Raw genomic sequence first — 57,671 nt, 5'->3', positions numbered from 1 at the left:
ACTACCTGAATTAGTAAATTGCTTAATTCAATTGTAAGTAGCTGCTCTTGTAACATTGTATTCTTTAACAAGGCAAGATACTGATTTGCCACTTTGATATAAAGCTACTATTTGTTTTTTAAATTCATCTGAATATGAGTTAATAGTGACCATAATTATAATTCCTTTCTTTTAACTAATTTGTTCACTTGTCTATGTAATTAGTGTCCAATAAAGTGTAACCCATCCAATGTATTTGAGTAACAAAAGTTTTTGCTTTAAGAATACTATCAACAACTGTAATTGGTTTATATTTAGGATTGCGATGATAAATAGTAATTGCACATTTATCTAATGACAAAGGTTGAATTTTACAACCCATAAATACTGGTGAATTTAATGGAATTAATTGTGCGTGTTTAATTGCTCTTTTTTCTGCACTAGTAAATAAATCAGTTGCTTTTTCTTTTAATTTCTGAATTTTTTCAAATACTTGTTTTTCTAACTTTTCAAATTTTTCTTGTAATTTATATATACTTTCTCGTATTTTTTCAAAATATGGTGTATCTTTTCAAAATTTATTTAAACCTTTTTTTAAATAAAATCTAATATCAAAATATTTAAAAGTTTGATTTGCTTTTAAAACAAGTTGATGAATAACATTATTTTTAAAATTAAATTTAATAGCATTAGCACGAATTTTTTGTAAATCTAAAATTAAAGTTTTTCCATATCTATTTTCTGTATGTATTGTATGAACTAAATTTAATCAATCATGTTGATTCATTTTTAATACTTCTTTTAAATCAGTATTAAATTTTTTTAAAAAGTTATTTGCTTTTTCAATATCTTTAATTTTAAATTTAGGAGTTAATTGTGGACTTAATTTTATTAATGTATTTTGTAATAATAAGTGTTCCATTAATTTTTCTGTTTCTAGTTTTTGAAAATTATTGGATGGGTTACACTTTATTGGACACTAATTACATAGACAAGTGAACAAATTAGTTAAAAGAAAGGAATTATAATTATGGTCACTATTAACTCATATTCAGATGAATTTAAAAAACAAATAGTAGCTTTATATCAAAGTGGCAAATCAGTATCTTGCCTTGTTAAAGAATACAATGTTACAAGAGCAGCTACTTACAATTGAATTAAGCAATTTACTAATTCAGGTAGTTTTAAAACTAAAGATAATCTTTCAGATTTAGAAAAACAATTAATTCAAGCAAATAAAGAATTAAAACAGTTACGAATGGAAATTGATATTTTAAAGCAAGCAGCACTAATAATAGGCAGAAAGTAGAGATTATTGCAAATAATAAATCTAAATATAAAATTCGCACAATGTGTCATTTTTTAAAACTCTCTAAATCAACATATTATTTTAATTTAAAGAAAAAAAATAAAATTCAAAATAATATTTATGAACAAGCTGTTATTAGTGCTTTTAAAGAAAATAAAGAAGTTTATGGTACTAGAAGATTAAAAGTCATACTAGCAAACCAAGAAATTTATTTATCACGCAGAAAAATTAAAGAAATTATGAATAAGCATAATTTAATATCAAAATACACTAAATTATCATTCAAAAATTATCATAATAAAGTCAATGATAGTCAAATAACCAATCTTGTTAATAGAAACTTTAATAATAGAATTAAAAATGAAGTTATTGTTAGTGATTTAACTTATGTTCAAGTTAATGGTAAATGAAACTATATTTGCCTATTAATCGACCTATTTAACCGCGAAATTATTGGACATAGTGTTGGAGTTAAAAAAGATGCATCATTAGTATATCAAGCATTTATGCAATCAAATCACTGTTTAAAAGATATTGAAATATTTCATACTGATCGCGGTAATGAATTCAATAATAAAACTATTGATAAACTTTTATTAGCTTTCAACATAACTCGATCTTTAAGCAAAAAAGGATGTCCTTATGACAATGCTGTTGCTGAAGCAACTTTTAAAACTTTCAAAATTGAATTTATTAATGATAAAAATTTTACATCATTAATCCAATTAAAATTAGAATTATTTGATTACATCAATTGATATAACAACATAAGAATTCACAGTACTCTAAACTACCTAACTCCAATTAGTTATCAAAAACAAATGTCTACCAAAAAATAGTCCTAAAAAGGGTTGCCATTCCATTATTCTTATATTGTCTTTCAGCAACATATCCTAAATCTCGTAATACTGTTTCACGATTAGGAGTAAAACTATACTTCATTAAATAACGTTTATTACCAATAATTTTATCTGTTAAAATTTCTTTTCCACTTACTTGACTAATAATTTCTTGTAAGTTTTTTGCTTCTTTAATACCAACTTGTTCTAATGTTTTAGTTTTTTGTGCTAACTTAATAAATTTAGTTGTACGATAACCACGACTAATTTTATTAAGTCCAGCAAATGCTGGTAATATATTAAAAAAAGTATTTAATGGTGTTACATTTCCTTTTAAATAATCATAAACTTGATTAATAGTAAAATCAGTTAAAAATTCTACACCAATAGCACTAATACTAGCAATTAAATCACTTGCACCTAATCCAAGTGCTAAATCTTCACTTAAACCACCAGTAAAAGGAGCAAGTGCTACTGCTATAACTTGTACACCAATCATTTCTAAAATTTCTCATCATAAACTTTTATGTTCTTGTTGTTGACTAATTCTAGTATGTTTGGGTTTATTTATTTTTAAGAGTGTGGCTGTATTTGCTGTACCAATAGGTATAATTAATGTCCTTATTATTTAAGAGTTATTTTTATAGGATTTGTTGAACCTTGATAATTTGCATCATTAATATCTGCAGTAATAATTACATATAAATCTCCTGCTTTTTGATTTTGATTACTTACATCAGTTTTGCCTTGTGCATCACTAAAATATTTAATATTTGCATGTACTAAATCTAATGCTGGATTCAAACCAGTAATTTCTCTTGCATTTTTTATTGCTGTATCTAGTAATTGATTTTTTCTATTCGTATTAGCAGTAATATCAGTTGTTAAAATTGTAAGTTTACTACTTAAATCTGTTTTAGTAATAATTCCACATAGCATTCAACGTGATGTTGTTTCTTTTTTTGACATATAAGGAATTAATTGACCTAGTACTTCACCACCAACTTTATATGCTCTACCAAGTTTGCCATCAGCAATTTCTTGAACATAAACAATTGTTTGTTGTAACATATATCTTTTCATTGCTCTTGATGTTGCTAAAATAAAAGGTATAATTTGTTTTTTATTTTCACTATCAGTAAATGTCATATAATCATCCATTACAATTTGACATAATACACCTTTTATATATAAATCATTACCATTTAATCTTAGTTGTTGAGCAATTTGGTTATCTGTAATTAAACCTTTATTATTAGCCAAATAAACAATAGTATCATAAAGATTATTTGTAATAAAGAAACGACAATTTGCACTATTTCTTAATTGAAATAAAGTATTTCAAGCAGATAACATTGCCTGTATATGCCCTGTTGGTGATGTGTCACTAATTATTACTTTAGTTCCGTTATCGCTAATTACTTGTATATCATCAGTTGCTAATTTATCTGCTAAATCATTAGCGACTTCATATTGCATACTTTCTAATAAATTTTGTCCATTTTCAGCATTTAAGTCAATTGCTGCAATAGTTTCACCAGCAACATATAATTTTTCAATTATTTTTGGAATAGTATCAGTTTGTGCATAAGTTACATCTATTCTTTGACTTTTATCATTTCATGCAATAACTTTAATTGATGGGTCTTTTGGAACTTTAATAATAAATTCTATTTTAGTAGAATTAACTATTTCAATAGGAAAAAAGTTTGCTCATGGACTATTTGATTGTTTGAAAAATTCAATAAATTCTGGTGCTTCAACTAGTTTTTCTGTATTATTTAAGTTTGTTTGAATATTAATTGCCATTTTTATTTTCCTTTCTGTTATAAATTATTTTTCTTTTTATAATCCAATAAACTACTTTTTATTGAATTCGATTGATTTGTTAATATTGTTTCTTGTTTACCACCTGTATTAATTGGTTCTTTAAATACTGGTTGTTCTTTAATCATTTTTTTAATAGTGTCTTCTACTTTTGAATTTTCTATATTACTTGTTTTAAATTTTAAAAAATCATAAAATTCTTTTTTAACTTGATATTTTTTAAATATATTAAGCATTTCTTTTTCTTTAATTTCTTCATTAAGTTTATTTAACTTATTTTCTAATTCAACAATCTTAGTTTCTTGTTCTTTTTGCAAATCATTATTTTCAGTTAAAGGTTCAGTTGTTTCTTGAACATTAGTTTCATTTTCTAACATTTACATTACACCTTTATTTATTTTCTTTATTAATTTTTTCATTTAATTTTGCTAATTTTTTTTGATGTTTTATTACTTTATTATTTGCTCGAACATGTTTTGGAGTTGTAATAAATCGTTTAAATCAAACAATTAATTCTCTGCAAATTAATGTTCCTACACTTGTTCCAATAATGATTAATTCATGCAATAATTCTTTCATTTCAATATTTTCCTTTCAATTATTTATTTTTTAATTATTCGTCAAATTGACCACCATTAATTCTTTCAACCATTGACTGATAATTACTTATAATAGTTACTAATAAAGAAATTTCTTTATTTAATTGTTCCATCCTTTCTTTATGTATTTTTATTTCGTGATTATAATATTCAATTAATTTTTCTTTATTCATAAATTACTCACCTCCTTTATAAACTGTCATAATATGTAGTTGGTCTATATACTGGTGATATTCTATCTACAACATCATTAATTAATCTTGCATTTTCACTAGTAAATGTTGTTTCTTGCATTTCTTCAACATGATTAGTTGTTTCCATTGGTAGTAAATTATGGATAATTTCAGATGCACCAGCAATAATAGTCGGAACTGCATAAGCATTCATAAAATCATTATTAATACCCATAGCAACACCACTACTAATCAAACAACCACCAGTTGCCATATTTGCTATTTTACGTATAGTTTCAAATTTACTTGGTATTAATTCTGTAATTCCAGCAACCAAATTTGCAATACCATATGAATTTAAAGATATATAAGTATCTCAATCCATTAAAGATTGGTCATTAACATTATTGTTAGTTACTGATAATGTTAATGCTGGTCATGGCGGAGTTTCTGTAGTGGTTGTAGTTGGGGTGATAGGATTTATTGTTTCAGTAAATTTACTATAATTTGCTAAACCAATTGTTCCTAATCCTAATGCTATTTTTTTACTTGAATTTAATAGTTTACTTTTTAAATTTGGCATTTGATTTAAATTTCATATATCAATTCCTAATTTTTTAGAAAATAATAAAGCATTTATACTACCTAATATTGGATTACCAATAAGTTGACCATAGTATGCAGAAGTTCCTATCATACCAAATAATGGACTTGCTCCAGTTCTTATTAATTTTAATAAAGTGTAATTACTTGATTGTACAGTTATGTCATTTGGCATTTTCTTCTACTCCTTCTACTTTCTGTTTAATAAAAACTTCTATTCAACCTTGATAATTAAAGTTATCTCCAACTAAAATTGCAGTATTAGCATGTGGTTGAGAAACAATTAAATATTTAGCAATGACATTGGGATATTTTCATAAAATCAATGCTTTTATATCATTACTATCTGTTAAATCTTTGGGATTTGGTGAAAATATTTCTATTTTATCTTCACCAAATAAATCTTTTAATTTAATCATTATCAAATTCTCCATTTTCAATTCTTTCTTTTAAAGAAAAGACATATTCTGTATAAGTTCTATGTGGATTTTTATCATTTATAATTTCATCGATATCTAAAATTAATTTTTCTTTATATTCATTAATATATTTTTGGACAATTTTTCTTCTTATATTTTCAACTTTTATCATATGTTTATCACAAAAATATCTTACTTGAACATTATCTTTATCTAATTTTGTTGGTAAATTATTACAATTTGTTATATGTTTACCAAGTTCATTAACTTCACTAAAACAACATGGTATATTTTCTTTATTGATTATCAATGTCTCCTAAATTTCTTCAACTTCTTCTATTTCATTTATTAACTGATTCTAATCAACAACTATTACAGGTATTGGATAAAAAGTTTTCTTTTACTTTATTGCACATAGAACATTTATCTTCATATTTCATATTATTTCTCCTTATTTTCAATTTGATTAGCAATTTCACTTAATATTTTTAATACTTTATATTCATTTTTTAATTCTTTACTAATAAATATTAAAAATATTATTAGTGTTATGCTTGTTATTAATATTGGTACTATTAATAAAATTTTTCATAATATCATTTTTTACTCTTTTCATTTTTTAAATCATTTAACATTTATTGAACAAAATGCACGATTTTTAGGAATATTTAAAGTGTTAAAAATTTGACCAGTTACAATAATTTCATCGTTTTTGTTTAATAAAATACAGCGTCTATAAAATTTTGGGTTGTTAAAAATTAAAGTAACATAGTTTAATCCATTTCATTGACCTCGAACACTATAATATAATTCTTTATTACCTTTTTCGTAATATTTTGTTTCAATAGTGTTACTCAGTTTTACTGTTAATTTGACATAATTGGCTTTCTCTTTCATTTTTATAATTCCTTAAATAATATTTAATATGCTTATATGCATCTTGTTCATGTTTTGTTAATTTTATATTTCCTTTATAATTTTCTATTTTGTTTTTATTTTTTGGTTCACTTTCTAAATAATCTCAATTCATAACATCTTCTGCTAATACTATTAAAGCACCAATAATTTTAGGAGTTGCTAATGGATTTGTTAATAATTGTTTTGAATTTAAAAAGAAATTTTCTACAATAACTAATATTTTTTTATTATCAAAATGTTTTTTAATTAATAAAAAGTATTCTTTAAATAGATTTTTGCTTTTTAAAACTGTTTTAGTTTTAAATGTTTCATTAAAAACAATATTATTAGTTTCATTTGAGTATATAATAATTCCATTACTACCAATACCAGCAGGGTCAATTCCAATAATTAAGTCATATTGCATTAATCAAATTAACCTCTAACAATTGTTTTAATAATTTCTAAATCACAATTACTTCAGCAATATTTACATTCTTCGATAAACTCTTTATGTCCACAAACTAAATTATTTTTTTGTAAACTATCAATTTGTTTGATTAATCCTACTTTATATTCAATAATCTTTTTTTCCATTATGTAAATCATCCCTTTTCAATTATTTTTGCTGTTTGTTTAAGGTATTTAGGTATTTTGTTATAACAACTGTCACATATTAAATAAGGTATTGGTCAATTTTTATATTTAATAGTTTTAGTAGAATTATTAATACATTCTTTTCAAACTTTATCCATACAAACTCTTAATTCACATTTTTTATTTTTATTATTCATAGTTTTTTTCTTTATAAATAAAATATCTTTTCATTATGAGTTGAAATATGTTTATAAGAAGTGACTATATAATTAATTGACAAATCATTATGGTTATATGGATTATTTAGTTTAAAACCTTTTCTGTTTTCTTCTCATGTAACATTATATTTAAAACAAGGATTAGTAATCTTTGTTTTACTATCAGTTATTTCACCAATAAATCAACTATTATGCTGTTCATAAAATGTTAATGGTTCAAGTTTTATATCATTAAGATAATATTCTTTGGGTGTTTCTGGTTTATTAACAGTTATTTTCTGTTCAGAAATATATGGTTCTAATAATTTTGTTAATTCATGACCATTTAATTCTCTTTTAATATTTTCAGAATTAAAAACCCAATATGTGTAATTATTATCAACAATAAAAGAATTATTTTTAATCATTCATTTTGGAAGTGATAATTTATATTCAACATAATCAATAAGAATAGATTGTGGTTTATCTTTAACAATTTGTTCTTTTTTAAATTCTATTTGCATAATAATCCTTTCCTAATATGTCCTGTTGCTTCTAGCATAAAGGACATATATTTTGATTTTTAAATTATTAATAATACTATTATTAGTTTTATTCATTCCAGAAATTCTGGGCTCAAAAATAAATTGTGAAATTTTAAAAAACATTGAGGCATTCGATTCAATATTTATTTAATTTATGTTTAATAAATTAATATTTTAATTGAACCGGCACCGCTCAATTTTTTTTACAAGTTTGAAATTTATTTTCTCGCCCAAAAAAATTTTTCAAAAAAAATAAAAAATAAAACCAACACTTGCTCACTGGGGAGTGGCAAGGTTGGTTAAATAAAGAATAGAATTAATACAATAGGTCCCTACAACAGGTCTATATATACTAGTTTCCAATTCGCTCCCACCCCAAGAATTACCATTAAATGGTTAGTATATTTTATTAGGTATCACTCCACTTTTTATTTATCCATGCAAGTCCACATGTTCTAGCTACTATTTTTAACAACTGTGTTGTAGTTCACTTTTTTAGTTCCCTAACACGTGTTGATAATAGCGTTAAAGAAGATTATTAATTATTAACTTTCTCCTACTTGGTCACTGCGTGTAGTAGATATTTAAAGGATGTTAATAATAAAAATTTTAAAATTTTACAATTACAAAAAAAAGACAAGAATTTTATTCTCGTCTTTTGTCATTTATTTTTAATTCAAGGGTTTAAAAAAGAAAGGAGCTATTTTTAAAACTTTTTAGTTATCGACATCTTCGACACGCTCCCAAATTTTTTAATAAAAAATACTAAATATGAATTAAGTAAAATGATATAATTTATATATAATTTACTTGTTAAATTATATAAGTTTGAGAGGTAAAAAAATGAATGGCAATAAAAATGAAATGAAAATAAAACTCAAAGAAATTTATTTATTAAAATATAAAACAAATCAAAGTGATGACATAAAATATAAAGCATTTGAAACATTAGAATTAGCAACACTATTTCATCTAAGTTTTAAAGAAATAGTAACAAAATTTGGATACCCTAATCGCGAAATTATTCACTATGAAATTATTGTAATACCATTTAATTTAGATGCAAGTAGAATATTGAATCAAATTAATAAATCAAAATAATATTAAGAAAATATTCAAATATTTTCTTAATATTATTCATTTATATAATTAATTAAAACTTTGCTTATACAATCAATAATTGTAAAAACAATATAAATTTGTTATCATTTTTACATAAAATAATATAGTTTTTAACTTATTATTTTTATTATCTAAAAATGTTTTTTTTATATTTAAAGAGGTATCAAAATGAAAAAAGTTAAAATATTACAGTTAACAACTATAATATTATTTGCAATCACGGTTTTAATTATAATTACTGGTCTATACTTAATTTGATTTAGTAACTTTTATTTTAAATTCAATAATAATGAACAATGCCATTCAAATTTTAAAGATGGATATACAATGTTAAAACATTTTGGTTTAAGTTATACTATTAGCACTTCAGCAAGTTCTTTCTGTAATTTAAGTCATTTTCCTGATAATTACTATCCTTGAATTCAATTACAAATTGGAGTTATTTTTTGTATAATTATCACTCCAATCTTACTATATATAGTATTTCTATTCATAGTAATTATTTTTGTTTTTAAAATAAGAGAAAAAAATAATAATTTTTGAGATGCAATCGAAAATTGTGAAATAATTAATAATTACTATGTTCATTAATTTTTATTAATATACTTTATCTTATTAATATTTTAAAAATGAAACTTAATTTTGCTAAGGTTTATTTTAACTAAATATTCTATAAACATTATAATATTTTTATTATAATGTTTTTTATTTTTTTAATAATTTTATTTTATTCTTTTAAAAAATAACTTCCCTTGATAATTTTGATTAGTTTTATCATTATAATTTTTGCTTCCAATATATAAATTATTATCTACAGGTAATAAACTCACTACAACACCATAATCTTTATTTCAACCAAATACTTCAGTAAAAGTAATACCACCATCAGATGACTTATATAATCCACCTTTAAAAAATTTATTATCAATAACTTGAACTCTACTTCCAACATATAAATCATTATTAACAACAGCTAAACTTCAAATCTCACCATAATTTTTATTATTTTTTCAACCAATAGTTTCTGTTATTTTTTCTCCTTTAAGAGAAAGTTTAAATAGTCTACTTTCATATAGTTGATTTCTACTTCCAATATATAAATTATTACCAAAAACTATTAAACTCCAAACTTCACCATTATTTTGATTTCATTTTTTTAACAATTCTAATATTCCATTAGGTTTAAATATTAATAAATTTCCAGTATATGTACCAGTTTTAGTACCAATATACAAATCATTATCAATAACCGCTAAACTTCTAACTTCACCATATGTTTCAATTCAATCCTTAATTTCTGATACTTTTCTATTAGATTCAATCATAAATAACTGGATGGGTTACACTTTATTGGACATAGTGTTGGAGTTAAAAAAGATGCATCATTAGTATATCAAGCATTTATGCAATCAAATCACTGTTTAAAAGATATTGAAATATTTCATACTGATCGCGGTAATGAATTCAATAATAAAACTATTGATAAACTTTTATTAGCTTTCAACATAACTCGATCTTTAAGCAAAAAAGGATGTCCTTATGACAATGCTGTTGCTGAAGCAACTTTTAAAACTTTCAAAATTGAATTTATTAATGATAAAAATTTTACATCATTAATCCAATTAAAATTAGAATTATTTGATTACATCAATTGATATAACAACATAAGAATTCACAGTACTCTAAACTACCTAACTCCAATTAGTTATCAAAAACAAATGTCTACCAAAAAATAGTCCTAAAAAGGGTTGCCATTCCAAACTTACCATAACAATCAGAAGTTCTTGTTCCAACATATACATTATTGCCCATAACTACTAAACTATAAACTTCTCCTATTATTTCTGATATTTGTGTCAAAATATTTTGTTTAGGAGAATATCTAAAAAGTCCATTAGCAAAAGTTGCTACATAAACAGTTCCATCATTAGTAACAACTAAACTAGAAATATAACCATTAATACCAGTAATTGGTGTTATTATTTTATCTTTTGTATTACTTGCATTATCTTTAATTTTATATACACCATTACTAGTTCCGACATATAAATCATTTTTTATATTTAATAAAGTTGATATTGCACCATAAGATTCAGGTCAATTAAAAATATTTAATTTTTCTTGATATACCCCCTCATTTTGAACTAATATTTCAGAAATTGCTATAATACCCCCGATTAATCCACCAGCCAAAACTGTCCCACCAACCATTCCTACAATAACTTTTCTTTTTCTTCTAATTTCTTTTGGCATAAATTAAAATCTCTCCTTAATTTTATTAAATTTTTGTAAATTAATTTTACATTATTCTTAAAACAAATTATTGATATGCTTATTTTACACATATATAGTGTTTATAATAAAAACACCTCCAATTTATCTAAAGAAATACAAATTAAAAAAAGAAAGTTATTTAAATAAAAAAATAAATTATAAGCAAAAATAATATATAAAATTCTAGTAATACTATAAAAATAATAAAAAAAGAGTCTCAGACTCTTTTTTTATTATATTAACGTTTTGAAAATTGTGGTGCTTTTCTGGCTGCTTTTAAACCATATTTTTTACGTTCTTTCTTACGTGCATCACGAGTTAATAATCCAAATTGTCTTAATAATGTTCGATAATCTTCTGACACCTTAACTAAAACATTAGATAAAGCTAAACGTGCTGCACCAGCTTGACCAGTTCTTCCGCCACCTTCAACTTTGATATTAATTTCAAAGTTTTCTAACGTATTAGTTACTTTTAAAGGTAATAACATATCTTGAACTAAGATTTCTTGTTCTAAATATTTTAAAGGCTCAAAACCATTAATTAATATTTTTGATTGACCAGTATTTTTTAAATGAACACGGGCAGTTGACGTTTTACGTCCGCCTGAACTTGAATAAGTTACGGGTTTATTAGATGTTGTCATAAAAGTCTACTCCTCTTGGCCTAATATTAAAACTTCGGGGTTTTGGGCTTGATGTTGATGTTGATCATGGTTATAAACATGAAGATGTGTAAATTGCTTACGACCTAAGGTAGTATTTGGTAGCATACCTTTAATCGCTATCTCTACTAATTCAGAAGCATCTTTAGCAATCATACTTTGTACATTACGTACACGTAATCCACCAGGATATTGTGAATGGTTATAATACTTCTTATCTTGTAATTTATTACCTGTTAATTTAATTTTGTTTGCATTAATAATAATGATATAATCTCCACAATCTAAATGTGGTGTAAATGAAGGTTTATTTTTACCACGCAATATCATTGCAACTTTAGTTGCAAAACGTCCTAAAATTAAACCACTGGCATCAATAACATATCACTTTTTTTCAATGTTACTGAAATTCATTGTTGTTTGACGCATTTTTTTCTCCTTACAGTGTAATTTTACCGGGACTACATTGCTTAAAGCATTAATAATTATATAGAAACTTATTTAAAAAAACAAGTATTATCAAAGATTTAATAATTATTTTTACACAAAATTATCGATTACAAAATAAATAATTAAAAGTTATAACTAACTCTTATAAAAATATTTATTTTTTAAAAATAATTACATTAAACATTTTTTTATTATATATTATTTTTTTCAATTATAAACTTAAATTAAAAAATATATACCAAAATATATCATTATTTAAACAATAAATTAAAAACTAAAAATAAATTAAAAGGAGAATAAATAACTATGAAAAATTTAATAAAACTAATGACAACATGTTCTTTATTAATGACAAACATAATCTCAACATTAAGTAATGCAAATCATAATACAAGTAATTTTCAAAATAATTTTTATACTTTAGGAGACAGTTTATCAGATGTAGGAGCATTGGTTGGTGCAGGAAGTCAATTTTTTCAAAATATTTCCCTCCCAGAGGAACTTATGAAATCTCATGATGTACAATTAAAACCTCCTTATTATCAAAATCGATCTTGATGTAATGGCCCTGTTGCAACCGAATTAATTAGTAAAAAATTAAAACAAAAAGTTACAACTGGATGAGACTTTATAGCATTAAATGGTCAACATTTTTCACAAATAGGTACTAACTACGCTGTTGGTGGAACATTTATAGAAAAAGTTTATGGTCTTGAAGGTTTATTTTTAAATAAATTTTCACTTGATGAGCAAATAAAATCATTAATAAAACAACATAGTGATTTTTATAATGATGATTTAGTTTTTATAAACATTGGAACTAATGATTTAATGTGAATAATTGATCATAACATTACTGATATTGATAATGCTATTAATAAAATTATTAATAAACTTGATGAAAATTTAACAGAATTAATTAATAAAAATATTAAAAAAATAGTTATAACAAATATTGCTGATATGGGATTAATTCCTAACTATAAAGAAACTATTAATCAACAACCAATGACAAATCTTGTAAATAAATTTAACTTAAAATTAACTGAAGAAATTAAAAAAGCAAATAAAAACTTTGAAAAAACAAATATTAAAGAGTATAATGTTTTTTCAAAATTTAATAAACTATTTGAACAATTCAAAAATAGAGGAAGTCAATACCAAGATTCAAATGCTACTAAAATTGATATAAATACTCTTAGAAAAAATGGAATATTACAACCTCAATATGTTTCTGGTGCAAACTCACAAAATATTGATAATTACTTTTTTTAGATCAATTTCATCCAACAAAATGAGTTCAAGAACAAATTGCTAATGATTTATACAAATTTTTATACAAATTTAATAATAAAAATCTATTTGAAGTAGATTATCGTCCTGCTGCACATGATTGAATAAAAGTAAAAATTAGTTATGATAACTTTTTACATATCCAAAATATCTATAATACTGAAAAACAAGAAAATTTTAAACAATTATTTTTTAAAATTATCAATAAATTTGCAAAAGAAGACGATACTGGATTGGCTGGTAGTATAAGTCAAGATGATATTTATACAACAATAAAAGTTATTATTGATCATTTTCAAGAAATAAATAATTTTTTTAAAAGACTACCAGAAGATCAAGGAATAAGGCTTGTTACAAATAGAATTGGTTCATGAGATAAAAATGATAGTATGGGTGTTTTTAGTCAATAAATAAAAAATGGTATTAAAAATAAATAATTAAAAAATTTTAATCAAGTTTACTCATAATAATTAACATTAAATATTTTTTATTGTATATTAATTTTTTCACATATAAACTTTAATTAAGATTTATCAAAACTATATTGCTTATCTTTAATATCATAATTATGAACTTAAATAAAAATATTATTATAAATTAAAAGTAAATATTTTTAAATAAATCTTAAGATAATAATAAAAAACTATATAAATTCATAAATATAAGTTTAAAATAATAAGTCTATCAATTATATTTATCTAAAAAATATTAAAAGTAATAAAAAGGGGGGTTTTATTAATGAGAACATTATTAAAAACATATAAAATACTACAAAATACAATTTACGTTGATAGTAATGGAGAAGAGCAAACAACTAGTAAAATAGACTTATCAGATATAAAAACTACTGAAATTGTTCAAATTGGATTTTATGAAAATAAAATTGGAGAAATTCAAGTTGTTAAAATGCCAAGATTAATTGAAAAAGTACCTGACAAACTACCATCAGAAATAACATCATTGCAAGAAATGTTTTCTGGTACCTCAAAATTCAACCAAGACATTTCAAACTGAGACACTTCAAAAGTGACAAATATGACATCAATGTTTTCTCTTACACAATCATTCAATCAAAATATTTCAAAATGAAATGTTTCAAATGTAACAACTATGCATAATATGTTTGGTGGTGCTTCAAAATTCAATCAAGATCTTTCAAACTGAAATACTTCTAATATAACAAATATTAGTTACATGTTTTACTATGCAAAATACTTTAATGGAAATATTTCAAAATGAAATACTTCTAAAGTAACAGATATGAGTTACATGTTTTGTAATGCTCTTGAATTTGATAAAGATTGGATGGGTTACACTTTATTGGACACTAATTACATAGACAAGTGAACAAATTAGTTAAAAGAAAGGAATTATAATTATGGTCACTATTAACTCATATTCAGATGAATTTAAAAAACAAATAGTAGCTTTATATCAAAGTGGCAAATCAGTATCTTGCCTTGTTAAAGAATACAATGTTACAAGAGCAGCTACTTACAATTGAATTAAGCAATTTACTAATTCAGGTAGTTTTAAAACTAAAGATAATCTTTCAGATTTAGAAAAACAATTAATTCAAGCAAATAAAGAATTAAAACAGTTACGAATGGAAATTGATATTTTAAAGCAAGCAGCACTAATAATAGGCAGAAAGTAGAGATTATTGCAAATAATAAATCTAAATATAAAATTCGCACAATGTGTCATTTTTTAAAACTCTCTAAATCAACATATTATTTTAATTTAAAGAAAAAAAATAAAATTCAAAATAATATTTATGAACAAGCTGTTATTAGTGCTTTTAAAGAAAATAAAGAAGTTTATGGTACTAGAAGATTAAAAGTCATACTAGCAAACCAAGAAATTTATTTATCACGCAGAAAAATTAAAGAAATTATGAATAAGCATAATTTAATATCAAAATACACTAAATTATCATTCAAAAATTATCATAATAAAGTCAATGATAGTCAAATAACCAATCTTGTTAATAGAAACTTTAATAATAGAATTAAAAATGAAGTTATTGTTAGTGATTTAACTTATGTTCAAGTTAATGGTAAATGAAACTATATTTGCCTATTAATCGACCTATTTAACCGCGAAATTATTGGACATAGTGTTGGAGTTAAAAAAGATGCATCATTAGTATATCAAGCATTTATGCAATCAAATCACTGTTTAAAAGATATTGAAATATTTCATACTGATCGCGGTAATGAATTCAATAATAAAACTATTGATAAACTTTTATTAGCTTTCAACATAACTCGATCTTTAAGCAAAAAAGGATGTCCTTATGACAATGCTGTTGCTGAAGCAACTTTTAAAACTTTCAAAATTGAATTTATTAATGATAAAAATTTTACATCATTAATCCAATTAAAATTAGAATTATTTGATTACATCAATTGATATAACAACATAAGAATTCACAGTACTCTAAACTACCTAACTCCAATTAGTTATCAAAAACAAATGTCTACCAAAAAATAGTCCTAAAAAGGGTTGCCATTCCAGATCTTTCAAAATGAAATGTAGAAAAAGTAATAGACATGCGTAGTATGTTTGCTGGTGCCGAAAAATTTAATCAAGATCTTTCAGATTGAGATACTTCTAATGTAAAAGATATGAATTTTATGTTCTATGATGCAAAAAAATTTAATCAAGATCTTTCGGTTTGAAAAGTAGAAAAAGTAATAGAATATATTGATTTTTTCTGGAATTCAGGAGTAACTGATATCAAAAAAATGCCAAAATTCAATAACTAACTTTTTAAGTTAAATCCTAAATTTTATTATATAAATTTAAATTATTTTTTAAAAAAAATAATAACTAAAATTTAATGATATTTAATTGTAAAAATAATATTTGACAAATAACATTACTTATCCTATAATTAACAAGCATTCACGAAAGCAGCAAATAAGTATTATTAAGTTGCAAATAGTTTACCCTCAAAGATTATTCTTTTTATTAGTAGAATTTTCTATTAATCTTAATAGTAACCAGTGCTGTTCTGGCGAATTGTAAACTATCTTAATGAGAACTTATTAAAGTCTCTTTGTGTTTGTATACATTCCAAGGAGGTTTTTATTATGTCAAGATATACTGGTCCAGTTTTTAGAAAATCAAGAAGATTAAACTTCTCAATTCTTGAATCTGGTAAAGAATTTGCAAAAGGAAAAAAGCGAACATTCGCTCCTGGACAACACGGTCAAAAAAGAATTAAACTTTCTAACTATGGATTACAATTACAAGAAAAACAAAAAATTCGTTTCACTTATGGTTTAAATGCTCGTCAAATGAAAAATTTATTTGATGAATCAAAAAAAACTCATGGTGTTACTGGTACTAACTTGTTGGTATTCTTAGAATCAAGATTAGATAATATTGTTTTTCGTTTAGGTTTATCTTTAACAAGAAAAGGTGCTCGTCAATTAGTAAATCATGGTCATGTTTTAGTTAATGGTAAAAAAGTTAATATTCCTTCATATCGTGTTAAAATAGGAGATAAAATTACTATTACTGAAAAAGCACAAAAAAATGCAAAAATTATTGAAGCATTAAGCGCTAATGCTTCAACATTACCATTTATTGAATTCAATAAAAAAACATTTATTGGTACATATGTACGTCATCCACTACGTGACGAACTAAATACTGATATTAATGAAGCATTAGTTGTTGAATCATATGGACGTGCTTAAAATTAATAATTAATTTAAAATCTGTTATCAATTGATAACAGATTTATTTTTTAGATGGTAAATGTCAATAAAAGCATTTATCATTTTTTTGTTTTTGAAAAAATAAAATATAAATTAATTATCTATCAATCAATTTCCTTAAACAAAACTAACAATTAATTTTTCTCCTACTACTATGTCAATTAAATTAAATGATATAATGTTAATTAGAGATGAGGAAAGGAAAAATAAAAATGATTAAAAATGAAATTTCTGAAAAAATAGTTAGTATTACTTTTGTAATAGCTGTTATGATAACAGCTATTGGTTGATTAGGAATTAATAAAAATAAAAAGAAATATTTAATTTTATGAATAGCTATAATTCCTTTAATTTTTAGTAGCGTATTTCCATTTTTTACGAGGCTTTTTAATAATCTGTGTATCTTTGTTTTACAAAGTTACTAATTTAGATTAATTCTGTCTTCAAATTTTATCATAAAATGAGCAATTGCTGTATTTCAATTTTGAATAGGCAATGTTCATTTTTTTGTTATATTTTCAATTGCCAAGTAAAATATTTTGAAAACTGCCATATCATTAGGAAAAACTTTTTTATTTCTGATGATTTTTCGTAATTGACTATTAACAGATTCAATAGCATTTGTAGTATAAATCACTCTTTTGATTTCTACTGGATAACTAATAAAAACCATTAAATTATCTCAATTTTTATATCAAGATTTAGTAATTTGAGTATATTGTTTATTTCATTTACTTTCAAACGATTCTAAAGCTTGCATTGCTTGTTCTTCACTACATGCACTATAAATTGGTTTTAAATCTGCAACTAGACCTTTTCGATGTTTGTATGAAACATATTTTAAACTATTTCTAATTTGATGAACAATGCATAATTGATGTTCTGTTTTAGGATAAACTGATTGTATTGCTTCTGACATGCCTGTTAAATTATCACTACAAGCAATAAGAATATCATTTAAGCCACGATTTTTCATTTCTGTGAAATTAGATAATCAAAACTTAGAACCTTCATTTTCACTAATTCATAATCCTAAAACATCTTTTTTGCCTTCTAAATCAACTCCTAATGCTATATAAACTGATTTGTTAATAATCCGTTTATCTTGTCGTACTTTAACTACTATACAATCAAAATAAACAATGGGATAAATACTTTCTAATGGTCGATTTTGTCATGCTTTAACATCATCAATAACATCATCAGTAATTTGACTAATAACACTTTCACTAATATCAGCACCATGATATAACTCTTGCAACTGCATTCTAATGTCAGATAATGTCATTCCTTTTGCATACAAGGAAAGAACTTGTTGATCAAAACCATCAAATCTTCTTTGCCTTTTAGGAACTATTACAGGAGTAAAATTACTATTGCGATCTCTTGGTACATCAATTTCAATTTTACCTTGTTGAGTTATTAATTTTTTTGAACTTGTACCATTACGAGCATTTTCAGTAGTACTATGTTGATTTTTTTCATATCCTAAATAATTTTGCATTTCAGAATTCAACATTTTTTCAACTAATCTTTTTGTTAATTCTTTATATAAACCGCCAGGTTTAAAAACTGTTGTTAAATCTTCAGTATTTTCTAGTAATAAATCTACTGCTTTTGATATTGGATCATTATTATTAAAGTTATCTTTTTTAGCCATCTGTAACTCACTCTTTCTAGTCATTTAATTATATTTACTAGAATTAATTAAACATAGTTATTTTTGTAAGTTACACAGATTACTAAACATTTCCAAAATTCTTATTAAAACACATTTAATAAATTTTATTTTATTTTGATTTTTTAAAAAAAAAATTCAATTTTAATCTATAATAATTGTATTTCTGTATTTATCTTATTACATTTAAAAATAACCATTTTAATATAAATTAAAATATTATATGTTCTATTACCAAGCATTTCTTTTAAAACATGTCAAATATTTGTTTCAGTATAACAACCAATATTTCACTTTGCACTTTGATTTTCAATACCTTGTTTATTATTTTTAAAATATTTTTTCTTTAATTTTTTATGATTATCTAATTCTTTATATAAATATTCAATTAATTTTTCATATTGACCATTATTAATTAAATTTTTGCAATAATTATATTCTTTTAAATATTTTGCTTTATTTCCAGCCATTATACCAAGATATAATGTTCTAATTAAATGGAATTTATCTAAAACAAACTGTGTACTTAAATAATCAGCAACTTCTTTAATTCATCCTGCACTATCACCACAAATAATAATTTTTGCTTGTTCAATGTTTTCGTAAAATTTTTGACAATGTTCTTTAACAAATTCAGCAGTTTTTTTAACTCCAATTTTTGTTTTTGTTGGTCTAATAATTGCTTTTACTCTTTTATTTTGTACTTTGTGATTAATATTATCTGTATATGTTAATATTAATCGCATAGAATGTTTTGTACCTTTACGTTTAAAATTTCAAAATTTTCGATGACCATCATCAATTGCTACAAAAATAGGTTGATTTTTTTCTAATTTTACTTTTACTGGATTTGCTTCAACTATTTCAAAATTTTTAAAAACTCTATGAACACTACTAACACTAATGCCTGCTTTTTTACAAATAACACAAATATCACGATATCTTTTTCCATCTGCAAAATTTTCAATAATAGTATCTTCAATATCTTCACCAATTCTTTTATATTTAGGTAATTGTAGTATTTCATCAACTAAACAAACACGAATTCATTCTTGTAATTCTTCATTAAAATATTCATAAATTCTTCTTTTATATGTTACCATTCCATATAATGTTTTTCTTGTTCGATATTGATAGTCAACAATTTTATATTTCTTTTTATCTCTTGTATTTTTTATTCTTCAATCTCATTTTTCTCATTTCTTTGTTATATGTTCTAAAATTAAATTATCAATTTTAGGATATTGTTCTTTATAAGTTCATTTATAATTAAAATCCATATTATTCTCCTAACTATTTTTTAAAAATCTAAATTTATTGTAAATATTTTAAAAATATTAATTTACTTGTTTATTATATACATATATAAGTGTAATTTTAAATAAAATAAAAAATATTTAAAAAACAACTTTCATATTTAAAATATAATAAACAATTTCAATATAATTAATAGTATAGGTATTACAAAATAAACGCCTTTAATTTAGGCGTTATTTTCTATTTAAAAGCATACTTGTAAAAATAATAAAAAATCAGTACAATTTAGAAGTAAAATTAAAGAAAAAGAGGAGTTTAATATCATGAATTCAAAAAAAATATTTCGAAAACAATCACTAATTCAATCAAAATTAAAAATATCTAAGAAACAACAAATTATTAAAAACAAAAAAGAAAAATTAGAAAAAATTATACTTAATATTAATAAAGTTAATTGAATGAAAGAACAAAATGAAATTTTCAAAAAATATTTTAATAATTTAAAAAATGATAATTGCTTAAAAACTTTTAATAATGAAAAAGCATTAGATATAAGTATCGATAATTTATTTATTAAATATGAATTAAGAAACTATTCTGAACTAGCAAATTTTGTTGCTGAACAACATGAATATCAAATTTCAAAAAAATTTCAAAAAGAAAGAGAAGAAAAAAAAGAAGAGTTTATTAAACTTATTAAAGTTGGTTTTATGTATGGTGTTGAAGAGCCTTGATGTAATAATCAAGGAGTTGCTATATTGCCTTATGTTATTAAAGAAAATAAATATTATTTTTTATTGGTTAAAGAATTAAATACATTATATAGTGAAGAGCCTACTTGGGCTACTATTACAGGTGGTTTAGAAAAATATGAACTTATCCAAACTGTTATTAATGAAATGTGAGAAGAAACTGGTATTGATATTATAGATAAAAAAGATAAAATTAATTATTGTAATACATATTATGGAAATAAATCAAGTACAAAAAAATGAAATATTTTTTATATAGATTTAACAGATATGAATTTAGATTTAAATATAACTTATAAAGGTAGTGGTGATGGTACAGAAATAGAAAAAAATACTTTTGCTAAATTTTTTAATTATGAGGAAATGGAATCTAAGTGTCGTGATTTATTTTGTTTAGCTATTTGTCAAAAAATATTTAAAAATGAAAATCAAAATAAACTATCAATTCAAGATAACATAGAACAAATTAATAATCAATGAATAAGTACAGACTTAAGAAATCAACCATCAATAAGTAAAGGAACATATCGTTTATAATTAAAATTTAATAAAATGATTATTTAAAAGGAGTAATTTAATATGAAAACATGAATAAAAACAAATTTTTATAAAATAACATCAATTTTAGCATTAGTTCTTGCTACAACTGGTTTAATAGTTGGTTCAATAGCACAAAATAAAACTAGTGGTTATCAATCATTTTTAGGACATGATTATACAGTTTACTGGGGGGGCTGGAACAACAATATGAGAAACCAAAAATTTATATGATGAAAACAAAATAGATTTATATTTTGATATTAAGCCAAAATTTAAAGAGGATATAAAATGAAATGGTCAATATCCTAATGGATATTTTGATAATTAAATTTCTAAGTTTATGTAAGAAATGTTTTCATTATATTTATCAAATAAGTTAATATTAGTTAGATTTATTTCTTGTTTATCAGTTATTAAAATTAAATCATAGTCACCAGCACCAAATATACCACTAATCTCAACCCGATTTAAATTAGTAATTGGGTTTTTAATTTGTAATTCAAATTCATTAATATTATCAATTTGTAAAATTTCTTCATAAAATTCCAATTTTGAAAATAATTGTGATTTATTTGAACCATATAAATTTAAAGCATTTTCAATTTTATTGTTACTAATAATTGTTCTTGTAAAATATTTTCCATATTCACCATTTGCTAATGTTCAATCAGCAGGAATTAATGAAGGTATATTATTACTTTCTAATTCATTTGTAATAGATAATCAGTTAAATTGATTATCATCTAGTTTGAATAATTGATTTTGACTAATATCATTATTTTTTAATTTAATATGATTTATATCTGTAAAATCAAAATATTGAGATTTTAATATAACTTTTACGTCTTTATATTTTCAAATATCTTTATCACTAGGTTTTATTGGACTTGATTTTAATTCAAAATAATAAGGTAATAGTATTTTATTATCATCATTTAATTCTTTATTTATTGATAAAGATGAATAAATATATTTTGATAACATAATAAATACTTGTTTAAATATTTTAACTTGTGATAAATTGATGTAATTTGGATAATCTAATTCTCACTGTCTAAATAAATTAGTAATAATTTCATCAGGTTTTTGTCCTGAAAATGTATCACGTAATATTGCCATTTTATTTGTTGGTTTACCTGTTTTTTCATCATATGTAGCACCTTCAAAGTTTCTATTATAGTTATATGGATGGGTTACACTTTATTGGACACTAATTACATAGACAAGTGAACAAATTAGTTAAAAGAAAGGAATTATAATTATGGTCACTATTAACTCATATTCAGATGAATTTAAAAAACAAATAGTAGCTTTATATCAAAGTGGCAAATCAGTATCTTGCCTTGCTAAAGAATACAATGTTACAAGAGCAGCTACTTACAATTGAATTAAGCAATTTACTAATTCAGGTAGTTTTAAAACTAAAGATAATCTTTCAGATTTAGAAAAACAATTAATTCAAGCAAATAAAGAATTAAAACAGTTACGAATGGAAATTGATATTTTAAAGCAAGCAGCACTAATAATAGGCAGAAAGTAGAGATTATTGCAAATAATAAATCTAAATATAAAATTCGCACAATGTGTCATTTTTTAAAACTCTCTAAATCAACATATTATTTTAATTTAAAGAAAAAAAATAAAATTCAAAATAATATTTATGAACAAGCTGTTATTAGTGCTTTTAAAGAAAATAAAGAAGTTTATGGTACTAGAAGATTAAAAGTCATACTAGCAAACCAAGAAATTTATTTATCACGCAGAAAAATTAAAGAAATTATGAATAAGCATAATTTAATATCAAAATACACTAAATTATCATTCAAAAATTATCATAATAAAGTCAATGATAGTCAAATAACCAATCTTGTTAATAGAAACTTTAATAATAGAATTAAAAATGAAGTTATTGTTAGTGATTTAACTTATGTTCAAGTTAATGGTAAATGAAACTATATTTGCCTATTAATCGACCTATTTAACCGCGAAATTATTGGACATAGTGTTGGAATTAAAAAAGATGCATCATTAGTATATCAAGCATTTATGCAATCAAATCACTGTTTAAAAGATATTGAAATATTTCATACTGATCGCGGTAATGAATTCAATAATAAAACTATTGATAAACTTTTATTAGCTTTCAACATAACTCGATCTTTAAGCAAAAAAGGATGTCCTTATGACAATGCTGTTGCTGAAGCAACTTTTAAAACTTTCAAAATTGAATTTATTAATGATAAAAATTTTACATCATTAATCCAATTAAAATTAGAATTATTTGATTACATCAATTGATATAACAACATAAGAATTCACAGTACTCTAAACTACCTAACTCCAATTAGTTATCAAAAACAAATGTCTACCAAAAAATAGTCCTAAAAAGGGTTGCCATTCCATCTTATTTAAAATTGAAACAAAATAATATTTTCAATAATTTTCATTATTAATAAAAATAGTATACGAGAATTTTAATAAAAAGGAGGATACTTAAAAATGATAAATGAAAAAAATAAGACAGTAGAAGAAGATAGTTGAGAAAGTGTTACTACTGTTAATGTTGATGATAGCGATTGTCAAGCAAAAATGGAAAAATTAAATAAAAAATTACAAGAAACAGCTAATGAATTAGAAGAAATAAGTAGTCTTTATGCAAAATCAGTAAAAGAATCATTAGATAAATCAAAAAAAATTAAAGAACTAGAAGATAAAATTGATGAATTAGAAGAACAATTAAAAGCATGTAGAGAAAAAAATAAAAAATTAGAAGGTCTTGAAGATAAAGTTAAAAAATTAGAAGAAGATTTAAAAGAATGTAAAGAAAAAAGAGAAGAACTAGAAGCACAGTTAAAAGAATGTAAAGCAAAAAGAGAAGAACTAGAAGAACAATTAAAAGATTGTCAAGAAAAAAATAAAAAATCAGATGAAAGTAAAGGACAATGAATTCCTGGTGAATATAAATGAATGCCTGTTGGATCAAAAATGCCAGAAGGTTGAGTAAAAGTAGATCTTGCTAAAGGTTTAACAATAGTTCAGAGTGATAAAGAAGGACAAACATCAGGAAGTGTTGGAAAGCATAATCATACATTTTTAAATAATGGTCAGGTATGAACCACTCCTGCTTCAGCAAAACTAGCTTTTATTAATGAAAGAACTTCAGGATCATTAGGTTCTAAATATGTACCATTCTTAGGTAGTTATAATGATCTTTTGCGAACTAAAACAACTGCTGATACTGGAAAAGGCATCTCTAATACCGAGAATAATTTAGCTGCTGGAATATTTGCTGAACTTTGACAATATCAAGGAGAAAATAGTAGTAGTTAAAGTTAATAAAAAAGAAAGAAAAAAATAATATAAATAAAGTTAATGGATAAATTTATATAATTTAAGTAAATAAAATTATTCCAATTATTTTTTATTAGAAAAAATATTGGAATATAACATTTTTTAGTAATAATTAATTCTAATTTTTAAATTTTATTATAAAATGAGCAATTGCTGTATTTCATTTTTGAATATATATTGTTCATTTTTTTGTAATTTAAGTTTTTATATATTTTCTTTTGCAATAAATAATTTTAAAATTTTAAATATTGATTTAGATAATATTTTAAACTAATTATAATTGATATTCTTTAATATTAATTAGCAATAATGCTATTAAAGTTAACTATATATAGTATATAATTAATTAGAAAGAGCATATAAGTGGAGGAATAAATGACAGATAATCAAAAATATATTACTGTTAAAGGTGCACGTGAACATAATTTAAAAAATGTTAATATTAAAATTCCAAAGTATAAGTTAGTAGTTATTACTGGTGTCTCAGGAAGTGGTAAATCATCATTAGCTTTTAATACAATTTATGCAGAAGGAAGACGAAGATATGTTGAATCACTTTCAGCCTATGCTCGTCAATTTTTAGGAAACAGCGAAAAACCTGATGTTGATGCTATTGATGGTTTAGCACCAGCAATTTCTATTGATCAAAAAACTACAAGTAATAATCCTCGCAGTACTGTTGGTACTGTTACTGAAATTTATGATTATTTGCGTTTACTTTATGCACGAATTGGAACTCCTTATTGTAATAAGGGTCATGGTCCAATTAGCACGCAAACTTTAAAAGAAATGGTTAATAAAATTAAAACGTTAGAAGATAATACTAATATTGAAATTTTAGCACCAGTTATTAATGCTAAAAAAGGTAGTCATCAAGATTTATTAGCAAAATTAAAACAAGAAAATTTTTTGCGAGTTAAAATTAATAATAAAATATATAGTTTAGATGAACCAATTGAATTGAATAAATCATTACGTCATGATATTGATATTGTTATTGATCGTATTAAATTTACCAATGATGATAATACTATTTCACGAATTCATGATGCTTTAGAAGTTGCTTTAAATCATAGTAATAGTTTAGCAAAGGTTATTTTATCGCAAACAAATGAAACGTGATTATTTTCTCAAAAATATGCTTGTAAAATTTGTGGATTTTCAATTCCCAGTTTAGAACCGCGTTTATTTTCTTTTAATGCACCAAGTGGAGCGTGTTTTGATTGTAAAGGCTTGGGAGTAAAATTAGAAGTTGACGAAGAATTATTAATGCCAGATTTAAAACTATCAATTAATGATGGTGGCATTGAGTATTATAAAAACTTAGTTGGTACTAGTAATTTAGAATGACAAAAATTAAAAGTTCTTTGTTATCATTATTTAATTGATTTGAATCAGCCATTAAAAAATTTAACAAAAACACAACTTAATTATATTATGCGTGGTAGTGATGAAGCCATTACTTTCAGTATTACTTCGGCAAATGGTCGTAAATATCCTAATCATGATTATATTGAAGGCATTGCCACTTTAATTGAAAGACGTTTTTTAGAAACAACTAGTGATTTTGCCCGTGATTATTATCGTAAATTTATGAGTGAACGCACTTGTTTAACTTGTCAAGGAACAAGATTAAATGAATTTGCATTGGCAGTTAAAATTAAAGATGAAAATAATAAAGAAATGAATATTAGTCATTATACTAATTTAGACATCGAAGAAAGTTTAACATTTATGTTAAATATTAAATTATTAGCTTATCAACAAGAAATTGCTAAATTAATATTAGTAGAAATCATTAATCGTTTAAGTTTTTTAACTAATGTTGGTTTAGGTTATTTAAACTTATCACGAATGGCACAAACTTTATCTGGTGGTGAATCACAACGAATTCGATTAGCAACTCAAATTGGTTCACAATTAACGGGAGTATTGTATGTTCTTGATGAACCTTCAATTGGTTTACATCAACGTGATAATGTTAAGTTAATTGAAACTTTAAAACAAATGCGAGATCTTGATAATACATTATTAGTAGTAGAACACGATGAAGATACAATGTGAGCAGCAGATTGATTAATTGATATTGGTCCAAAAGCCGGAATTTATGGTGGTGAAGTAATTGCTGAAGGTACACCACAGCAAGTTGCTAATAATCCTAATTCAATTACTGGAAAATATTTAAATGGTGAAAAATTTATTGCGTTACCTAAATCAAGAAGAAGTGGTAATGGTAAAGTTATTGAAATTCAAGAAGCACAAGCTAATAATTTACGTAAAATAAATGTTAAATTACCTTTAGGTAAATTTATTTGTGTTACTGGTGTTTCAGGAAGTGGTAAATCAACGCTTGTTAATGATATTTTATATACTAGTATTCAAAAGTATTTGGGTTTAAAGGGACAACGACCAGGAAAACATAAAGCAATAAAAGGGATTGAATTTATTGATAAAATTGTTGCTATTTCGCAAGAACCAATTGGCAGAACACCAAGGAGTAATCCGGCTACTTATACTTCAGTTTTTGATGATATTCGTGATTTATTTACACAAACACCAGAAGCAAAAATTAGAGGATATGCTAAAGGTAGATTTTCATTTAATGTACCAGGAGGAAGATGTGAACGTTGTTCTGGCGATGGTGTTATTAAAATTGCGATGCATTTTTTACCAGATGTTTATGTAACTTGCGAAATTTGTGAAGGAAAACGCTATAATAGTGAAACATTACAAGTTAAATATAAAGGTAAAAATATTTATGATGTACTAGAACTGCCTGTTGATTTAGCATTAACTTTTTTTGCTAATCATCCAAAAATCCATAAAAAATTAGCAATGATACAAGAAGTGGGATTAGGATACGTAAAATTAGGGCAACCTGCTACTGAATTATCTGGTGGTGAAGCACAAAGAGTGAAACTAGCTAAAGAATTACAAAAACGTGCTACTGGCAAAACTATGTATATTTTAGATGAACCAACTACTGGTTTACACGTTGATGATATTAAAAGGTTAATTGAAGTTTTAAATAAAATCGTTAATCATGGTGATACTGTTGTTGTAATTGAACATAACTTAGAAGTTATTAAAGTTGCTGATTACATTATTGATCTAGGACCTGAGGGTGGTAAATTTGGTGGTGAAATCATTGCTACAGGAACACCAGAACAAGTAATAACAAATCCTAAGTCTTATACTGGACAATATTTAAAAGCAGTTATTAATCGCGATTTGAATAGAAAATAATTAAAATATTTTCTGTAGTATTCTTGAATTTTAACAAAAGAAGTGGAAAAATAAAATGTTTTTAGAAGTAGTACCAAATTTAAAAGAAATACTTATAAATTCAACTATACAAAATGTTAAAAGTAATATAATAAAGTTAAAAGAAGTTTTTAGTACTTCTTCTAATATACAATACTTAGAATATTGATTTATTTTTTTTGAAAAAGATTTTTTTTAAAAAAATTTAAAAATAATGGAAAAACAGTATCAATGAATGCAAAAATTTTTAGTGAAAGTAAAAGACGAAGTAATTAATGATGAAAGAAAAGAACTTGAATTTCTTTCTTTTAAGTTTGAAAAAGAAAATTTTTTCCCATGAGATAAAGAACTAGAGTTTGAATTACTTGAATTTACTTTAATATGAGAGGAACAAAAACAGAAGGAAAAGGATAAACTCATTGATAAAATTACAGCATTAAAAATAGAATTAAATTGTAAATTAAGTAGTAAAAAATGAGAATTGAAAGAGAAATTATATAAAATTAATAATCAACAAGAAATTATTTTAAATTTTCATAATAATAGTCTTAAAAAATTAGAAGTTTTTCAAAAACAAAAAACAAGTAAGATTTTTAAATTTAAAAGTAAATTAGTTAAGTTTTTAACTTTTGGTTATTATAATTTTGAAATAAGATTAGTTAATAGAATAGAATGTGAAAAAGTTGTTTTAAATAATCAAAAAGAGCAACTTTATAAAATTGGAGAAAATATATCCATTTATATGATAAAATCTTACTTATATATAGACATGAAAGGATTTGTCACTTTGGAAAAAAGAGTATATTTTTTAAAGTTTAATAAAAAAATTCTTAAAATGGATTTAATAAGTTTTGGAACTGGTTTAATAGGTATTTTTTTGGGAATTCTAAGTATTTTAGCATTACAACCTTTTTGAGATAATGATAAAGCATCACTTTGAATAACTGTTGTTACAATTTTTTTTGATATTACTAGTTTTACTTTAGCTTTTCTAACTTTTTTCTTAATGTTCCGTTTAATTAGATTAAAGAAAACTTTGATAAAACAAAATATGAAATTATATCGAAAAGATCAATTTAGTATTTCGCTTGATTTTATTAGTTTTTGTTTAGGTATTATTGGAACAAGTTGCGAAATTATTAGTGTTATTGTGCTTTTACCTCAATTTAATGATAATAAAGTTTTTTCATATCAAATTACTATTGTTGCTGTTGTTTTAAATATTATTAGTTGTATTACTTGTTTAATGGCAACATTAATTACTATTAATATTATTAAAGATTATAAACAAAGAGGAAATTCTATTATTTAAATATAATAATTTCCACTTTTAGCATAATTATTTTTTGTACTATGACAAGCTAAATCAATTATGTTAAGATATTTTCAGTTTAAGTTTATGTTAGAAGGAGAAGTTATGAATAATAAAGAAAAAATTAAAGGTAACTTTTATGTTCTGGGAGATAGTTTATCAGACACAGGAGCATTAGTAAGTGGTTTTACAGCTCTTTTTAAGCATTTAAAAATACCTAAAATAGTTAAAATGTTACCACCATTTTATAAAAATTCTTTTTCTAATGGTCCTGTGGCAGCACAAATTATTGCCGATTATTTGCATATAAATTTAACTTCTGCTTGAAGATTTGACCTTTTTTTATTTGCTGATGAGCAAATTGGTAATAATTATGCAGTTAGTGGAGCTTTAGCTAGTAGAAAAAAAGAATTAACAGTAGAAAGTTTTGTTATTAATCATTTTGATATTACTCATCAAGTAGATGCTTTAATTAGTCAGCATCATATTAATAGTAATGATATAATTTTAGTAGAGTTTGGTGGTAATGATATTTTATATGCTTTTAAACAATCGTTATTAAAGGACCAAGAAGAAATTATTAATAAAGCAGTTGAGTTAATAAAAAATGCTTTAACTAAATTGATAAATAAAGGTGCTCAACATATTTTATTATGTAATGTTCCTAATATGAGTATTATCCCTTTATTTAAAAATAAAGAAAAAGATAAGGAACGTATTTTAAATTTAACTACTAATTTTAATAAAATGTTAGATGGTGTTATTGAAGAATTAAATAAAAATAAAAAAAATATTATTAAATATGATATGTTTGCAGCAATAACAAACGCTATTAATAAGTTTAAAAACTTGAATATTAATAACAATATTATTGATGCAGCAGTTACTACTGATTTTAGTGAGATAATTAATAATGGTATTATTGTTCCTCATTTCAATAAAGGTGTTAATGAAGAAAATATTAATAATTATTTCTTTTTTGATAGCATTCATCCTAATAAATGAGCACATAATATTATCGCTCAAGAATTAATTAAATTAATAAATAATAATAAGAATTAATTAGAAATATTTATTTATAAGAGTTATAATTTTATTATAAAGGAAAAAATAAATATGAAAAAAGAATGAGTTAAATTAATTAAAGTAGACTTTATGCATGGTGTTGAAGAACCTTGATGTAATAACAAAGGTGTTGCAATATTACCATTTATAATTAAAGATGATGGTAGTCGTTATTTTATGCAAACATGTGAGAGTAATCCTTTATTTAATAAAAATAAGTTGGGTAAATATAGTTCAATTACTAGTGGAGTGGAAAATAATAATCCTTTGGAAACAGTTTATAATGAAATGTGAGAAGAAACTGGTATTTTTTTAACAAAAGATACACCTATTTACTTTTTAGGTACTCATTATGCTTCAAAAATAAGCACTAAAGTATGATATTATTATGCAATTGATTTAACTGCACTTAATTTGGATATTAATGATAAATATTATGGTGTTGGCGATGGAACAATAGGAGAAAATAGTTTATATAGTAAATTTATTCCTGAAACAGAATTACGGTTTTCAAACGATTCTTTTTCTCTGACAATTTATGGTAAGTTATTCAATTCTATAAGTCACAATTGTTTTAAAAACATTAATTTTAAAACATTATTATTAAACAATTATTGCGATTCAAAAGCAGAAATATTTAATTCTGAAATTAATAATAATTTGAAGAGAAATATTTTTATTTCGGGTATAGCTAATAAATATGAAGAATTTGGTACTATAAAGAAAAGCAAAAAATTTGTATTTGATTTATCAAATTTTTTATGTAAAGAAAATAAGAAAATAATAAATGCATTTGGAATCGGCGTTGGTGATGAAATAGTAAGTGGTGCTGTTAAGTATGCTAAAGAAAATAGTATTGTTTTGGATAAAATTCTTGATGTATGACCATTTCCTCAACAATTTAAAAAAAGTTGACCAGAATATCGTAATCAGTTAATAGATAAAGCAGACATTGTACTATTTATTTTTGGTAATAAAATGGATGAAAATAATAATATTGTTTTATCAAAAGGTGTATTAAATGAATTTGAAATTGCTAGAAATAAAAATAAAATAATAATTCCTATAGCTTCAACTGGTTATGCTGCTAAAGAAATATTTATAAAAATAGAAAATGATATAGAAAATTTTAAATATTTAAAAGATTATTTACATGTTCTTAAGAATGAAAAAAATGCTGCAAAGATAGTTAAAACTATTATTCAAATTTTAGATAATATTAACTAGTAATATTTATTTATATTTTATTTCTTGGTGGTAATTGTGGAGGCGTGCCACTTCCATTTGGACTTAGTTGTCCTAAATAATTAATAAAATGATAATCTCATTTTTCAGAAACTAAATCACCAGTATTTTTTCATTCTTATTTTTATCAATAGTTTCATAAATATGATTTAAATTTTGATTGATAGATGATGAGATAATATTTTTTAATACTAATTGAAAAGGAATATAGTTGCTATTCATAAAAAGTTAACACTAATTTCTAATATTTTAATTTTTAACAATTTTTAAAGAATTATATCATAATAATTTTTATTTGATAATGAAATGTTTAGTAATTTTTTATTATATTATTCAATAGTTTTTTTAATGTTTTTAGAAACTTATGTATATTTTTGTTAATAATAAACTTTCTGTTGATATATTATATATAATTATATTATGTTTAAAATTAATCAAAAATTTTAATTATAAAAGGCAGGAAATTAAGTATGGAAAACCTTAGTGTTGGCGAAATAGTAACAAAATTTAATTTAACAATTTTATATATTAATCCCAAAATTCCAATTGAAAAAAGAATTATTACTAATATTGGTACTAATCGTGGTGGTTTAGAGTTAACAGGATTTAAAACTAAACAAATCTCACGTAGTCGTCGTATAATTTTATTAAGCAGTAAAGAAAGCGAATATATTTCCTCTTTACCAAAAACAGAATTTAAGAACCATTTTAGTAATATTTTAGAAGATCATATTCCTGCTATTTTTGTAACACCTAATTTTAAATTTAAAAAAGAATTATGTGACTGTGCTAAATCAATTAATTCAACAGTTCCAATTATTGAAGTATTATTTTTTACTTCTGAATTTGCAGCAACAGTTTCTACGTATATTGTTGAACGTTTATCTGAATCTAAACGTTTACATGGTACTTTAGTAAATATTTTTGGTTATGGTGTCCTAATTACAGGTGAAAGTGGTATTGGTAAATCAGAAACAACATTAGATTTATTACGTAATGGGCACTTATTTGTTGGTGATGATAGTATTGATATTTTAAAAGTCAATAATAAAATTGTAGGAAAAGTTAATCCGATTATTAAAAATTTAATTGAAATTAGAGGAATAGGTATCCTAGATATTACCAAAATGTATGGATATCATGTTATAATGCATGAGAGTCAAGTAAATTTAATTATTAATTTAATTAGAATTGAAAATGATGGTTGAACTAAAGTTGATCGACTTGGTGATCATAATAACTTTGATGTTTTTTTTGAAATTAAAGTGCCTAAAATAATTATTCCTGTTAGTCCAGGAAGAAATTTAGCTGATTTAATTGAAGCAGCAGTTATTAGTTTAAAATTAAAAGATGAAGGTCAAGACGCTACTGCTAGTTTTCAAAAACAAATAATTAGAAATTTAACAAAAAAGAAATAATTTAATAATTAAATTATCAAAAAGGAAAAAAATATGATTAATGATGATGGATACAATAGTTTAATTACCGATATTCCGGGAACGGGAATTCATATTTATTCGGTATTAATGGCAGTAGGGTTTTTAACTGCTGTCATTGCTTCATGAATAAAATTATATCGTCGTAATATTCCAACTAAAACTTTAGAATGAGGAACATTAGTTATTGCATTAGCAGGATTAATAGGAGCAAGAGCATGATATGTTCTTAATAATACTAGCACAATTGAAAATGCACTTGATGTAGTTGCCGTTTGAAGAGGTGGTATGGCAATTGAAGGAGGCGTTACAGTTGGAATGATAGTAGGATTCTTTATTTTTTATCGTACTTCAAAGCAGTTACAAATTTCAATGTGAGTTTTTATTGATTGTATTGTTCCAAATATTTTATTAGGTCAAGCAATTGGTAGATGAGGTAATTTTTTTAATCAAGAATTACTAGGAACTGATGTTGGTCATCCTTTCAGTTGATTACCAACATGAATAAATAATCATTTACATTATGGTTTTAATAGTGATAAACCAGATCCTGTTGCTGTTTATCGTCAACCTTTATTTTTATATGAGTCATTATCTTCATTATTTGGTTGATTCTTTTTAACGTTTTTTGTACCAAAAACAGGACAAATATTTAGTAAAAAACCATGAAAATTAGATTCTTCGCAATTTATTTCGCCTTTAAAGACTAATCCAATTGTTGTAAAAGATTTTTTAAAACCTTGAACAGTTATTAAAAAAATTCATGGATATCGTAAATTTAAATATGAAAGTTGAAAACAAGCATATTTTGATTTTACACCCAATAAGAATAGTGTTAAAAGTGTTGAAAAAATACCTTGAAAAGATGTTAAAAAACATTCAAAAGTTAAATCAAAGATAAAAAAATGATATTTAAAGATTAAATATAATATGCAACCACATTCTAAATCTTTAAATACTATGTATAATCCTAATAATTATCGAGTAACATATGCAGGAGTATCAGGTAGTTTATACTTTGTCTTTTATGGTATTATTAGAATGATTTTAGAACCACTTCGTGATAATAGAGACATTATGAAAATAGCCAATGTTTCAACTTCAATGATAGTTTCTGGAATGTGAATTATTTTAGGTGTTATTTTAGTAATATTTGCACAAATTATTGCACCATCAAGATTTCGTAAAGGAGAATGATTATATGAAAAATCATACTAATAAAGAAAATAAATATGATTATGATTTAGTAGTTATTGGTGGTGGTCCAGCAGGAATGACAGCTGCTATTTATGCACAAAGAGCAAATCTTAAAACTGTGATTATTGAAAAATATATTGTTGGTGGAAAAATGATTAAAACTTCTGAAATTGAAAATTATCCAGGTTATGATTATATTTTAGGGCCTGAATTATCAGAAAAAATGCAAAAGCAAGTTGAGAAACTACAAGTTGAATTTGTTACTGATGAAGTTATTAAAATTACAGATAGTGAAAATCATAAAATTAAAACAGTCCTTTTAAGTAGTGGTGATGTTCTTATTGCTAAAGGAGTAATTATAGCTACTGGTTCATTAGAACGTAAAATTGGTGTTCCTGGTGAAGAGGAATATGCTAATCGTGGTGTTTCTTATTGTGCTGTTTGTGATGGTGCTTTATTTAAGAATAAAATTATTAGTGTAGTTGGCGGTGGTTATGCTGCTTGTGAAGAATCTTTATATTTAACAAGATTTACTAATAAAGTTAATCTTATTCATCGTCGTGATCAATTTCGTGCTGATGATAAAACCGTTAATAAAGTTAAAAATAATGAAAATATTAATTTAATAACTGATCATGTTGTATTAAAAGTATTAGGTACTGAGGATAAGAAAAAAGTAGGTAAATTAGAAATTCAAAATATTAAGACTAAGGAAATTAGTGAAATTACTACTGATGCCTTATTTCCTTATATTGGTTCTGATCCTGTTACAAAATTTGTTAAAGATTTAGATATTTGCGATAGCAATGGTTATATTATAGTTAATGATAAGTGTCAAACTAAAATCCCGGGATTATATGCAGCTGGTGATGTAATTGCTAAAAATTTAAGACAAATAGTAACTGCTGTTAACGATGGAGCGATTGCAGCACAATATTTAATAAATTTTATTGATAATTTTAATGAATAAAGTGTACAATTGAGGTGATAGTAATGATATCATTTACAACAAGTGTAAAAGATGAAATCTGTCAAAAAAGTTTTAAAAATTGTTGTCAGAAATCTTTGCTATCAGCATATTCGCTTATTAATGGTAAGATTACAAATTCAGATAAAATAAATAATGAGATTATTATTCATAGTTTTCATAACAAAACCACTAGGTTAATATATAAATTTTTAAAAAATCAATATAAAGACGTAAAATTGATAGTTATGGTGGATGTTTTAAATAAATTTGAGCGTCCAAAGGTGTATAATATTCGTATTAATAATAAAATTGATTTTATTATTAATGATTTAATGCTTCAAGATAAATATCTTTTTATTGAGAAAGAAGCTATGCACCAGCATATAATAAAAGAGCATTGTATAAGAGCGTATATCGCAGGAATCTTCCTTGTAGTTGGCAGTATCAATTCTCCTTCAACACCTAACTACCATTTGGAATTACAATTTCATAATGATATGTTGGCTAAAAAAATTAAAAATATTTTATTACAAACTTTTAAATTAAACTTTAAAACAATAAAACGTCGTAATAAAACGGTGCTTTATCTAAAAAAATCTAATGTAATTTCTGACTTTTTAAAAATAATTGATTGTCCACAAGCAGTTTTCGCTTTTGAAGATAAACGCATTTCACGAGAATTATTTAATAATATTAATCGTTTTAATAATATTGATATTTCTAATCAACAAAAAATTTTAAATGCTGGAGACCAGCAAGTTATAATGATTTCTGTTTTAAAAGATAAAAAACTTTTCAAAGCGTTGTCATTAAAAGCTCAAATTATTTCAAATTTAAGATTAAAAAATCCTGAAGCATCACTTTCAGAATTGGGTGAACTTTACTATCAAGAAACTGGTTTTGTCATTACTAAGTCTGGGGTTAATCATTTAATTCGCGAAATTAAGAAAAAGTATCAAGAAACATTGTAAGTTAATAATAAAAGTATAAGAGGAGGCCATACAATGAAAAAGAAAGAAATTTTAAGCAAAGGTCGTCAAGATTTATTGAATGCTTTTGGAAAACGAATGAAAACTTTACGTAATCAAAAAGGTAGAAAATTTTCACAAGAGAAACTTGGAGAAGCAAGCGGCCTACATCGTAATTATATTTCTGATGCTGAAAGAGGAACAAGAAACGTATCTTTAGTTGCAATCTTAAAAATAATTAATGGGTTGGATTCATCTATTAGTGAGTTTTTTGCTGTAGGGTTTGATAATATTGATACTTCAAATTTATATGACACATTTAGTGTTGAATAAAATCAATTTAATACACTTTTAGTAGTACTTTATAAACAAGTACTACTTTTTTATTATTTTATTTTTTATTAAAAATAAATTTGAGAAAAGTTATTAGTACTTTTTATAAAATTAATTGATATTCACTAGTAATTATTTTATCTTAATGAAGATTATGAAATTTATTCACCTTATATTAGGAATAATTAATCATTAAAATGTTATAATTTAATTATTGATTATCATTAAGGAGTTATTATGACAATAGAAAATACAGAAGTTGAAATTGAAAATGTTACTACTAATGTTGATAACGCTAAAAAAGAACCTTATCAATTAAGTAGTATTATTTCACCTATATTTGGTCTTAATCATCAAAAAATAACTACGATTCCAATTAATATTAAAAAATCCGATAGCAGTTCTAGCACTATTGAGCAATATGTTGATAAAAAAACTAAAGAAAATATTTTTCGTGAAAAAGAAGTAGCGTATAATAATTCTAGTAATCTTGATAATACTAGAATTGCACAAATTAAAAAAAATAGAGAACAACAACAAATATATGATAGTTTACCATCGCGCTATCTAGAATTTCGCGATAAAATATTTAAAGAAACTACATCTATTAATTACAATAATGCAAGTAATAATAACGATACAGTTATTACAACTATTGATTTGTTAGTTGATGATATTTTAGATGAAAATAAATAGGAGATGCTATGAATAATATAATAAAATCCAATATTATTGACGAATTAAAATGACGTAATATCTTAAAAGATATTAGTAGCATAGATAAAGTAATTAATGCAGGAAAATTAGGAAAAGGAATATATTGTGGTTTTGATCCAAGTAATGATTCATTACATTTAGGTAATTTACTACAAATTATTTTATTGCATCGTTTTGCTATATTTGGTTTTCAACCAATTGCTGTTATTGGTGGTACAACGGCAATGATCGGTGATCCAAGTGGTAAAAATAAAGAACGTAATTTATTAGATGAAAATGTGTTACAAACTAATGTTAGAAAAATAAAAGAGCAGTTAGTGACATTATTAAGTTATGAAAATATTGATAATTTAACATCATTAGAATTAATTAAAACATGTAATTTATTAAATGATAAAGAATATGAAACATTAGAAATGATTATTAAAAGTATTAATCCAAATAATCAATATCAACAGACTTTAAGTAGTATTTTAAAAACATTGCCCTTACCTTGAGAAGAATTAGGATTATCAGCATCATTATTAAAAACTTTATATGAAATTTGTAATTTTGATCAAAAGTGAGTTACTATGAAAAGTGATTTAAATAATCTTTCTTTTAAACAATTGTTAAATTATTGTGATAGTTATGTAGAAACTTGAATTACATTTTTAAAATTACCATTGGGAACATTAAACAATAAAATTAAGCCAATTAAAATTATTAATAATCAAACATGATTAGGTCCACTAACAATTACAACTTTTTTGCGTGATATTGGTAAGCATTTTAATGTTAATCAAATGTTAGGCAAAGAAATGATTGCTAATCGTTTAAATTCTGGAATTTCTTATACTGAATTTTCTTATATGGTATTACAAGCGTATGATTTTTATCATTTATATGAAAAAGAGCAATGTTATATTCAATCTGGTGGTAGTGATCAATGAGGAAATATTACTGCCGGTTTAGATTTAATTAGAAAACAAAAAGGTGATGAACATCATGCTGCTGTTATTACTATTAATTTATTAACTAAATCTAATGGTGAAAAATTTGGTAAAAGCGAAAAAGGTGCTATATTTTTAAATAGTGAAAAAACTTCACCTTATGAGTTATATCAATTTTTATTTAATCAAGAAGATAAAGATTTGCCTACTTTTTTTAATTCTTTAACTTTATTTAGTGAAGAACAAATAGCAAAAATTTTAGTAATTCATAATAGTGATGTTAAGCAACATTATGGACAAAAGATTTTAGCAGCTTTATTAACAGTATTTATTCATAAATTAAATGGATATTTTAGTGCTATTAATATTACTAATGCTTTTTTCCACGATCGGATTCATCAAATGAAATCATCTGAGATTTTACAGGTTTTAAAAGATGTACCACATTTTAATCTTAATCATAATGAACAAATAATTGATTTTTTAGTTAATAATCAAATTTGTAATTCAAAAAGAATAGCAAGAGAACTAATTATGCAAGGTTCAATTGTTGTTAATGGTGAAAGAATTACCAATATAAATTTTCTTATTAGTAAAAAAAACGCAATTAATAATCAAGTAACAGTTATAAAAAAAGGTAAGCGTCATTATTTTATAGTTGTTCATAAATAAGGAAGGGTATTTAAATATGATATTTATTAATGTTTCTCCATTATTATGGGATATTATTATTTTTGCTATTATTATTTTTGGTATTGTTACTGGTTTTTTTATTGGGGGAAGAGCATTAATATTTATTAGTGCTGGTAATTTACTTAGTATTGGTTTAATGTTGGCATTTAAACCAATGTTAATAAATTCTTTTAAAAATATGGTATCACCATGGTTTAGTGACCTTAGTGGTAGTTTTGCTTCATTTAAGAATTTATTAACTGATAATATTGGATTTTTGATATATGCTATTGTTTGAATTATTGGCATTAATATTTTATTTTGAATAATCTATATTATTTTATATTTTGTACTTTTTAATAAAAATAAAATTGAACACAAAGCAATAAATGCTACAGCTGGAATTTTAATTAATTTTATTAGAATGAGTATTTTAGGTAGTATCGTAATTATTATGATGGGTACTAGTGTTTTCGGTAATAAATCATTAAGTTATGGTGTTATTAAAAATGAAATACCGACAACTTCTGTTACTCATAAAATATTTACTAGTATTGATAATAATCTTCCTTTTTTAAATGTTAATGTAGCAGACATTAACAATGTTATTGATTTATATCAAAATAGTGAAACGTTAAAACAAAGTATAAATGAATTAAAAAATAATACAACTTATGAGGAATGTTACAGTACTGTTGAAAAGTTAAAAATGATAGGTATATTAAGAGTAGATGAAACTGATAAAATTGCTAATGCTCTAAAAGAGATGGAATCAACAGGTGATATCATTGCTAATAAAAAAATAATTATAGATCTCTTGCAACAACATGGAGTTGATAATTTTTTAGATGTTAATTATATGGTATCAGTTTTTAATGCTTATGCTAATATACTTAATTTATATTCGGAAGTAGTACAAATATTCGATGATAATTTAAAAGATATGCCAATAATAGATACTACACTTCCACAAAATATGGGTCGTTATAATTTTTTAAAGCCTAAAATTTCTGCTTTTACTAATTCAATTAAAGATGTAATAGTGAGAGAACATATTATTCAAAATTTAAAAAATATTTATAATCCGTTTTAAAAAAAATAAAAAAATATTTTTTTCTATTTCAATATTTTTATAAAAAAATAGTTGAGGCATTTAATTTTATTTATAACTGGAGTAGTATTTTTTCTTTATGTTTTAAAAAAAATATGATATTATTACTTAGTAATTTAATAAATGTTCTTTCCTAATATAGATATTTTCTATATTAGGATTTTTATTAAGTTAATTTTAATAAGCAAAGGAAGATAAAGAATATGTTAGATGATTTATTAAGAAAAACATTAGAAAACACACCTAAAGAATATAAGAAAAATATGATTGATAATTTCAGAATAAATATAGGTAGATTAATTAATAATATTAATGACTATATAGAAGTTGAAGAGAAAATTTATAATGCAGAAAGTAAAGCAGGATATTCTGTTTCCTATACTCCTTTTTATATGTCACTTCAACATCGAATTAATATCCAACTATTAAAAGAAAAAGAAATAGTAAATGCTCTTAATAATGTTGATGAATTAGAAAAGTTTAAAAAATTAGAAGAAATATATAAAGAATTAGTTACTAGAAAAGAAGAAATTGAAGCACCAAATTCAAGATGAAAAAACGCTAATAAATATAAAGAACCTAATAATCCTGACTTGCAAACAAGAATTAATCAAATTTTAGAAAATGGTCCAAATGCAAAAGAAGAAAGTATCAACGAAAATATTAATATTATCATTAATTATTTAAAAGTTGAGGAGAAAATTTATAATGCAGAAAAAAATGCAGGTTATATTATTGCTGGTACTCCTTTTTATATGTCGACTTATAGTGATATTACTAAGCTAATTTCTGCAGCATCAACGGCTATTAAAGATGAAGATGAAAGTAGAAAAATTATGAAATTAAGAAATATAGAGAAAAGTATATTAGAAATAAGAAATAGAATTGAAGAAAATAATTCTGGCATTTGAAAACGGGAAATGTTTAGTAATCTGTGTAACTTACAAAAATAACTATGTTTAATTAATTCTAGTAAATATAATTAAATGACTAGAAAGAGTGAGTTACAGATGGCTAAAAAAGATAACTTTAATAATAATGATCCAATATCAAAAGCAGTAGATTTATTACTAGAAAATACTGAAGATTTAACAACAGTTTTTAAACCTGGCGGTTTATATAAAGAATTAACAAAAAGATTAGTTGAAAAAATGTTGAATTCTGAAATACAAAATTATTTAGGATATGAAAAAAATCAACATAGTACTACTGAAAATGCTCGTAATGGTACAAGTTCAAAAAAATTAATAACTCAACAAGGTAAAATTGAAATTGATGTACCAAGAGATCGCAATAGTAATTTTATTCCTGTAATAGTTCCTAAAAGGCAAAGAAGATTTGATGGTTTTGATCAACAAGTTCTTTCCTTGTATGCAAAAGGAATGACATTATCTGACATTAGAATGCAGTTGCAAGAGTTATATCATGGTGCTGATATTAGTGAAAGTGTTATTAGTCAAATTACTGATGATGTTATTGATGATGTTAAAGCATGACAAAATCGACCATTAGAAAGTATTTATCCTATTGTTTATTTTGATTGTATAGTAGTTAAAGTACGACAAGATAAACGGATTATTAACAAATCAGTTTATATAGCATTAGGAGTTGATTTAGAAGGCAAAAAAGATGTTTTAGGATTATGAATTAGTGAAAATGAAGGTTCTAAGTTTTGATTATCTAATTTCACAGAAATGAAAAATCGTGGCTTAAATGATATTCTTATTGCTTGTAGTGATAATTTAACAGGCATGTCAGAAGCAATACAATCAGTTTATCCTAAAACAGAACATCAATTATGCATTGTTCATCAAATTAGAAATAGTTTAAAATATGTTTCATACAAACATCGAAAAGGTCTAGTTGCAGATTTAAAACCAATTTATAGTGCATGTAGTGAAGAACAAGCAATGCAAGCTTTAGAATCGTTTGAAAGTAAATGAAATAAACAATATCCTCAAATTACTAAATCTTGATATAAAAATTGAGATAATTTAATGGTTTTTATTAGTTATCCAGTAGAAATCAAAAGAGTGATTTATACTACAAATGCTATTGAATCTGTTAATAGTCAATTACGAAAAATCATCAGAAATAAAAAAGTTTTTCCTAATGATATGGCAGTTTTCAAAATATTTTACTTGGCAATTGAAAATATAACAAAAAAATGAACATTGCCTATTCAAAATTGAAATACAGCAATTGCTCATTTTATGATAAAATTTGAAGACAGAATTAATCTAAATTAGTAACTTTGTAAAACAAAGATACACAGATTATTAAAAAGCCTCAGAATTTTTGTTGTGTATAAATATTAAATTTATTTTTTAATTTTTTAGTAATTTTTAAAAATAAGTATTTTAGTTGCATTTAAGTTAAAAAAATTATATTATTTAATACAATTTCATAAAAATCCAAATTATTTCTTGTCTGAAATATAATAAGACTATATGAATTAATTTATATCATTTTTATCAATATTAGTATTAGTTCATGTATTATAATAAATTTCAATTAAATTATTATTATTATCAAAAATATAATTAATTGAATTATTTTTATCTGTTATTTTTATTGGAAGATTATATATGAAATTATAAATATTATTATTACTACTAATTAAATTAATAATTTTATTAGTTAAATCTTTATTAAAACTATCTTTGATACTTGTTTGACTCATAAAGTATGTTCCTAATTTGTCAGCTATTGTTTCATCAATTTGATTATTTTTTGTTGCTTTAGCAATATAGTATAGTCCTAATGTTTCATTTAAACTATCATTATATTCTACTTTATTACCACCAGTTTGATTAGAAATACTAATATGATTAGGTAAACTACCTAATTGCACATATTGTCAATCGTTATTATCACCATCAAAATAAGTTTTATTATATTCACTTTTACTATATTCATTATCTGTATTTTTAATAGTAGTTATTTTTTTATGACTATTCATTTCTTGTTTCGTATTTTCAATATTTAATTTTTGATCACTAGGAATAGTAACATCAGGATTATAAACTAAATTACTTGTATTATCGACTAAAAATACATCTCTTGCATTAGCAAAAGTATAATCTTTTAATGCAGATGTATCATAACTATAAAATTTATGATCGGTTGTTGATTGATTAGTTATTATGTCATTATCATTTAAGTAACCATATTTATTATTGAATAGTGAAGTTGTATTATTTACATTGTTTTTTAATGAGTTATTAATATGATTAATATTGTTATTTCCTGTTAAAACTAAGATTGTTAAACTGCTTAAAGCTATTAAAAATTGTTTCATGGATATCACCTATTTATATAAAATGAATACTATTAGTAGTATTATAGTATAATAATAGCACTTATTAATATAAAACAAAATTAAATAAATATTAAGAAATAAAGATGATTTTTATCTTATAATTTTTTAAAATGACATCCATTTGGATGTCATTTTAAAATTATTATTTATTTACTATCATTTAATCTTACTATATTTATTGTAAAAAGTATTAAACACTACCAATAAAAAGGCAAAACTTCTCAAATTAAGTAGTTTTGTAATATTTAAAATTTACATTTGTGCTGATTTACTACTAGAACTTTGATTTTCATTTGTTGTTGATTGATTTATTTTTGCTTTATTTTTTTCAAGGTCAAGAGCATTAGCAACTTTTTCTCGTCTTTCCTTTTCGTTTTTTTCTCCTCACACTTTATTTGTTTCTTTTGCTTCTTTGTTGTACTTATCTTTATCAGCTTGACTTCATTCGTTACATGATCTTCACATATTTATAATCTCCTTTATTTGTTCTTGAATATTTTTTATCATAAAAATATTCAATAAAAGTATATATTTTTAAAATAAAAATATTATTAAAAATTTATTACTTAATTAAATTTATATTATTAAAAATCGTTAGTTCACTAATTGATTATGTTAATAAAGGTTTTACTTTATTTCAATTATGATTTGTATTGATTGAAGATTGTTGCATTTGGTAATTTATTGAAATTTTAGTAGATGAATCAAAACTTTTAATACTTTGATTTTCAGAAATGTTATTTGAGTTTTGATTTAATATTTCATTATTTATTAAATCATTTGCTTTTTTATTTTTTCTATTATTTAATTCTTGTTTGAATAATTCATATTGTATTTCTAATCTAGTTTCTAATTTATCACTTTTTAATTTTTTATTTATTGTTTCATATTCTTTTTTATTTTTTTCTTTTTCTTGTTCATTTTCATATATTTGGTTAGAAAATCATGATTCATTTTTTTTGTTCAATTTGAAAGCATTCATGAAAAAGGCTTAAATATCAATCCAAAAATACGATTTATAATTGGTATTTCCGAAACAATCGTAGAAATTAATTTGAAGAAAAGTCATGCAGATCTTGATATTAAAGATGGTTTTATTTTTACATTTTTTTGATTGTTTAGAAAATCTTTAATTGATATAAATTGACAATTAGTATTATTATTTATTGATGAAATGTTCTCAATTATTACTGTATCTTTTTTATATTTATTAATATTTTCATAGTTTTTTATTTGATTAATAACTTGTATATCACCATTTGTAAGTTGTTGGAAATGCATTATTTTTTCAGTAATAGAATTATCAATATGTTGAAGAGTTGTTATAAAATAAATTTTATTATTGATTGGTAAAATTTCTTCATGGATGTTTTTTATTTTTTTTAAGTCTTTATTTTTAATATTTTCAATATCTTTTTCGATTTTTAAAATTTGTTTATCAAAATTTATTTTTTTTCTTGAAGATGCAGTTTTATTTATTTTATCATTTAATTTTTCAATTTCTTTTTCTTTTTTCTTGATTTTATTTAAATTATTTATTCTATTTTTTTCAATTTCTTTTTCTTTTTTATTAATTTTATTAATAGTTTTATTAATTTCTATATTTTTATTTTCAATATCTTTATTTAATCCGACTGTCTCAGAAACGGGCAATCCTTGGCTTAATCACATTGATGGTAATTGGTGTTCTAATTGTTTTTCTTTTTTGTATATTTCTTCTTCTAATTGAATTTTTTCTTCTTCTCAAATACTTTGTCTTCTAATTTGTTCTCTTGTAATATTTTTATTTTCTTTTAGACTATTATTTTTTAGTTTTTCATTTTCTTCAATTAGTTTTCTTTTTTTTAAAATTTCTTTTTTTATATTTTCTTGTTGTTGTTCAAGTTCTTGTTTTTCTTTTTTTTGATCTTGAAGCTGATTTTTTCAAAATAAAATATCTTTATATTCATCTAAAATTGTTACAGCATTATATTTAAAATTGTCGAAGTTAATATTGTTTTCTTTTTCTTGTTTTAATGACTCGATTTTACTTTTAATTTTTTCTAATTCTTTTTTTATTTCTTCAATTAATAAAATATCATTTTGTGTTTGTGATATTTCTTCTGTATTTGAAATTGAAGTTGATGCTGGTGATACATAATTTTTGAATTTTGTTCATACTGTTCATATATCATTATTTGTTTCTTGTATATTTTCACTATCTGTTGAAATAATAGAAACTGTCTCTGAATTTTCTATATGACTTTTTGATGGGTTATCATTAATTATTACATCTGTTAATTGATTATTAGTATCATTTTTTTACTGAATTTAAATGTTAAGCCACCATGTCTTTCTTTTTTTCTTCCTTTTTTATTTTTAAATGTAGAATTTGATTGGTTTAAAATATCTTTAATGTCTTGCTGTGCTGTTATTTTTTGAAATATTTCTGATTTATTTTTGTCTGCCATTTTAATGCCTCCTTTTAACAAAAAATCCAATTACTTTTATAGGAAAGTAATTGGTTAAAATTTATATATACTATATAACGGTTGTATATTATCAAATTTTATGTATTTTACAATTAATTAAGTTTTTATTAAAAATAAATTTAAAGTATGTAAAATTTATATAAATAAGTTAAAGTTAATAGTAAATGATTTATTTTTTTGTTTTTTAAAATCATTGAAAAATTAGAGTTTCTAATGAATGATCTAGCAAAAGATATAAATAAGAACGTAAATGGGACTAAAAATAAAATTAAAATTCCTCATCATTACATTTTAAAAATAACAAAAGAAAATAACTTTGAAAATAATAACAAACCAAATATTACTATTAATAAAATTAATTGTCATAAATCCTTTTTATTTATATTCTTTATTATTTTTTTAATAAACTGTTTAATTAATTTGCAATAAATTGATTGTTTGATATTAAACTAAGATTTCTTGTATAATTATAAATAAGTATTATTAGTAGGTGGTTTTTATGTTTCGACGTTTTCTATTATTCACTATAATTTTGCCAACAATAACTACTATTAGTAGTAGTATTTATGCTTGTACTTGAAATTTACAACCAACAGTTTTATTAATAACAAGTTATCAACAAGCACAAAATCAAAACATTTATGACCGACTTGTTTATCAAAAGTTACAAACTTTTTATGGTAAAGATCATGTAGTAACATTGTTTAGTTCTCAAGATGATAATTATTATGCATTAATGTTGAGAAACTTTTTATCTACATATAATATCAAAAAAGTTTATATTTTAAATCCTAGTTTTCAAAAGAATATTCCACATCATAGTGAAACTAGTAGTTATTCTACTAAAAACTTAATTAGAGTATTACAACAATTTCAGAATGTTAAATTTTATTTTTTTAATAATATTATTGCTGATACGGTTAAAGTTACTAATAATATTTATGATATTAGATATAATATTGATAACGTAACTAGTAGCCATTTAAATTATGGCAGTAAAATTGCTGAACATTTTGTTGAAAATGTTCAGGATGGAATAATAAATAAAAAATATAACTTTGATGTTGATGACAACGGTAAATTGATAGTTAGAATTGGTATTATTAATAATATTGGCATTGATTATGATCAAACTATTTTGAATCAATTTGCTGAGATAATTAATGGTATTGATAATCCAAAAATTACATATAAAATTATTTATGCTAATCCTCATGATAGTTTTGTAACAAGTAATATTTATAGTGCTGATAGTGTTGCCGGTGTTGGTCAGATTGCCCAATCATTATATGAGACACATGGTGTTAATTTTATTATTAATACTAATTATTGATATAACAGTATTATTGCTTATACTGCTAGGTTAATATCTTCACGTCCAACCTATAGTAAAACTATTAGTTTTGTTGGATCGAATATTATTAATAATAATGACTATGTTTATGATAATATTAATTATTTAGCTTTTGGTTTTATGCCTGATTTGGAAATTATTGATGAAACATTTAAAGAAGAGATTAATCCTAATTTTAAAATTATACCTAGTGCTTCAGAAAGTAAAATCCAAACTTATGGTGTTAATAACATTGATTTTATTAATCAGTATGGAGATATATAATTATGGAAAAAACAATATTGAAGTTACAAAAAATTAGTAAATATTATGATACTCGTGTTATATTTGAAAATGTTAATTTAGAAATAACACAAGAAATTCATGCCATTGTTGGTAATAATAGCGTTGGTAAATCAACATTAATTAGAATGCTTGCTGGTTTTGAACAACCTTCTAAAGGAAAAATTGTTATTAATAGTTTAAGAAAAGGATGTTATTTTCCTCGTGATCCTAGTGAAATGCTTTATTTTAGAATGGCTTATGCTGGTCAAGATGATTTTTTCTTAGACAATCTTACTGTTAAACAAAATATTATACTTGGTAATGAACCAACTATTGCTAAAATTTTTCCTAATTGAAAAAAAGCTGAATTTAAAATTAATAATTTAATGGAAAAATATAAAATTAAGCTTAATTTAAATAAGAGAGTATCAACACTTGCGATTGAAGAATTAAAAAAATTATCTTTACTTCGTGCTTTATTCAAAGAACCTAAAATATTGTTGTTAGATGAACCAACTGTTGGTTTATCTGATAGTCAAAAAGTAGAGTTTTGAATGATTTTTAAAACATTTCGTAATGAAGAAATAACGGTCCTTTTCACAACTAGAGATGAAGAATTTGCTAAAATGGTTGCTAACCGAGTATCTTGAATTGAAAACTTAAATATTGGTAAAACAAAAGTAATGAAATTAGAAGAAAATACTAAATTGTTTACAACTAATTATTGAGGTAAGATTTTTAATTATAAAAAACCAAAATCGATAAATTCAGTACCAATGCTTTATATTGATAATCTTTCTTTGAATAAACCCAATATTTCAAATTTTCATAAAATTGAATTTGCAATTCGCCCTGGTGAAATATATGGTATTTATGATTATGAAAACCTTTATAGCGAGGTTTTACTTGAAAGTATAGTACGTATGATTAAAACGCAAACAGGACGCATTTTTTTTCAAGAACAAGAAGTAACTTATTTTAAACCGCAAGAAATTAGTAATTTAGGAATTGATTGAATATCTGGACATTATAGTAATACTGCTATAATTCCTGATGCCACTTTATTTGAAAATTTTACCTTTTGAAATTATAATAAAGAAAAATATGTAACTAAATCCGGAGTTGTCAAAACAGCCGTTGTTAATAAAAAGGTACGAGAAATTATTAAAAAATATCAAATATTTAACGATAATAATATTTTTATTAAAATTAATAAATTATCAAAAGGAGAAATGCAGAAATTTGTATTAGCAAGAAGTATTGAAGAGCAACCACAATTATTAATTTTATCTAATCCATTTTCTGATTTAGATGAAAATTCTTCGTTATTAATTATTAAAAAGATAATAGAGTTACGCGAAAGTGGTTCAAGTATTTTAATTATTGATACTGATCCGTACTTATTACAATTATTGTGTCAACGAGTAGCAGTTATTTATCACAAACAATTTGTTTGTAAATTGGAAAATAAAAATGTTAAAGTTGAAATAATGAACAATCCAGCACTATGGAATGATTATCCTATTACAAATGAAATAATTGTTAAAACTGATAAAATGTATCAATTGCCACAAACAAAGTGAAGTTTGAAAAAGAAAAAAATAATTAGAACAATTAATTATTTGAAAAGACCATTTGTCAAAATTACTAGTTGAATTAATAAAAAAATGGAAAATATTAGGTCAAGGTTGGGTTAAAAGATGTTGGAAAATATTAAAAAATGAAATTTTTGATTAGTGGGTGCATTATTATTACTAATAACTCTATTTTTTGTTAGTTTATTAATGTTATGTTTACAAGTTAATCCATTATCATTTTGGAAAACTATTTTTATTAATCCTTTAACTAATTTAGTAAGTTTTAGTAATTTAATTGAAACATATAGTGTATTAATATTAACAGGATTAGCAGTAGCTATTACTTTTAAGTATCGTATTTATAACTTTGGAGTTAGTGGTCAAATGTTATTTAGTGCTATGATAACATATGTATTGGCAGTAGCTATTTATAAAAGTGGTGGTTATAGTCAATGAATTACTCCTTTTCTTTTATTAATTGCAGTTTTAATTGGTGCTTTAGCTGGTTTAATTATTGCAATTTTAAAAACTTATTTTAAAATTCATGAAATTATTAGCACTATTTTATTTAATTTTATTGCTTGAGAAGGATATAAAGGTTTAATAGCCAGTAATGTTTATCATAACTTAAAAATTCCAACACAAATTACTAATCTTAGATTTTCATTAATTAGTGGACCTTTTAGCATTAGTAATTTATTTTCTGCTGGTATTATTATTGCTATTATTGTCTTATTAATCGCAATTATTATTTTTAATAATCGCACTCTTGGTTTTAAATTAAATGCAATTGCTAAAAACCCCGTTGCTGCAAAATATGCCAGATTAAATCCCCAATATCAGGGTTTAATAATTTTACCAATTTCAGGAGCGATAGCAGGAATTGCTGGTTATCTTTATTTTTTAGGAGTTAATAATAATTTACCTTCGCTTTCTGCTCCAATTCAAGAAGGATTTTATGGGGTAGTAGTAGCTGCTTTAGCGGGATATACGCCAGGAGTTATTTTATTTTCATCATTTTTTATGAGTTTATTTATTAGTCCTATTGAAAATAATGCTTTTATGTATTTGAAAAATCCAGAAATTGCAATAATAGTATTATCAATAACCATTTACATTATTGGTATTTATCCTTTTATTTGGCATTACTTAACTCATTCTATTGCTATTAAAGAATATTTAATAAGACTAAAAAAGAAGTTAATATGAAAAAAAGAATTAATTAAGGATGAACAACAAAATGTTAAAATTGTTAATGTTGAATCAAAATCTTCAAAAATTTTTAAAAAAAATAAAATATTTAAAAGGAAAAGGAGAAAAAAATAATTATGTTACTCTCATTTTCAACAATTTTAGTTAATACATTATTATTTGCTTGTCCATTATTGTTGTTATGTACAGGTGGAATTTTAAATACTAGAGCAGGAATTGTTAATTTTGGTTTTGATGGTATTATGTGTACTGGTGCTACCACATATTGTATAATTGTTTCACAATTAAAAAATAATTTGGGTGGTGGAGTTGCAATTTTGGCATTTTTTATCACTATTATCATTGGAATTGTATTTGGCTTAATTCATAGTTTAGCAACCTTATTGTTTAGAACTAATCAATTTTTAGTATCAATGGTTATTAATTACTTTGGTTATGGATTAGCAGTAATTTTACCATTAACATTTACTGGAGAAATAAATTATTCATTAGCAAGTATTTATATTTATCAATTTTCTTGAATTGCAATTTTGGTAACCTTTTTAGCAATTTATATTTTTGCAGCTATTTTATTTTTGACTAAGCTTGGATTATACATTAGAGGAATTGGTGAGAATCCAACCGCAGTAGCTTTAAATTATATTCATGTTCGTCGTTCTCGATTTTATATTTCGCTATTTTCTAGTTCTTTAGCTTGTTTTTCAGGTGCTTTATTTGTTTATGTACTTCCAAGTACTTTTATTTATAGTAATAATTTTGCTGGTATTGGTTTTTTGGCAATTGCTTTATGAATGATGGCACACAGTAGATTTTTTTTAACTTCTATTATTTGTTTTATTTTTTCTTTTTTATATCAGTATATAAATGCTTCACAAACATTTATAGTTATTAGTAATAATATTCCAAGTTGATTATGGGGTATGTTTCCATATTTAATAGCATTAGTATCATTAATGATTTTTCGTCCTAATACAGAATTGGTAAAAAGTTGAGCGCAACCTTATGTTAAAGCAGGTAGAAAATGACAATAAAATTATATGCTAGCAATATTTTAAAACCTTTATCAAGTTTAATAAATATAATGTTTTAAATGTTTTTTAATAAATTAAGTTTTTATTTTTATTGTGTATAATAAATTTATTAAACAATGAAAAAAGGGGAAATTTAAATTATGGTAAAAAACTTAAATGACAGTTTTGAGAAATTGGCTGAACAGAACAATGAGAGTTTAGAAAAAAATATTAAAAAAATAAAAACATTTAAAAATAATGAGAAGAAAATAATTAATAAAATTTCTAATATTAACTATCAAAAAATTAATGATGATGAAGAAATAAGTTTTAAATCTAAAAAAATAAGTGTATAGTAATGTAAATTAGATTAAAACATTTATTTTTTAAGAAAATATTTTTTATAATTTGTATAATAATTTTTAAAAAAGAAAGATTGTTAAATACTAGTATTTATTAATAAATTGATTAGTTGTTATATTAAGAGAGGCTTTTTAATAATCTGTGTATTTTTGTTTTACAAAGTTACTAATTTAGATTAATTCTGTCTTCAAATTTTATCATAAAATGAGCAATTGCTGTATTTCAATTTTGAATAGGCAATGTTCATTTTTTTGTTATATTTTCAATTGCCAAGTAAAATATTTTGAAAACTGCCATATCATTAGGAAAAACTTTTTTATTTCTGATGATTTTTCGTAATTGACTATTAACAGATTCAATAGCATTTGTAGTATAAATCACTCTTTTGATTTCTACTGGATAACTAATAAAAACCATTAAATTATCTCAATTTTTATATCAAGATTTAGTAATTTGAGGATATTGTTTATTTCATTTACTTTCAAACGATTCTAAAGCTTGCATTGCTTGTTCTTCACTACATGCACTATAAATTGGTTTTAAATCTGCAACTAGACCTTTTCGATGTTTGTATGAAACATATTTTAAACTATTTCTAATTTGATGAACAATGCATAATTGATGTTCTGTTTTAGGATAAACTGATTGTATTGCTTCTGACATGCCTGTTAAATTATCACTACAAGCAATAAGAATATCATTTAAGCCACGATTTTTCATTTCTGTGAAATTAGATAATCAAAACTTAGAACCTTCATTTTCACTAATTCATAATCCTAAAACATCTTTTTTGCCTTCTAAATCAACTCCTAATGCTATATAAACTGATTTGTTAATAATCCGTTTATCTTGTCGTACTTTAACTACTATACAATCAAAATAAACAATAGGATAAATACTTTCTAATGGTCGATTTTGTCATGCTTTAACATCATCAATAACATCATCAGTAATTTGACTAATAACACTTTCACTAATATCAGCACCATGATATAACTCTTGCAACTGCATTCTAATGTCAGATAATGTCATTCCTTTTGCATACAAGGAAAGAACTTGTTGATCAAAACCATCAAATCTTCTTTGCCTTTTAGGAACTATTACAGGAGTAAAATTACTATTGCGATCTCTTGGTACATCAATTTCAATTTTACCTTGTTGAGTTATTAATTTTTTTGAACTTGTACCATTACGAGCATTTTCAGTAGTACTATGTTGATTTTTTTCATATCCTAAATAATTTTGCATTTCAGAATTCAACATTTTTTCAACTAATCTTTTTGTTAATTCTTTATATAAACCGCCAGGTTTAAAAACTGTTGTTAAATCTTCAGTATTTTCTAGTAATAAATCTACTGCTTTTGATATTGGATCATTATTATTAAAGTTATCTTTTTTAGCCATCTGTACTCACTCTTTCTAGTCATTTAATTATATTTACTAGAATTAATTAAACATAGTTATTTTTGTAAGTTACACAGATTACTAAACATTTCTTATTAAGATCTTGGTTTTCATATTTTGTTATTTCTTCATGCAAAGATTTTGATCATTTAATGTGTGAATTTAATGGTTTTACATTTTCTAATAATATAGATTCTTTATATTCTTGATTTGTACTGCTAATACTTTCTTTTTTTCTGCTTCTTGTTGGTAAATTTTTTTTGTTAAATCTTTTTTAGATTTGCTTTTTTGTTCTTGATTTTGGTATTTATTAATTAATAATTTTAATATTTTTCTTTTTTCTAGACTTAATGCTCCCATTTTTCTTGGACTTAATGCGGGTATTTGTTCTTTTGTGAGTGCTTCTATTTGTTGATTTGTAAGTCAACTAATTTGTTCTCTTGTCAATGCTTCTATTTGTTCTGCTGTTAGTAATGGTATTTGTTGGGGTGTTAAAGCTGTTATTTGTTCGATTGTGAGTGCTTGTATTTGCTCTATTGTAAGAGCATATATTTTTTTTGAAATAATTAGTGCTGAGATTTGTTTTGTTGTGAAATATGGTATTTGTTCTATTCTGAATGCGGGTATTTGTTCTTTTGTAAAGGATTGAATTTGATTTTCTGTAAATACTTGAATTTGCTTTTCGGTAAATGCTTGGATTTGTTCAATTATGAATCATTGTATTTGCTTTGAAATTAATTCATTTATGTATTTAATTGGAAATTCTTGTATTTGCTCTGGTGCAAATGATTGTATTTGTTTTTCTGTAAATACTCTATTTTGTTTTGGTGTTAGTGCTTGTATTTGCTCTATTGTAAATCAACTAATTTGTAAAATAGTCAATGAGGGTATTTGCTTTGGTGTTAGTGCTTGTATTTGCTCTATTGTAAATATTTGTATTTGTTCTTTGGTAAAATCTGGTATTTGTTCATAATCAATTCATTTTATTTGTTTTGGTGTTAGTGCTTGTATTTGTGAAACTTTGAATTTTTTAGTTCATTGTGAGGTAAACATTTTAACTTTATTGTAGTTAAGTGAACTTATTTGTTTAGTTGTCAATGCTTGTACTTGTGAGATTTTTAAATAATAAATTTGTGAATTTGTAAATCATTGAATTTGTTTAGTTGTGAATGCTTGTATTTGTCTTGATGTTAAGATAATAGTTTGCGAAGTTTTAAAATATGCTATTTGATTTTCGGTAAATGCTTGGATTTGTGAAACTGTAAATGCGGGTATTTGTTTTTCTGTTAGTGCTTTTATTTGTTTTTGGATGGGTTACACTTTTATAATTTGTTTAATAATTCTTATTATATGTGTTAATTATATTTGAGTTTAAAGAAAATAAAACGAAAATGATATTTTAAGCATTTTAAATTATTTAATTAATAATTAATTAAAAATAACATTAAATTTTGAAGGATAGTAGTTATGTGATAAAATTTCAACCATATACTAAAAAAACATTATAATTAAATATAAAATTATAATTAAATTATATTTAATTATTTAAAGCATTATATTTATAGTCTACTTTAAATAAAGTATTTTATTAAAAGATTGATTTAGGAGTAAGCAATGAATAAAGATTGAACTATAGGTTTAACTAATTTAACTTTAACACCAATAATGGAACAACAATTAAGTCGGTATTATAAAATTTTAATTGCTGAAAATAAAAAATATAACTTAACAACAATTATTGAAGAAGTAGAAGTTTATTATAAACATTTCTATGATGCTCTTTTAATTAGTAATAACATCACTTTGGATGATCAAAATATTTGTGATGTTGGTAGTGGTGCTGGTATACCAGGAATAATTTTAAAAATTTGTTTTCCCAAATTACAATTAACCATTATTGAATCAAATACAAAGAAATGTCAATTTCTAAAAACAGTAATTACTGAATTAAACTTAGAAAACGTTTATATAATTAATCAAAGAGCAGAAACATTTGCTCATCAATATCGTGAAACATTTGATATTGTAATAGCAAGAGCATTAGCACCGCTAAATATTTTAAGTGAATTATGTTTAGGATTAGTAAAAGTTGAAGGATTATTTATTGCCTATAAGGGTCTTAAAGTTGAAGAAGAACTTGCGTTGGCACAAAATAGTATTAACACAATGGGTGCAAAGTTAATTAATCAATTTACTGTTCAATTACCAAACAACTATGGTCAAAGAACAATCCTTCATTTTCAAAAATATAAATTATGTGCTTTAAAATATCCAAGACCTTATCAACAAATTAAAAGTAAACCTTTGTAAATAATATTAATTAAAATTAGTGTTAAACTTAATTAGTAGGATAAAATATTAGTCTATTAATTTAGAAAGGTAATTATTATGGGCAAAATTATTGCAATTGCTAATCAAAAAGGTGGAGTTGGAAAAACAACTACTGCTACTAATCTTGCTGCAGGTTTAGGTATAAAAAATAAAAAAGTGTTACTTATTGATTTGGATCCACAAGGTAGTGCTACTATTTCAATGGGTTTTGCTGCTGATAAAGTTGAACAAGATATATATGATGTTTTAGTACATGATGTTCCATTGGAAAAAGTCATTAAAACTGAAGTTTGTCAAGGAGTAGATTTATTACCATCGACCATTTCTTTGGCGGGAGCCGAAATATTTTTATTAGAGCAATCTCGTAATAAAAGAAATATTTTATTAGAAAAATTAGAACCCGTAAAGGAAGTATATGATTTTATTATTATTGACTGTCCGCCTAGTTTAGGATTAGTTAATCGTAATGCTTTAGCTTCAGCTAATTCAGTTATTATTCCGTTACAAGCTGAGTTTTATGCATTAGGTGGTTTGGTACAATTATTATCTACTATTCGTTTAGTACAACAATTATTTAATCCCAATTTAGAAATTGAAGGCATTTTATTAACTATGGTTAATATTAGAACAACTTCTTCTGTTGAAGTTATCAAAGAAATTCAAAAAAATTTTAGAGAAAAAGTTTATAAAAATTATATTCCAAGAAATGTAACCCTAAGTGAAGCACCAAGTCATGGTAAAAATATTTTTAGTTATCGGCCACGTTGCAGTGGTGCTATTGCTTATCAAAGTTTAGTGAACGAGGTGTTAAATAATGTCTAATGATAAAAAAAATCGTATTTCTGCTAAAGGTTTAGCATCAATTTTTGGTGAAGGTTTAAATGATTTGATAACTAACATTGAAAGTTCACCAGAAATTGCTAAAACTTTTTCACAAACTATTTCTCTTGCTAAAATTATTCCTAATCCATATCAACCACGTGTAGTATTTAATGAACAAGAAATTAAAGAACTAAGTGATTCAATTAAAATTCATGGTTTAATTCAACCAATTATTGTTAAAAAAACGATAACAGATGGTGTTTTTCAATTAGTTGCTGGTGAACGTAGAACTAAAGCTGCAAAATTAGCAGGTTTAACAGAGATCTCTGCAGTAACTATTGAAGTAACAGATCAACAATTAATGGAATTTGCTTTGATTGAAAATATTCAACGTGTTGATTTGAATGCTTTTGAAGAAGCACAGGCATATCAAACTTTAATTAGTAAAATGAAATGAACTCAAGAACAACTCTCACAAAAAGTTAATAAATCACGTAGTCACATTGCTAATACTTTACGAATTTTGCAATTGCCAGTAGAGATTTTACAAATGCTTCAACGCAATGAATTAACAATGGGTCATGTTAAACCATTATTAAGTTTAGGTACTAATCTTAATTTAATGGTAACTATTGCTAAAAGGGCATATAGTGAACAATGAAGTGTTCGTAAGGTTGAAGATGTTATTAAGATGCAACAATTAAGTTTAAATCAAAAACAAAATGTTAATAAAAAGTTAGATCTTCATTTAGTAGCATTAGAAAATACTTTATCAAGAACTTTAGATACTAAAGTAAAAATCAATAAAAAACAACTAATCATCAATTATAGTAATCACAAAGAATTAAATCGAATTTTAGAATTTTTAAAATTAATATAAATTTAAAATGAGTATAAATGTTTTAAAGCATTTATACTCATTTTTTATTTTGTAAATTTATTTTATGTTATTTCTCTAAAAGGAAATATTAATCCTGAATTAGTATAGATAATTAAGTTTGTAATAAAAACAAATAAGATAGACAAACCAATTGCAATTTTACTTATACCTAGTATGATTAATAATTTTTTTGATATATCATGAGGATAAGTTAAAAGTTTCTTTTCCATATTTTCCTCCTAAAAGTTATATTTATTTTTAAGCCTTACTTATTTATAATTATATACTATTGTAAAAGTTTTTATCATTATATTTGATGTTATAATGTTATTTAAAAAACATT

At 23.6% G+C, this 57,671-nt stretch carries 66 protein-coding genes and 1 pseudogene (1 of these 67 only partly in view); 36 read left to right on the top strand and 31 right to left on the bottom strand.

What is annotated here, in order from left to right:
- Together AAHM95_RS01380 and AAHM95_RS01375 are read right to left on the bottom strand one after the other, a co-directional pair.
- The gene (locus tag AAHM95_RS01380) for an IS3 family transposase (protein ID WP_338975281.1) occupies positions 1 to 153 on the bottom strand (it extends 965 nt beyond the left edge of the window). Within the gene, positions 1 to 153 belong to an annotated coding region that runs on past the window's edge; the region does not span the whole gene.
- 22 nt (positions 154 to 175) lie between these two features.
- Positions 176 to 901, bottom strand: a complete 726-nt coding sequence (locus AAHM95_RS01375; RefSeq protein ID WP_342273894.1) for a hypothetical protein — start codon at positions 899 to 901, stop codon at positions 176 to 178.
- A gap of 108 nt (positions 902 to 1,009) precedes the next feature.
- Between AAHM95_RS01375 and AAHM95_RS01370 the strand changes: the two genes are divergently transcribed.
- Positions 1,010 to 2,127 (top strand): IS3 family transposase gene (locus tag AAHM95_RS01370; protein ID WP_338975281.1). Its coding sequence is split into 2 segments (ribosomal slippage): positions 1,010 to 1,280 and positions 1,280 to 2,127, totalling 1,119 coding nucleotides; the frame shifts between segments, so codons are not numbered across the junction.
- On the opposite strand, the gene AAHM95_RS01365 is transcribed toward AAHM95_RS01370, so the two are convergent.
- From AAHM95_RS01365 to AAHM95_RS01300, 14 genes are all read right to left on the bottom strand, one after another.
- A complete protein-coding gene (locus AAHM95_RS01365) occupies positions 2,114 to 2,626 on the bottom strand; it encodes a hypothetical protein (RefSeq protein WP_342273893.1) in 513 nt (170 codons plus the stop codon). The two genes, AAHM95_RS01370 and AAHM95_RS01365, sit on opposite strands and share 14 nt — an antisense overlap.
- 125 nt (positions 2,627 to 2,751) lie before the next feature.
- On the bottom strand, positions 2,752 to 3,936 hold the full coding sequence (locus tag AAHM95_RS01360; protein ID WP_342273892.1) for a hypothetical protein: 1,185 nt from the start codon (positions 3,934 to 3,936) through the stop codon (positions 2,752 to 2,754).
- A gap of 17 nt (positions 3,937 to 3,953) precedes the next feature.
- The gene (locus tag AAHM95_RS01355; RefSeq protein WP_338975557.1) at positions 3,954 to 4,331 is read right to left on the bottom strand and encodes a hypothetical protein; all 378 of its coding nucleotides are present in this window, start codon (positions 4,329 to 4,331) and stop codon (positions 3,954 to 3,956) included.
- A 13-nt stretch (positions 4,332 to 4,344) separates the two neighbouring features.
- The gene (locus AAHM95_RS01350) at positions 4,345 to 4,533 is read right to left on the bottom strand and encodes a hypothetical protein (protein WP_338975562.1); all 189 of its coding nucleotides are present in this window, start codon (positions 4,531 to 4,533) and stop codon (positions 4,345 to 4,347) included.
- 34 nt (positions 4,534 to 4,567) lie between these two features.
- Entirely contained in the window at positions 4,568 to 4,726 is a 159-nt protein-coding gene (locus tag AAHM95_RS01345) for a hypothetical protein (RefSeq protein ID WP_174480523.1), read from the bottom strand.
- 16 nt (positions 4,727 to 4,742) lie between these two features.
- The gene (locus AAHM95_RS01340; RefSeq protein ID WP_342273891.1) at positions 4,743 to 5,504 is read right to left on the bottom strand and encodes a hypothetical protein; all 762 of its coding nucleotides are present in this window, start codon (positions 5,502 to 5,504) and stop codon (positions 4,743 to 4,745) included.
- A complete protein-coding gene (locus AAHM95_RS01335; RefSeq protein ID WP_342273890.1) occupies positions 5,473 to 5,748 on the bottom strand; it encodes a hypothetical protein in 276 nt (91 codons plus the stop codon). Before AAHM95_RS01335 ends, AAHM95_RS01340 begins: the two co-directional genes overlap by 32 nt.
- The gene (locus tag AAHM95_RS01330; protein WP_342273889.1) at positions 5,741 to 6,058 is read right to left on the bottom strand and encodes a hypothetical protein; all 318 of its coding nucleotides are present in this window, start codon (positions 6,056 to 6,058) and stop codon (positions 5,741 to 5,743) included. The genes AAHM95_RS01335 and AAHM95_RS01330 overlap by 8 nt, the downstream gene beginning before the upstream one ends.
- A complete protein-coding gene (locus AAHM95_RS01325; RefSeq protein ID WP_342273888.1) occupies positions 6,045 to 6,188 on the bottom strand; it encodes a hypothetical protein in 144 nt (47 codons plus the stop codon). The genes AAHM95_RS01330 and AAHM95_RS01325 overlap by 14 nt, the downstream gene beginning before the upstream one ends.
- 1 nt (position 6,189) lies before the next feature.
- Positions 6,190 to 6,348, bottom strand: a complete 159-nt coding sequence (locus AAHM95_RS01320; protein ID WP_174480528.1) for a hypothetical protein — start codon at positions 6,346 to 6,348, stop codon at positions 6,190 to 6,192.
- 3 nt (positions 6,349 to 6,351) lie between these two features.
- Positions 6,352 to 6,645, bottom strand: coding sequence for a hypothetical protein (locus AAHM95_RS01315; RefSeq protein ID WP_338975222.1), 294 nt, complete (start codon positions 6,643 to 6,645; stop codon positions 6,352 to 6,354).
- Positions 6,599 to 7,072 carry a hypothetical protein gene (locus tag AAHM95_RS01310; protein WP_338975223.1) on the bottom strand — a complete coding sequence of 158 codons (474 nt, stop codon included), beginning with the start codon at positions 7,070 to 7,072 and terminating at the stop codon, positions 6,599 to 6,601. The genes AAHM95_RS01315 and AAHM95_RS01310 overlap by 47 nt, the downstream gene beginning before the upstream one ends.
- An 8-nt stretch (positions 7,073 to 7,080) precedes the next feature.
- Positions 7,081 to 7,242, bottom strand: coding sequence for a hypothetical protein (locus AAHM95_RS01305; protein ID WP_338975224.1), 162 nt, complete (start codon positions 7,240 to 7,242; stop codon positions 7,081 to 7,083).
- A 208-nt stretch (positions 7,243 to 7,450) separates the two neighbouring features.
- On the bottom strand, positions 7,451 to 7,963 hold the full coding sequence (locus AAHM95_RS01300) for a hypothetical protein (RefSeq protein ID WP_342273887.1): 513 nt from the start codon (positions 7,961 to 7,963) through the stop codon (positions 7,451 to 7,453).
- A gap of 864 nt (positions 7,964 to 8,827) precedes the next feature.
- On the opposite strand from AAHM95_RS01300, the gene AAHM95_RS01295 reads away from it, so the two are divergent.
- Complete coding sequence (locus AAHM95_RS01295) at positions 8,828 to 9,085, top strand: hypothetical protein (protein ID WP_281748997.1); 258 nt, start codon at positions 8,828 to 8,830, stop codon at positions 9,083 to 9,085.
- A gap of 743 nt (positions 9,086 to 9,828) precedes the next feature.
- On the opposite strand, the gene AAHM95_RS01290 is transcribed toward AAHM95_RS01295, so the two are convergent.
- On the bottom strand, positions 9,829 to 10,431 hold the full coding sequence (locus tag AAHM95_RS01290; RefSeq protein ID WP_342273886.1) for a hypothetical protein: 603 nt from the start codon (positions 10,429 to 10,431) through the stop codon (positions 9,829 to 9,831).
- Between the two features lie 24 nt (positions 10,432 to 10,455).
- Between AAHM95_RS01290 and AAHM95_RS01285 the strand changes: the two are divergent.
- Positions 10,456 to 10,842 (top strand): annotated as a pseudogene (locus AAHM95_RS01285) (transposase); the annotation flags it as partial.
- Here AAHM95_RS01285 and AAHM95_RS01280 read toward each other — a convergent pair.
- The 3 genes from AAHM95_RS01280 to rplM form a co-directional block, all read right to left on the bottom strand.
- Positions 10,829 to 11,359: a hypothetical protein gene (locus AAHM95_RS01280; RefSeq protein ID WP_342273884.1), complete on the bottom strand. Its 531-nt coding sequence runs from the start codon at positions 11,357 to 11,359 to the stop codon at positions 10,829 to 10,831. The pseudogene AAHM95_RS01285 and the gene AAHM95_RS01280 sit on opposite strands and share 14 nt — an antisense overlap.
- 259 nt (positions 11,360 to 11,618) lie before the next feature.
- Positions 11,619 to 12,026 (bottom strand): 30S ribosomal protein S9, encoded by a 408-nt coding sequence (gene rpsI, locus AAHM95_RS01275; RefSeq protein ID WP_281748548.1) that lies wholly within the window; start codon positions 12,024 to 12,026, stop codon positions 11,619 to 11,621.
- Positions 12,027 to 12,032: 6 nt separating this feature from the next.
- Positions 12,033 to 12,473, bottom strand: a complete 441-nt coding sequence (gene rplM / locus AAHM95_RS01270; protein ID WP_342273883.1) for a 50S ribosomal protein L13 — start codon at positions 12,471 to 12,473, stop codon at positions 12,033 to 12,035.
- 327 nt (positions 12,474 to 12,800) lie between these two features.
- On the opposite strand from rplM, the gene AAHM95_RS01265 reads away from it, so the two are divergent.
- The 7 genes from AAHM95_RS01265 to AAHM95_RS01235 all read left to right on the top strand — a co-directional run bounded on the left by AAHM95_RS01265 (position 12,801) and on the right by AAHM95_RS01235 (position 17,943).
- Complete coding sequence (locus AAHM95_RS01265; protein WP_342273882.1) at positions 12,801 to 13,769, top strand: SGNH/GDSL hydrolase family protein; 969 nt, start codon at positions 12,801 to 12,803, stop codon at positions 13,767 to 13,769.
- A 251-nt stretch (positions 13,770 to 14,020) separates the two neighbouring features.
- Positions 14,021 to 14,197, top strand: a complete 177-nt coding sequence (locus tag AAHM95_RS01260) for a BAR domain-containing protein (protein ID WP_342273881.1) — start codon at positions 14,021 to 14,023, stop codon at positions 14,195 to 14,197.
- Positions 14,198 to 14,525: 328 nt separating this feature from the next.
- Positions 14,526 to 15,143: a BspA family leucine-rich repeat surface protein gene (locus AAHM95_RS01255; protein WP_342273880.1), complete on the top strand. Its 618-nt coding sequence runs from the start codon at positions 14,526 to 14,528 to the stop codon at positions 15,141 to 15,143.
- Between the two features lie 22 nt (positions 15,144 to 15,165).
- Positions 15,166 to 16,283 (top strand): IS3 family transposase gene (locus AAHM95_RS01250; RefSeq protein WP_338975281.1). Its coding sequence is split into 2 segments (ribosomal slippage): positions 15,166 to 15,436 and positions 15,436 to 16,283, totalling 1,119 coding nucleotides; the frame shifts between segments, so codons are not numbered across the junction.
- The gene (locus AAHM95_RS01245; protein WP_342273946.1) at positions 16,253 to 16,558 is read left to right on the top strand and encodes a BspA family leucine-rich repeat surface protein; all 306 of its coding nucleotides are present in this window, start codon (positions 16,253 to 16,255) and stop codon (positions 16,556 to 16,558) included. Before AAHM95_RS01250 ends, AAHM95_RS01245 begins: the two co-directional genes overlap by 31 nt.
- Before the next feature lie 327 nt (positions 16,559 to 16,885).
- Positions 16,886 to 17,497, top strand: coding sequence for a 30S ribosomal protein S4 (rpsD, locus tag AAHM95_RS01240; RefSeq protein WP_174480874.1), 612 nt, complete (start codon positions 16,886 to 16,888; stop codon positions 17,495 to 17,497).
- A 233-nt stretch (positions 17,498 to 17,730) separates the two neighbouring features.
- Complete coding sequence (locus AAHM95_RS01235; protein WP_342273879.1) at positions 17,731 to 17,943, top strand: hypothetical protein; 213 nt, start codon at positions 17,731 to 17,733, stop codon at positions 17,941 to 17,943.
- Here the strand turns inward: AAHM95_RS01235 and AAHM95_RS01230 are convergent.
- Entirely contained in the window at positions 17,940 to 19,178 is a 1,239-nt protein-coding gene (locus tag AAHM95_RS01230) for an IS256 family transposase (protein ID WP_342273945.1), read from the bottom strand. The genes AAHM95_RS01235 and AAHM95_RS01230 overlap by 4 nt on opposite strands.
- Before the next feature lie 167 nt (positions 19,179 to 19,345).
- On the bottom strand, positions 19,346 to 20,476 hold the full coding sequence (locus tag AAHM95_RS01225) for an Mbov_0401 family ICE element transposase-like protein (RefSeq protein ID WP_342273878.1): 1,131 nt from the start codon (positions 20,474 to 20,476) through the stop codon (positions 19,346 to 19,348).
- Between the two features lie 300 nt (positions 20,477 to 20,776).
- On the opposite strand from AAHM95_RS01225, the gene AAHM95_RS01220 reads away from it, so the two are divergent.
- On the top strand, positions 20,777 to 21,742 hold the full coding sequence (locus AAHM95_RS01220) for an NUDIX domain-containing protein (RefSeq protein WP_342273877.1): 966 nt from the start codon (positions 20,777 to 20,779) through the stop codon (positions 21,740 to 21,742).
- A gap of 42 nt (positions 21,743 to 21,784) precedes the next feature.
- Positions 21,785 to 22,009 (top strand): hypothetical protein, encoded by a 225-nt coding sequence (locus AAHM95_RS01215; RefSeq protein WP_342273876.1) that lies wholly within the window; start codon positions 21,785 to 21,787, stop codon positions 22,007 to 22,009.
- A gap of 60 nt (positions 22,010 to 22,069) precedes the next feature.
- On the opposite strand, the gene AAHM95_RS01210 is transcribed toward AAHM95_RS01215, so the two are convergent.
- Complete coding sequence (locus tag AAHM95_RS01210) at positions 22,070 to 22,864, bottom strand: hypothetical protein (RefSeq protein WP_342273875.1); 795 nt, start codon at positions 22,862 to 22,864, stop codon at positions 22,070 to 22,072.
- Between the two features lie 142 nt (positions 22,865 to 23,006).
- Between AAHM95_RS01210 and AAHM95_RS01205 the strand changes: the two genes are divergently transcribed.
- The 16 genes from AAHM95_RS01205 (at position 23,007) to AAHM95_RS01130 (ending at position 42,567) form a co-directional block, all read left to right on the top strand.
- Positions 23,007 to 24,124 (top strand): IS3 family transposase gene (locus AAHM95_RS01205; RefSeq protein ID WP_342273874.1). Its coding sequence is split into 2 segments (ribosomal slippage): positions 23,007 to 23,277 and positions 23,277 to 24,124, totalling 1,119 coding nucleotides; the frame shifts between segments, so codons are not numbered across the junction.
- Positions 24,125 to 24,244: 120 nt separating this feature from the next.
- The gene (locus AAHM95_RS01200) at positions 24,245 to 25,075 is read left to right on the top strand and encodes a hypothetical protein (RefSeq protein WP_342273873.1); all 831 of its coding nucleotides are present in this window, start codon (positions 24,245 to 24,247) and stop codon (positions 25,073 to 25,075) included.
- 396 nt (positions 25,076 to 25,471) lie between these two features.
- Entirely contained in the window at positions 25,472 to 28,342 is a 2,871-nt protein-coding gene (uvrA, locus tag AAHM95_RS01195; RefSeq protein ID WP_342273872.1) for an excinuclease ABC subunit UvrA, read from the top strand.
- A 253-nt stretch (positions 28,343 to 28,595) separates the two neighbouring features.
- Positions 28,596 to 29,672 carry a hypothetical protein gene (locus tag AAHM95_RS01190; RefSeq protein ID WP_342273871.1) on the top strand — a complete coding sequence of 359 codons (1,077 nt, stop codon included), beginning with the start codon at positions 28,596 to 28,598 and terminating at the stop codon, positions 29,670 to 29,672.
- Positions 29,673 to 29,777: 105 nt separating this feature from the next.
- Positions 29,778 to 30,734: an SGNH/GDSL hydrolase family protein gene (locus AAHM95_RS01185; RefSeq protein WP_342273870.1), complete on the top strand. Its 957-nt coding sequence runs from the start codon at positions 29,778 to 29,780 to the stop codon at positions 30,732 to 30,734.
- 54 nt (positions 30,735 to 30,788) lie between these two features.
- Positions 30,789 to 31,964 (top strand): hypothetical protein, encoded by a 1,176-nt coding sequence (locus AAHM95_RS01180; RefSeq protein ID WP_342273869.1) that lies wholly within the window; start codon positions 30,789 to 30,791, stop codon positions 31,962 to 31,964.
- A 488-nt stretch (positions 31,965 to 32,452) separates the two neighbouring features.
- Positions 32,453 to 33,400: an HPr(Ser) kinase/phosphatase gene (hprK, locus tag AAHM95_RS01175; protein ID WP_338974583.1), complete on the top strand. Its 948-nt coding sequence runs from the start codon at positions 32,453 to 32,455 to the stop codon at positions 33,398 to 33,400.
- A gap of 33 nt (positions 33,401 to 33,433) precedes the next feature.
- On the top strand, positions 33,434 to 34,636 hold the full coding sequence (locus AAHM95_RS01170) for a prolipoprotein diacylglyceryl transferase (RefSeq protein WP_342273868.1): 1,203 nt from the start codon (positions 33,434 to 33,436) through the stop codon (positions 34,634 to 34,636).
- A complete protein-coding gene (trxB, locus tag AAHM95_RS01165) occupies positions 34,620 to 35,585 on the top strand; it encodes a thioredoxin-disulfide reductase (protein WP_252319900.1) in 966 nt (321 codons plus the stop codon). The genes AAHM95_RS01170 and trxB overlap by 17 nt, the downstream gene beginning before the upstream one ends.
- 23 nt (positions 35,586 to 35,608) lie before the next feature.
- A complete protein-coding gene (whiA, locus tag AAHM95_RS01160; RefSeq protein WP_281749091.1) occupies positions 35,609 to 36,556 on the top strand; it encodes a DNA-binding protein WhiA in 948 nt (315 codons plus the stop codon).
- A gap of 33 nt (positions 36,557 to 36,589) precedes the next feature.
- A complete protein-coding gene (locus AAHM95_RS01155; RefSeq protein ID WP_252319896.1) occupies positions 36,590 to 36,886 on the top strand; it encodes a helix-turn-helix domain-containing protein in 297 nt (98 codons plus the stop codon).
- 237 nt (positions 36,887 to 37,123) lie between these two features.
- Positions 37,124 to 37,582 carry a hypothetical protein gene (locus tag AAHM95_RS01150; protein WP_338975348.1) on the top strand — a complete coding sequence of 153 codons (459 nt, stop codon included), beginning with the start codon at positions 37,124 to 37,126 and terminating at the stop codon, positions 37,580 to 37,582.
- An 8-nt stretch (positions 37,583 to 37,590) separates the two neighbouring features.
- A complete protein-coding gene (tyrS, locus tag AAHM95_RS01145; protein ID WP_342273867.1) occupies positions 37,591 to 39,207 on the top strand; it encodes a tyrosine--tRNA ligase in 1,617 nt (538 codons plus the stop codon).
- A gap of 16 nt (positions 39,208 to 39,223) precedes the next feature.
- Positions 39,224 to 40,300, top strand: coding sequence for a hypothetical protein (locus AAHM95_RS01140; protein ID WP_342273866.1), 1,077 nt, complete (start codon positions 39,224 to 39,226; stop codon positions 40,298 to 40,300).
- Positions 40,301 to 40,521: 221 nt separating this feature from the next.
- Complete coding sequence (locus AAHM95_RS01135; protein ID WP_342273865.1) at positions 40,522 to 41,271, top strand: glutathione S-transferase family protein; 750 nt, start codon at positions 40,522 to 40,524, stop codon at positions 41,269 to 41,271.
- 57 nt (positions 41,272 to 41,328) lie between these two features.
- Positions 41,329 to 42,567: an IS256 family transposase gene (locus tag AAHM95_RS01130; RefSeq protein WP_342273944.1), complete on the top strand. Its 1,239-nt coding sequence runs from the start codon at positions 41,329 to 41,331 to the stop codon at positions 42,565 to 42,567.
- 206 nt (positions 42,568 to 42,773) lie between these two features.
- On the opposite strand, the gene AAHM95_RS01125 is transcribed toward AAHM95_RS01130, so the two are convergent.
- From AAHM95_RS01125 to AAHM95_RS01105, 5 genes are all read right to left on the bottom strand, one after another.
- Entirely contained in the window at positions 42,774 to 43,619 is an 846-nt protein-coding gene (locus AAHM95_RS01125; protein ID WP_342273864.1) for a hypothetical protein, read from the bottom strand.
- A gap of 273 nt (positions 43,620 to 43,892) precedes the next feature.
- The gene (locus AAHM95_RS01120; protein ID WP_338974475.1) at positions 43,893 to 44,105 is read right to left on the bottom strand and encodes a hypothetical protein; all 213 of its coding nucleotides are present in this window, start codon (positions 44,103 to 44,105) and stop codon (positions 43,893 to 43,895) included.
- A gap of 145 nt (positions 44,106 to 44,250) precedes the next feature.
- The gene (locus AAHM95_RS01115) at positions 44,251 to 44,607 is read right to left on the bottom strand and encodes a hypothetical protein (protein ID WP_342273863.1); all 357 of its coding nucleotides are present in this window, start codon (positions 44,605 to 44,607) and stop codon (positions 44,251 to 44,253) included.
- Complete coding sequence (locus AAHM95_RS01110; RefSeq protein ID WP_342273862.1) at positions 44,517 to 45,311, bottom strand: hypothetical protein; 795 nt, start codon at positions 45,309 to 45,311, stop codon at positions 44,517 to 44,519. Before AAHM95_RS01110 ends, AAHM95_RS01115 begins: the two co-directional genes overlap by 91 nt.
- Before the next feature lie 605 nt (positions 45,312 to 45,916).
- Positions 45,917 to 46,090, bottom strand: a complete 174-nt coding sequence (locus AAHM95_RS01105; protein WP_342273861.1) for a hypothetical protein — start codon at positions 46,088 to 46,090, stop codon at positions 45,917 to 45,919.
- Between the two features lie 520 nt (positions 46,091 to 46,610).
- On the opposite strand from AAHM95_RS01105, the gene AAHM95_RS01100 reads away from it, so the two are divergent.
- From AAHM95_RS01100 to AAHM95_RS01080, 5 genes are all read left to right on the top strand, one after another.
- On the top strand, positions 46,611 to 47,729 hold the full coding sequence (locus AAHM95_RS01100; protein WP_342273860.1) for a hypothetical protein: 1,119 nt from the start codon (positions 46,611 to 46,613) through the stop codon (positions 47,727 to 47,729).
- Positions 47,730 to 47,731: 2 nt separating this feature from the next.
- A complete protein-coding gene (locus AAHM95_RS01095) occupies positions 47,732 to 49,426 on the top strand; it encodes an ATP-binding cassette domain-containing protein (protein WP_342273859.1) in 1,695 nt (564 codons plus the stop codon).
- 3 nt (positions 49,427 to 49,429) lie between these two features.
- Positions 49,430 to 50,632: an ABC transporter permease gene (locus tag AAHM95_RS01090; RefSeq protein ID WP_338974486.1), complete on the top strand. Its 1,203-nt coding sequence runs from the start codon at positions 49,430 to 49,432 to the stop codon at positions 50,630 to 50,632.
- 2 nt (positions 50,633 to 50,634) lie between these two features.
- Positions 50,635 to 51,549: an ABC transporter permease subunit gene (locus AAHM95_RS01085; RefSeq protein WP_342273858.1), complete on the top strand. Its 915-nt coding sequence runs from the start codon at positions 50,635 to 50,637 to the stop codon at positions 51,547 to 51,549.
- A 140-nt stretch (positions 51,550 to 51,689) separates the two neighbouring features.
- Positions 51,690 to 51,884, top strand: a complete 195-nt coding sequence (locus AAHM95_RS01080) for a hypothetical protein (RefSeq protein ID WP_342273857.1) — start codon at positions 51,690 to 51,692, stop codon at positions 51,882 to 51,884.
- Positions 51,885 to 52,056: 172 nt separating this feature from the next.
- Here the strand turns inward: AAHM95_RS01080 and AAHM95_RS01075 are convergent, their stop codons facing one another.
- Complete coding sequence (locus AAHM95_RS01075) at positions 52,057 to 53,295, bottom strand: IS256 family transposase (protein WP_281749630.1); 1,239 nt, start codon at positions 53,293 to 53,295, stop codon at positions 52,057 to 52,059.
- Between the two features lie 180 nt (positions 53,296 to 53,475).
- On the bottom strand, positions 53,476 to 54,348 hold the full coding sequence (locus tag AAHM95_RS01070; protein WP_342273856.1) for a hypothetical protein: 873 nt from the start codon (positions 54,346 to 54,348) through the stop codon (positions 53,476 to 53,478).
- 561 nt (positions 54,349 to 54,909) lie between these two features.
- On the opposite strand from AAHM95_RS01070, the gene rsmG reads away from it, so the two are divergent.
- The 3 genes from rsmG to AAHM95_RS01055 all read left to right on the top strand — a co-directional run bounded on the left by rsmG (position 54,910) and on the right by AAHM95_RS01055 (position 57,328).
- The gene (rsmG, locus tag AAHM95_RS01065; protein WP_342273855.1) at positions 54,910 to 55,605 is read left to right on the top strand and encodes a 16S rRNA (guanine(527)-N(7))-methyltransferase RsmG; all 696 of its coding nucleotides are present in this window, start codon (positions 54,910 to 54,912) and stop codon (positions 55,603 to 55,605) included.
- Positions 55,606 to 55,683: 78 nt separating this feature from the next.
- On the top strand, positions 55,684 to 56,448 hold the full coding sequence (locus AAHM95_RS01060) for a ParA family protein (RefSeq protein ID WP_174480209.1): 765 nt from the start codon (positions 55,684 to 55,686) through the stop codon (positions 56,446 to 56,448).
- Entirely contained in the window at positions 56,441 to 57,328 is an 888-nt protein-coding gene (locus tag AAHM95_RS01055) for a ParB/RepB/Spo0J family partition protein (RefSeq protein WP_281749040.1), read from the top strand. Before AAHM95_RS01060 ends, AAHM95_RS01055 begins: the two co-directional genes overlap by 8 nt.
- A 62-nt stretch (positions 57,329 to 57,390) precedes the next feature.
- Here the strand turns inward: AAHM95_RS01055 and AAHM95_RS01050 are convergent, their stop codons facing one another.
- Positions 57,391 to 57,558, bottom strand: coding sequence for a hypothetical protein (locus AAHM95_RS01050; protein WP_281749041.1), 168 nt, complete (start codon positions 57,556 to 57,558; stop codon positions 57,391 to 57,393).
- Positions 57,559 to 57,671 lie beyond the last annotated feature (113 nt).

The sequence above is a fragment of the Spiroplasma endosymbiont of Phycita roborella genome (assembly GCF_964031195.1).
GTDB lineage: Bacteria > Bacillota_I > Bacilli_A > Mycoplasmatales > VBWQ01 > Spiroplasma_E > Spiroplasma_E ixodetis_A.
The sequence above is the reverse complement of the archived record's forward strand: the minus strand, read 5'-3'. Positions and strand labels throughout refer to the sequence as shown.